This is a genomic window from Leucobacter sp. 7(1), assembly GCF_900163635.1.
GTDB lineage: Bacteria > Actinomycetota > Actinomycetes > Actinomycetales > Microbacteriaceae > Leucobacter.
Map to the genome: position 1 here is coordinate 1 of NZ_FUID01000069.1, position 56,138 is coordinate 56,138.

Annotated in this window: 61 protein-coding genes; 29 read left to right on the forward strand and 32 right to left on the reverse strand. The window is 64.5% G+C overall.

Going from position 1 to position 56,138, the window contains the following annotated elements; translation table 11 throughout:
• Positions 1-182 precede the first annotated feature (182 nt).
• From FM113_RS13250 to FM113_RS13260, 3 genes are read right to left on the reverse strand one after another with little or no spacing between them, the layout of a single operon-like run.
• The gene (locus tag FM113_RS13250) at positions 183-1,106 is read right to left on the reverse strand and encodes an SURF1 family protein (RefSeq protein ID WP_087015297.1); all 924 of its coding nucleotides are present in this window, start codon (positions 1,104-1,106) and stop codon (positions 183-185) included.
• Between the two features lie 14 nt (positions 1,107-1,120).
• A complete protein-coding gene (locus FM113_RS13255; RefSeq protein ID WP_176387232.1) occupies positions 1,121-1,366 on the reverse strand; it encodes a hypothetical protein in 246 nt (81 codons plus the stop codon).
• Positions 1,363-1,785 carry a DUF3099 domain-containing protein gene (locus tag FM113_RS13260; RefSeq protein WP_087015299.1) on the reverse strand — a complete coding sequence of 141 codons (423 nt, stop codon included), beginning with the start codon at positions 1,783-1,785 and terminating at the stop codon, positions 1,363-1,365. The genes FM113_RS13255 and FM113_RS13260 overlap by 4 nt, the downstream gene beginning before the upstream one ends.
• 153 nt (positions 1,786-1,938) lie before the next feature.
• Between FM113_RS13260 and fabG the strand changes: the two genes are divergently transcribed.
• Positions 1,939-2,649 carry a 3-oxoacyl-ACP reductase FabG gene (fabG, locus tag FM113_RS13265; protein WP_087015300.1) on the forward strand — a complete coding sequence of 237 codons (711 nt, stop codon included), beginning with the start codon at positions 1,939-1,941 and terminating at the stop codon, positions 2,647-2,649.
• 49 nt (positions 2,650-2,698) lie between these two features.
• The gene (locus FM113_RS13270; protein ID WP_087015301.1) at positions 2,699-3,511 is read left to right on the forward strand and encodes an isocitrate lyase/phosphoenolpyruvate mutase family protein; all 813 of its coding nucleotides are present in this window, start codon (positions 2,699-2,701) and stop codon (positions 3,509-3,511) included.
• A gap of 154 nt (positions 3,512-3,665) precedes the next feature.
• On the opposite strand, the gene serB is transcribed toward FM113_RS13270, so the two are convergent.
• Positions 3,666-4,310, reverse strand: a complete 645-nt coding sequence (gene serB, locus FM113_RS13275) for a phosphoserine phosphatase SerB (protein WP_087015302.1) — start codon at positions 4,308-4,310, stop codon at positions 3,666-3,668.
• Positions 4,311-4,414: 104 nt separating this feature from the next.
• On the opposite strand from serB, the gene FM113_RS13280 reads away from it, so the two are divergent.
• Together FM113_RS13280 and FM113_RS13285 are read left to right on the forward strand one after the other, a co-directional pair.
• Positions 4,415-5,200 carry an ABC transporter ATP-binding protein gene (locus FM113_RS13280; protein WP_087015303.1) on the forward strand — a complete coding sequence of 262 codons (786 nt, stop codon included), beginning with the start codon at positions 4,415-4,417 and terminating at the stop codon, positions 5,198-5,200.
• 114 nt (positions 5,201-5,314) lie between these two features.
• Positions 5,315-5,563, forward strand: coding sequence for a type B 50S ribosomal protein L31 (locus tag FM113_RS13285; RefSeq protein WP_087015304.1), 249 nt, complete (start codon positions 5,315-5,317; stop codon positions 5,561-5,563).
• A gap of 111 nt (positions 5,564-5,674) precedes the next feature.
• On the opposite strand, the gene FM113_RS13290 is transcribed toward FM113_RS13285, so the two are convergent.
• Positions 5,675-6,379, reverse strand: a complete 705-nt coding sequence (locus FM113_RS13290; protein ID WP_087015305.1) for an exonuclease domain-containing protein — start codon at positions 6,377-6,379, stop codon at positions 5,675-5,677.
• 100 nt (positions 6,380-6,479) lie between these two features.
• Here FM113_RS13290 and FM113_RS13295 point away from each other — a divergent pair, with 100 nt between their 5' ends.
• Genes FM113_RS13295 through FM113_RS13305 form a run of 3 tightly spaced genes read left to right on the forward strand, consistent with a single transcriptional unit; the run spans position 6,480 to position 9,054 of the window.
• Positions 6,480-7,406 (forward strand): alpha/beta fold hydrolase, encoded by a 927-nt coding sequence (locus FM113_RS13295; protein ID WP_087015306.1) that lies wholly within the window; start codon positions 6,480-6,482, stop codon positions 7,404-7,406.
• Complete coding sequence (locus FM113_RS13300) at positions 7,403-8,263, forward strand: RNA methyltransferase (RefSeq protein WP_087015307.1); 861 nt, start codon at positions 7,403-7,405, stop codon at positions 8,261-8,263. The genes FM113_RS13295 and FM113_RS13300 overlap by 4 nt, the downstream gene beginning before the upstream one ends.
• The gene (locus FM113_RS13305) at positions 8,260-9,054 is read left to right on the forward strand and encodes a phosphatase PAP2 family protein (protein WP_087015308.1); all 795 of its coding nucleotides are present in this window, start codon (positions 8,260-8,262) and stop codon (positions 9,052-9,054) included. The genes FM113_RS13300 and FM113_RS13305 overlap by 4 nt, the downstream gene beginning before the upstream one ends.
• Positions 9,055-9,079: 25 nt before the next feature.
• Here FM113_RS13305 and FM113_RS13310 read toward each other — a convergent pair whose 3' ends face one another.
• The gene (locus FM113_RS13310) at positions 9,080-10,600 is read right to left on the reverse strand and encodes a SulP family inorganic anion transporter (RefSeq protein ID WP_217896014.1); all 1,521 of its coding nucleotides are present in this window, start codon (positions 10,598-10,600) and stop codon (positions 9,080-9,082) included.
• Positions 10,601-10,734: 134 nt separating this feature from the next.
• Here FM113_RS13310 and FM113_RS13315 point away from each other — a divergent pair, with 134 nt between their 5' ends.
• Positions 10,735-11,127: a MerR family transcriptional regulator gene (locus FM113_RS13315; protein WP_087015352.1), complete on the forward strand. Its 393-nt coding sequence runs from the start codon at positions 10,735-10,737 to the stop codon at positions 11,125-11,127.
• Entirely contained in the window at positions 11,124-11,582 is a 459-nt protein-coding gene (locus tag FM113_RS13320) for a GNAT family N-acetyltransferase (protein ID WP_087015310.1), read from the forward strand. Before FM113_RS13315 ends, FM113_RS13320 begins: the two co-directional genes overlap by 4 nt.
• A 238-nt stretch (positions 11,583-11,820) precedes the next feature.
• Here FM113_RS13320 and FM113_RS13325 read toward each other — a convergent pair whose 3' ends face one another.
• From FM113_RS13325 to FM113_RS13340, 4 genes are all read right to left on the reverse strand, one after another.
• Positions 11,821-12,573, reverse strand: a complete 753-nt coding sequence (locus FM113_RS13325) for a helix-turn-helix transcriptional regulator (protein ID WP_087015311.1) — start codon at positions 12,571-12,573, stop codon at positions 11,821-11,823.
• A 100-nt stretch (positions 12,574-12,673) separates the two neighbouring features.
• Positions 12,674-13,408, reverse strand: a complete 735-nt coding sequence (locus FM113_RS13330; protein WP_087015312.1) for a MerR family transcriptional regulator — start codon at positions 13,406-13,408, stop codon at positions 12,674-12,676.
• Positions 13,409-13,410: 2 nt separating this feature from the next.
• On the reverse strand, positions 13,411-14,676 hold the full coding sequence (locus FM113_RS13335; protein ID WP_087015313.1) for an MFS transporter: 1,266 nt from the start codon (positions 14,674-14,676) through the stop codon (positions 13,411-13,413).
• A 123-nt stretch (positions 14,677-14,799) separates the two neighbouring features.
• Complete coding sequence (locus tag FM113_RS13340; protein ID WP_140393369.1) at positions 14,800-15,168, reverse strand: hypothetical protein; 369 nt, start codon at positions 15,166-15,168, stop codon at positions 14,800-14,802.
• Positions 15,169-15,698: 530 nt separating this feature from the next.
• Here FM113_RS13340 and FM113_RS13345 point away from each other — a divergent pair.
• Complete coding sequence (locus FM113_RS13345) at positions 15,699-16,049, forward strand: cupin domain-containing protein (RefSeq protein WP_140393370.1); 351 nt, start codon at positions 15,699-15,701, stop codon at positions 16,047-16,049.
• Between the two features lie 43 nt (positions 16,050-16,092).
• Here the strand turns inward: FM113_RS13345 and FM113_RS13350 are convergent, their stop codons facing one another.
• The gene (locus tag FM113_RS13350) at positions 16,093-16,821 is read right to left on the reverse strand and encodes a Crp/Fnr family transcriptional regulator (RefSeq protein ID WP_087015316.1); all 729 of its coding nucleotides are present in this window, start codon (positions 16,819-16,821) and stop codon (positions 16,093-16,095) included.
• 118 nt (positions 16,822-16,939) lie between these two features.
• Between FM113_RS13350 and FM113_RS13355 the strand changes: the two genes are divergently transcribed.
• The 3 genes from FM113_RS13355 to FM113_RS13365 are packed head-to-tail and all read left to right on the forward strand — an operon-like array spanning position 16,940 to position 20,811.
• Entirely contained in the window at positions 16,940-17,950 is a 1,011-nt protein-coding gene (locus FM113_RS13355) for an ABC transporter substrate-binding protein (protein ID WP_087015317.1), read from the forward strand.
• On the forward strand, positions 17,947-19,593 hold the full coding sequence (locus FM113_RS13360; RefSeq protein ID WP_087015318.1) for an ATP-binding cassette domain-containing protein: 1,647 nt from the start codon (positions 17,947-17,949) through the stop codon (positions 19,591-19,593). The genes FM113_RS13355 and FM113_RS13360 overlap by 4 nt, the downstream gene beginning before the upstream one ends.
• A 12-nt stretch (positions 19,594-19,605) precedes the next feature.
• Entirely contained in the window at positions 19,606-20,811 is a 1,206-nt protein-coding gene (locus FM113_RS13365) for a hypothetical protein (RefSeq protein ID WP_087015319.1), read from the forward strand.
• On the opposite strand, the gene FM113_RS13370 is transcribed toward FM113_RS13365, so the two are convergent.
• Both FM113_RS13370 and FM113_RS13375 read right to left on the reverse strand, forming a co-directional pair.
• Positions 20,808-21,530 carry a TetR family transcriptional regulator gene (locus FM113_RS13370; protein WP_087015320.1) on the reverse strand — a complete coding sequence of 241 codons (723 nt, stop codon included), beginning with the start codon at positions 21,528-21,530 and terminating at the stop codon, positions 20,808-20,810. The two genes, FM113_RS13365 and FM113_RS13370, sit on opposite strands and share 4 nt — an antisense overlap.
• 9 nt (positions 21,531-21,539) lie before the next feature.
• Complete coding sequence (locus FM113_RS13375) at positions 21,540-22,778, reverse strand: MFS transporter (RefSeq protein ID WP_087015321.1); 1,239 nt, start codon at positions 22,776-22,778, stop codon at positions 21,540-21,542.
• 270 nt (positions 22,779-23,048) lie between these two features.
• Between FM113_RS13375 and FM113_RS13380 the strand changes: the two genes are divergently transcribed.
• Positions 23,049-23,510 carry a PACE efflux transporter gene (locus FM113_RS13380; RefSeq protein WP_087015322.1) on the forward strand — a complete coding sequence of 154 codons (462 nt, stop codon included), beginning with the start codon at positions 23,049-23,051 and terminating at the stop codon, positions 23,508-23,510.
• A gap of 52 nt (positions 23,511-23,562) precedes the next feature.
• Here FM113_RS13380 and FM113_RS13385 read toward each other — a convergent pair whose 3' ends face one another.
• The 9 genes from FM113_RS13385 to FM113_RS18215 all read right to left on the reverse strand — a co-directional run bounded on the left by FM113_RS13385 (position 23,563) and on the right by FM113_RS18215 (position 33,651).
• Positions 23,563-24,354, reverse strand: a complete 792-nt coding sequence (locus tag FM113_RS13385) for a siderophore-interacting protein (protein ID WP_087015323.1) — start codon at positions 24,352-24,354, stop codon at positions 23,563-23,565.
• A complete protein-coding gene (locus FM113_RS13390) occupies positions 24,341-25,180 on the reverse strand; it encodes an ABC transporter ATP-binding protein (RefSeq protein WP_254909012.1) in 840 nt (279 codons plus the stop codon). The genes FM113_RS13385 and FM113_RS13390 overlap by 14 nt, the downstream gene beginning before the upstream one ends.
• A 59-nt stretch (positions 25,181-25,239) precedes the next feature.
• Positions 25,240-26,361, reverse strand: coding sequence for an iron chelate uptake ABC transporter family permease subunit (locus FM113_RS13395; RefSeq protein ID WP_254909008.1), 1,122 nt, complete (start codon positions 26,359-26,361; stop codon positions 25,240-25,242).
• A complete protein-coding gene (locus tag FM113_RS13400) occupies positions 26,358-27,461 on the reverse strand; it encodes an iron ABC transporter permease (RefSeq protein ID WP_254909009.1) in 1,104 nt (367 codons plus the stop codon). Before FM113_RS13400 ends, FM113_RS13395 begins: the two co-directional genes overlap by 4 nt.
• 64 nt (positions 27,462-27,525) lie before the next feature.
• Positions 27,526-28,572, reverse strand: coding sequence for an ABC transporter substrate-binding protein (locus FM113_RS13405; protein ID WP_176387233.1), 1,047 nt, complete (start codon positions 28,570-28,572; stop codon positions 27,526-27,528).
• A 150-nt stretch (positions 28,573-28,722) separates the two neighbouring features.
• Positions 28,723-29,553, reverse strand: coding sequence for an AraC family transcriptional regulator (locus tag FM113_RS13410; RefSeq protein ID WP_176387234.1), 831 nt, complete (start codon positions 29,551-29,553; stop codon positions 28,723-28,725).
• A gap of 309 nt (positions 29,554-29,862) precedes the next feature.
• The gene (locus FM113_RS13415; RefSeq protein WP_140393371.1) at positions 29,863-30,546 is read right to left on the reverse strand and encodes a hypothetical protein; all 684 of its coding nucleotides are present in this window, start codon (positions 30,544-30,546) and stop codon (positions 29,863-29,865) included.
• A 1,254-nt stretch (positions 30,547-31,800) separates the two neighbouring features.
• Positions 31,801-33,453 carry a hypothetical protein gene (locus tag FM113_RS13420; protein WP_087015328.1) on the reverse strand — a complete coding sequence of 551 codons (1,653 nt, stop codon included), beginning with the start codon at positions 33,451-33,453 and terminating at the stop codon, positions 31,801-31,803.
• Positions 33,454-33,486: 33 nt separating this feature from the next.
• Positions 33,487-33,651, reverse strand: coding sequence for a hypothetical protein (locus FM113_RS18215; RefSeq protein ID WP_176387235.1), 165 nt, complete (start codon positions 33,649-33,651; stop codon positions 33,487-33,489).
• 403 nt (positions 33,652-34,054) lie between these two features.
• Between FM113_RS18215 and FM113_RS18500 the strand changes: the two genes are divergently transcribed.
• A complete protein-coding gene (locus FM113_RS18500; protein WP_254909010.1) occupies positions 34,055-34,237 on the forward strand; it encodes a hypothetical protein in 183 nt (60 codons plus the stop codon).
• A complete protein-coding gene (locus FM113_RS13435; protein ID WP_254909011.1) occupies positions 34,231-34,815 on the forward strand; it encodes an ATP-binding protein in 585 nt (194 codons plus the stop codon). Before FM113_RS18500 ends, FM113_RS13435 begins: the two co-directional genes overlap by 7 nt.
• A gap of 242 nt (positions 34,816-35,057) precedes the next feature.
• On the opposite strand, the gene FM113_RS13440 is transcribed toward FM113_RS13435, so the two are convergent.
• A complete protein-coding gene (locus tag FM113_RS13440; protein ID WP_176387236.1) occupies positions 35,058-36,449 on the reverse strand; it encodes an RNA-directed DNA polymerase in 1,392 nt (463 codons plus the stop codon).
• Positions 36,446-37,021 carry an SLATT domain-containing protein gene (locus FM113_RS13445; protein ID WP_087015331.1) on the reverse strand — a complete coding sequence of 192 codons (576 nt, stop codon included), beginning with the start codon at positions 37,019-37,021 and terminating at the stop codon, positions 36,446-36,448. Before FM113_RS13445 ends, FM113_RS13440 begins: the two co-directional genes overlap by 4 nt.
• Before the next feature lie 823 nt (positions 37,022-37,844).
• Here FM113_RS13445 and FM113_RS13450 point away from each other — a divergent pair.
• Together FM113_RS13450 and FM113_RS13455 are read left to right on the forward strand one after the other, a co-directional pair.
• Positions 37,845-38,093 carry a hypothetical protein gene (locus tag FM113_RS13450; RefSeq protein ID WP_087015332.1) on the forward strand — a complete coding sequence of 83 codons (249 nt, stop codon included), beginning with the start codon at positions 37,845-37,847 and terminating at the stop codon, positions 38,091-38,093.
• Positions 38,090-38,743 (forward strand): ABC transporter permease, encoded by a 654-nt coding sequence (locus tag FM113_RS13455; RefSeq protein ID WP_087015333.1) that lies wholly within the window; start codon positions 38,090-38,092, stop codon positions 38,741-38,743. The genes FM113_RS13450 and FM113_RS13455 overlap by 4 nt, the downstream gene beginning before the upstream one ends.
• A gap of 37 nt (positions 38,744-38,780) precedes the next feature.
• Here the strand turns inward: FM113_RS13455 and FM113_RS13460 are convergent, their stop codons facing one another.
• From FM113_RS13460 to FM113_RS13470, 3 genes are read right to left on the reverse strand one after another with little or no spacing between them, the layout of a single operon-like run.
• Positions 38,781-39,575, reverse strand: coding sequence for an ABC transporter permease (locus FM113_RS13460; RefSeq protein ID WP_087015334.1), 795 nt, complete (start codon positions 39,573-39,575; stop codon positions 38,781-38,783).
• Complete coding sequence (locus FM113_RS13465; RefSeq protein WP_087015335.1) at positions 39,572-40,582, reverse strand: ABC transporter ATP-binding protein; 1,011 nt, start codon at positions 40,580-40,582, stop codon at positions 39,572-39,574. The genes FM113_RS13460 and FM113_RS13465 overlap by 4 nt, the downstream gene beginning before the upstream one ends.
• Positions 40,583-40,596: 14 nt before the next feature.
• Positions 40,597-40,971, reverse strand: a complete 375-nt coding sequence (locus FM113_RS13470) for a glyoxalase superfamily protein (protein ID WP_087015336.1) — start codon at positions 40,969-40,971, stop codon at positions 40,597-40,599.
• 83 nt (positions 40,972-41,054) lie between these two features.
• On the opposite strand from FM113_RS13470, the gene FM113_RS13475 reads away from it, so the two are divergent.
• Positions 41,055-41,372 carry a helix-turn-helix transcriptional regulator gene (locus FM113_RS13475; RefSeq protein WP_087015337.1) on the forward strand — a complete coding sequence of 106 codons (318 nt, stop codon included), beginning with the start codon at positions 41,055-41,057 and terminating at the stop codon, positions 41,370-41,372.
• A complete protein-coding gene (locus FM113_RS13480; protein WP_217896015.1) occupies positions 41,369-41,785 on the forward strand; it encodes an SRPBCC domain-containing protein in 417 nt (138 codons plus the stop codon). The genes FM113_RS13475 and FM113_RS13480 overlap by 4 nt, the downstream gene beginning before the upstream one ends.
• Positions 41,786-41,920: 135 nt before the next feature.
• On the opposite strand, the gene FM113_RS13485 is transcribed toward FM113_RS13480, so the two are convergent.
• From FM113_RS13485 to soxR, 4 genes are all read right to left on the reverse strand, one after another.
• On the reverse strand, positions 41,921-42,544 hold the full coding sequence (locus FM113_RS13485) for a M23 family metallopeptidase (RefSeq protein ID WP_087015338.1): 624 nt from the start codon (positions 42,542-42,544) through the stop codon (positions 41,921-41,923).
• A gap of 110 nt (positions 42,545-42,654) precedes the next feature.
• Positions 42,655-43,137, reverse strand: a complete 483-nt coding sequence (locus FM113_RS13490) for a GatB/YqeY domain-containing protein (protein WP_087015339.1) — start codon at positions 43,135-43,137, stop codon at positions 42,655-42,657.
• Positions 43,138-43,271: 134 nt separating this feature from the next.
• A complete protein-coding gene (locus FM113_RS13495; RefSeq protein WP_087015340.1) occupies positions 43,272-44,546 on the reverse strand; it encodes a crosslink repair DNA glycosylase YcaQ family protein in 1,275 nt (424 codons plus the stop codon).
• A 65-nt stretch (positions 44,547-44,611) separates the two neighbouring features.
• A complete protein-coding gene (gene soxR / locus FM113_RS13500; protein WP_087015341.1) occupies positions 44,612-45,088 on the reverse strand; it encodes a redox-sensitive transcriptional activator SoxR in 477 nt (158 codons plus the stop codon).
• A gap of 77 nt (positions 45,089-45,165) precedes the next feature.
• On the opposite strand from soxR, the gene fdxA reads away from it, so the two are divergent.
• The 5 genes from fdxA to FM113_RS13525 all read left to right on the forward strand — a co-directional run bounded on the left by fdxA (position 45,166) and on the right by FM113_RS13525 (position 50,156).
• Positions 45,166-45,495, forward strand: a complete 330-nt coding sequence (gene fdxA / locus FM113_RS13505) for a ferredoxin (protein WP_087015342.1) — start codon at positions 45,166-45,168, stop codon at positions 45,493-45,495.
• 122 nt (positions 45,496-45,617) lie between these two features.
• Positions 45,618-46,247 (forward strand): superoxide dismutase, encoded by a 630-nt coding sequence (locus FM113_RS13510; protein WP_087015343.1) that lies wholly within the window; start codon positions 45,618-45,620, stop codon positions 46,245-46,247.
• A gap of 71 nt (positions 46,248-46,318) precedes the next feature.
• Positions 46,319-46,945, forward strand: coding sequence for a phosphoribosylanthranilate isomerase (locus tag FM113_RS13515; RefSeq protein WP_087015344.1), 627 nt, complete (start codon positions 46,319-46,321; stop codon positions 46,943-46,945).
• A gap of 155 nt (positions 46,946-47,100) precedes the next feature.
• Positions 47,101-49,086, forward strand: coding sequence for a BCCT family transporter (locus FM113_RS13520; RefSeq protein WP_087015345.1), 1,986 nt, complete (start codon positions 47,101-47,103; stop codon positions 49,084-49,086).
• A gap of 104 nt (positions 49,087-49,190) precedes the next feature.
• Positions 49,191-50,156 (forward strand): M23 family metallopeptidase, encoded by a 966-nt coding sequence (locus tag FM113_RS13525; protein ID WP_087015346.1) that lies wholly within the window; start codon positions 49,191-49,193, stop codon positions 50,154-50,156.
• 75 nt (positions 50,157-50,231) lie between these two features.
• On the opposite strand, the gene trpD is transcribed toward FM113_RS13525, so the two are convergent.
• A complete protein-coding gene (gene trpD / locus FM113_RS13530; RefSeq protein WP_087015347.1) occupies positions 50,232-51,293 on the reverse strand; it encodes an anthranilate phosphoribosyltransferase in 1,062 nt (353 codons plus the stop codon).
• A gap of 257 nt (positions 51,294-51,550) precedes the next feature.
• Between trpD and FM113_RS13535 the strand changes: the two genes are divergently transcribed.
• From FM113_RS13535 to FM113_RS13550, 4 genes are read left to right on the forward strand one after another with little or no spacing between them, the layout of a single operon-like run.
• Complete coding sequence (locus FM113_RS13535) at positions 51,551-52,156, forward strand: heme-copper oxidase subunit III (protein ID WP_087015348.1); 606 nt, start codon at positions 51,551-51,553, stop codon at positions 52,154-52,156.
• 19 nt (positions 52,157-52,175) lie between these two features.
• Entirely contained in the window at positions 52,176-52,985 is an 810-nt protein-coding gene (locus tag FM113_RS13540; protein WP_087015349.1) for a cytochrome c, read from the forward strand.
• A gap of 46 nt (positions 52,986-53,031) precedes the next feature.
• Positions 53,032-54,147 carry a ubiquinol-cytochrome c reductase iron-sulfur subunit gene (locus FM113_RS13545; protein WP_087015350.1) on the forward strand — a complete coding sequence of 372 codons (1,116 nt, stop codon included), beginning with the start codon at positions 53,032-53,034 and terminating at the stop codon, positions 54,145-54,147.
• Positions 54,144-55,754 carry a ubiquinol-cytochrome c reductase cytochrome b subunit gene (locus tag FM113_RS13550; RefSeq protein ID WP_087015351.1) on the forward strand — a complete coding sequence of 537 codons (1,611 nt, stop codon included), beginning with the start codon at positions 54,144-54,146 and terminating at the stop codon, positions 55,752-55,754. Before FM113_RS13545 ends, FM113_RS13550 begins: the two co-directional genes overlap by 4 nt.
• Positions 55,755-56,138: the final 384 nt, after the last annotated feature.

The following is a 56,138-nucleotide window of genomic DNA, read 5'->3' on the forward strand; positions in this document are numbered from 1 at the left end:
GAGGGAAAGGGGGAAAGGGGGGAGGGAAAGTGAGAAAGGGAGGGAGAAGCCTAGACAAGCGCCATGTCTTGGACCAGCACCAGGTCCACGTCCAGCACCAGGTCCAGCACCAGGTCCAGGACCAGCACCAGCACCAGGTCCAGCACCAAGTCCAGGTCCAGCACCAGGTCCAGGCTGGCGGGCTACTTGTCGAGCAGGGCGTCCTCGATGTCCGCGTCGGACGGGCCTCGGCGTACCTTGCGGGCCGCGGCGCGACGATCTTGCTCCCGCACGATCTCGCTGCCCGCGTTGAGGCTGCGGTACTCGCGCCGCGCGGCAACGAACACGCCAATCCCGGCGATCATGATGAACACGTACCACTGCAGCGCGTAGGAGAGATGTGGCCCCTCATCTCGTTCGGGTTCGGCGGGGAGCACCCCGTGTTCACCTGCGGGATCCTCTGAAATGAGCATGCCGTAGGCCCCGGTGTATGCCTCGCCCTCCGTTCCGCTGAGGCGGGCGAGTTCTGGCAGCTCGATGCTTGCAACGGTCATGCCTGAGCTTGTCCGTCCGACGATCCGAGGTTCTGACGCGCGGAGCCGCGCCTCAACGAGGACCGTGCCTTCTGGGGCCTGCGGCAGATCGGTGACCTGAACTTCGCCGCGTGCGGCCGCACCGCCGTCCACGGGGATCCAGCCCCGGTCTACGAAGAACACGTCGCCGGCATCGGTGCGGAGCGCCTGAATCAGATCTGAGCCCACGCCCTGCGGACCGGGACGGTTCCGGGCAAGTGTCGGCTCACCGATGTACTCGCCGCGGACCGAGACTGTGCGCCACTTCTGCGCATCCACGTCGAAGGCGTCAAGCTCGGGGAGCTCCTCCTCGAGGGGAACCGCGGTGGAACCGTAGTTGGAATCGAGTCGGTCGATTTCCGCCCGCGCCTGCGCGCGACGGTCAAACTGCCAGTTCCCCAGCAGAACACAGGCAATTGAGAACACAACGAGCATCGTGAAGTACCCGAACCACCGTCCCGAGCGCAGGAAGGTCCACCCGACCTGCGGGCCGTCGGGCACAGTCACCGGCGCGCTGGAGGATGTGGCCGGTGCGGGAGCGGTGTCCTGTGTCATACGGTCGTCGTCTCTCACTTCTCGAGTTCGCTGACGGGCATGACGCTGAGCGGAAAATCACGCGACGCGAGGAACTCGCGCAGGGTCTCCAGATGTGCGTCACAGGCCAGCCAGGTCTTGCGGCGGTCTTCGGTGTGGATCTTCGGATTGCGCCACTGGATCGCCCAGCTCGCTTCGTCTCGGCACGCCGCGCGGGAGCACGAGTATTCGTGTTCGGGCGGCAGGCCGAGCGTCACCACAGGGTTGCTCATCCCGCTCATGCGAGGCCCCCTGGAGACGTAGAGGTGCCCCGCGGAGATTCTGGCGACACGGGATCTGCGGCCGATCCGGCACTCGGATCTGAGGCCGCTCGTCGCGTGGGCTCCACATCGATCACGATCAATTCGGATTCCGCGGGAGCGTCCGTGTCTGCCGGTTCGGGGGCAGTGAGCTGCTGCGGTTCGGGCGCGTCAGGGGCTTCGCCCGGGTTGTGGGCCACGGCGTTGCCGACCATCACGGCGAACCAGGGGAGCAGCACTGCGCCCGCGGCAACGAGGAGCACCCACCAACCCCGCACCCAGAACAGAGAGACGACGCACAGCACCCGCAGCGCCATCGCAATGAAGTACATCCGCATACGGTGCGCGCGATCCTCGGCGGGGCTCACGCCCGCCGAGGTCACACTGTAGCTCTTGGCCATGCGCTCCTTCTCACGTACTGCCCCAGCCTACGCCGTTTGGCTGGAGAGCACCCCCACGTTGCCGGATTCGCGGGGCGGCCGGCCGCGCGCCCTCGGCCCGGCGCATGTGCGCTCCCGTAGGCTAGAACGCACTGTCTGATTGGAAGGACCCCCATGAGCACCTCCCGTACCGTACTCGTCACCGGCGGCAACCGCGGCATCGGCTACGCGATCGCCGAGCGCATGATCGCTGACGGCCACCGCGTCGCTGTGACCTCCCGCTCCGGCGAGGGCCCCGCCGGCTCACTGACCGTCCGCGCCGAAATGACGGACGCAGCTTCGATCGACGCCGCGTTCACGGAGATCGAAGCCCAGTTCGGACCGGTCGAGGTTGTCGTCGCAAACGCGGGCATCACGAAGGACACGCTGCTACTCCGCATGAGCGAGGAGGAGTTCACGAGCGTGATCGACACGAACCTCACGGGCACGTTCCGCGTCGTGAAGCGCGCCGCCAAGGGACTCCTGAAGGGCCGCTTCGGTCGAGTGATCCTAATTTCGAGCGTCGTGGCACTCTACGGTTCGCCCGGACAGATCAACTACTCTTCGTCGAAGGCCGCCCTCATCGGCTTCGCACGTTCGCTCACCCGTGAGCTCGGCTCGCGGGGGATCACGGCAAACGTCGTCGCTCCCGGCTTCATCGAGACCGACATGACCGCGGAGCTTCCCGAGGCGCAGCAGAAGCAGTACCTCGATTCGATCCCAGCATCCCGCTTCGGCAAGGTGTCGGAAATCGCCGGGGCTGTGTCATTCCTTGCGGGAGACGATGCCGCGTATATCTCTGGCGCCGTGCTCCCCGTTGACGGGGGCCTGGGGATGGGCCACTAATCCCGGATCACCCCTACAATCAGCGGCGGATCCGGCGTAGCCTGAGGGCATGAACGCTCAGACTCACCCCCGGACCCCGACCCGTGTCGCCGTCGACGCGCAGGCTCTCGCTCAGCTCTATGCGGCCCCCGAGATCTTGCGCGTCGTCAATGTGTGGGACGCCGCGAGCGCGCGCGTGATCGCAGAGCTTCCCGGCACCCGGGCCATCGCGACCGCTGGCCACTCGATTGCCGCGAGCCACGGCTACGGCGATGGTGAGCAAATTCCCCTCGATCTGATGCTCGCGAGCATCGGCCGGATCGCGGCTGCCGCTGAGCACCTGCCCGTGACGGCGGATCTCGACGGTGGGTACGGTGATGTTTCGGAGACCGTGCGCCGCGCGATCGGCGTGGGTGCTTCGGGTGCGAACATTGAGGACCGGATGCGCCCGTTCGGTGAGTCCGTGGCAATTATGCGTGCGGCGGTGCACACCGGCGAGCAGGAGGGCATCGCCTTCGCCCTCAACGCGCGAACGGATGCGCTGATCCGGAACACGGAGCGCCCCCGCGCGGAAGCGATCGCCGAAGCTATCGAGCGCGGTCGCGCCTACCGGGACGAGGGAGCGACGTGCATCTTCGTGCCGGGAGTGCTCTCCGAGGAGGACACCCTCGCACTCGTCGCCGGGATCGGCCCACAGGCCGTCAGCGTGATCGGCCTCCCGGGCGCCCTCACCGCGGCACAATACGAGGCGCTCGGCGTCGCCCGGATTTCGTACGGGCCCATGCCGCAGAACGTGGCGTTGACCGCGCTGAAGCGTCTCGGCGAGTCGCTGCACGGCGACGGGGTGATCCCCGCGGAGACCGAGCAGCTCAACAACTTCTGAGTGGACTGCGGGTCTAAGCGTGCTGCGGGACTGAGAGCCTGCGGGACTGGGAGCCTGCGGGACTGAGAGCTTGCGAGACTGAGCGGCTCCAGGACTGAGCGGCTCCAGGACTGACAGGCTTGGGGGCCGCACGGCGCGTGCGGCCCCCAAGCAGCTACGCGGTGAGGCGATCCAGCAGCGGGATCGCGAGTGCCAGATCATGCTCGATCGCGACGTCGGCGCGCTCGCGCACAAGCGGCTTCCCGTTGAACGAGACGCCGATCGCCGCAACTGCCATCATGTCAAGGTCGTTTGCACCGTCACCGATGGCCACAGAAGCGCTCAATGGGATGCCGGTGTCGGCGGCCCACTCGCGGAGCGCGTCGGCCTTCGCGGCAGCGTCAATGATGGGCCCCAAGGTGCGCCCGGTCATCTGACCGTCCACAACCTCCAGGCGATTCGCTCGCCAGAAGTCCAGGCCCAGGTCTGCAGCAATCGGATCCAGTACCTCGTGGAACCCGCCCGAGACAACGCCGACCTTGCCACCTCGCGCGTGCACGGCGGCGATGAGTTCCCGGATGCCCGGGGTCAGGCGAACGCGCGTATATGCGTCATGGAACGCAGACTCCGGGGTGCCCGCGAGCGTCGCCACGCGCTCGGTGAGGCTCTCAGCGAAGTCGAGTTCGCCACGCATCGCGCGCTCGGTGACCTCTGCCACCTGTTCCCGGGTGCCCGCGACTTCGGCGAGGAGTTCAATCACCTCGTCCTGAATTGTCGTGGAATCGCAATCAAGGACAACGAGAGGCGCTGCAACGGTCATGCGCTCCAGTCTACGGTTTCGGTGTGGCGCGGTTTCGGTGTGGCGCGGTTTCGGTGTGGCGCGCCGTGACCCGCGCGGGGCGCACCACTCGTTAGGCTGGGGGCATGGTCAATGTCCTGCGACTCACCGATGTGTCCGTTGTCCGCGCTGGCCGGCCGATCCTCGATGGGGTCACCTGGTCGGTCGATGAAGCGGAGCGGTGGGTGATCCTCGGTCCGAACGGTGCGGGGAAGTCCACACTGCTTGCGCTCGCGACGGCGTCGTCCCACCCGAGCTCCGGCATCGTCGAGGTGCTTGATGAGCAGCTGGGGAAGATCGACGTGTTCGAGCTGCGCAACCGTATCGGCTCGGTGTCCTCTGCCACGGGGCGGCGGATCCCGCCCTCTGAGACTGTCCGTGACATTGTGCTCACCGCCGCGTACTCGGTGGAGGGGCGCTGGAACGAGGAGTATGAGGATCTCGATGTGCGCCAGGCCGAGCGCATCCTCGCCGAGTGGGACCTGGCGGGCTTCGCTGACCGCACCTTCGGCACTCTGAGCGACGGGGAACGCAAGCGGGCACTGATCGCACGCGCCGTGATGACGGATCCCGAGATGCTCCTGCTTGACGAACCGAGTGCGAGCCTCGATCTGGGGGCACGGGAGCGCCTGCTGCAGATGCTCTCGGGCTTTGCTGCGTCGCCAGCCTCGCCCGCAATGGTGATGGTGACCCACCACGTCGAGGAGGTGCCGCCCGGGTTCACTCACGTGCTCATGCTGCGCGAGGGACAGGTCCAGGCCGCCGGGCCTGTGGCCTCTACACTGACCGCGGACAACCTTGCAGCGACCTTCGGGATGCCGTTCGAACTCTCCGTGAACGCCGGTCGCTACGCCGCCGTGGCGCGCCCCTAAGCTCCAATCACGCAATTCACTGCCCGCGTCTGCTAAAGTTGACCCTTGGCGCGGTAGTTCCGCAAGGCTTCGATGCGCTAGACGCATCATCCATCACGCACAATAAGGACACTCATGAAGACCGACATTCACCCCGAGTACAACGCAATCGTGTTCCGCGACCTGGCGTCGGGGGAGACGTTCCTCACCCGCTCGACGCTCACCAGCGAGAAGACGATCGAGCTCGACGGCGCGACCTACCCGGTCCTCGACGTGGAAATCTCCAGCGCATCGCACCCGTTCTACACGGGTAAGCAGCGCATCATGGACTCGGCCGGTCGTGTCGAGAAGTTCAACCAGCGCTTCAAGGGCTTCGGCGCCTAAGCACTGCGAACGCCAGAACGGGCGGTGGATCTTCGGATCCACCGCCCGTTCTGCTGTGTGCGGGGCCGCAGGGCGGGGCCGGGGCCTCGCCACGCAGGCCCCCGGCCCGGCTTAGCTTGCGCGTAGCGGCCACGCCCCGTCAGCGACGAAGTTCGGGTCGCGGACGCGCCGCATGTACTCCTGGAAGCTTGCCGCCTGTTGCGCGGCCCAGGTGACCTGCGCGGCGTGGAGCGCATCGAGGTCGTCAGGAATCACGTCCGCGTACTTCCGCGCGATCGCCTGCAGCACACGGCCCGAGGCGATGGCGTCGTCGCCGGCGTCGTGCGCGTTCCCGATCTCCACCCCGTGATGGGCCGCGACTGCCACGAGGGTGCGCTTCCCCTTCCGGTAGCGGTCGAACTGCTTGTCAAGGATCAGCGGGTCGATGACCGGGGCAATGGCAGAGGGGAGCGACACGCCGTGCCGTGCGGCTTCAGCGGTCAGCAGCGACAGATCGTAGGGCGCGTTGTAGGCCACGACGGGGTAGCCACGCTCGATCATCTCGGCAAGCTGCGCGACGATCTGCTGCACCCCCACCTGAGCGGAGATCCCCGTGGCCCGGGCGATCTCCGTGGTAATGCCGTGCACGCGCATCGCCGCCTCGGGGATCTCGATGCCCGGATCCAGCAGCCAATCGTAGCGTTCGGTGACTTCACCGCCGGAGCCGAGCAGCGCGATTGTTGCGCTCACGATCCGGGCTTCAGAGGTGTCAATACCGGTCGTTTCGGTATCGAACACGGCGAGGTTCGCGGCCCAGAGGGGGAGTTGAGCGGTCACGGCGCTCCTTTCGTTTCCTCGATCGTACCGAGCCACGCCGGATCCCGCGCCCCGGAGCGGTGCGAGGCGCTTTGCCAGCCCGCGCCGCTAAGGTTATTTCGTGAGCACCGTCCCCTCTCCTTTCGCCGTCCCCGCACTCGGTTCCGAGACCCGTGCGTGGCGATACGGCGCGGCGGAGGGCCCGACGCTCATCCTCGTCCACGGCTTCCGCGGTGACCATCACGGGCTTCAGGGCATCGCCCAGGGGCTCGCTGCAAGCGCCCCGGAGCTCCGGGTCATCGTCCCCGATCTGCCCGGCTTCGGGGCCTCACCCTCGATCCCTGGCCGCACGCACGACATCGCGCTCTACGGCGAGTGGCTCCGCGCTTTTTCGGCGGAGACGGCACCCGACAGTTTCGCGATCCTGGGCCACTCTTTCGGCTCACTCGTGGTTTCGGCCGCACTCGCGGGCGGCCTGGCACCGGAGCGCACGATCCTGATCAACCCGATTTCTGCTCCGGCACTCGAGGGCCCGCAGGCCGTCATGACGCAGCTGGCGATCGCGTACTACCGCGCCGCTGATCTCCTGCCAGAACGGGCCGCACGCGGCCTGCTCGGCAACCCGCTGATCGTGCGTGTGATGAGCGAGGTCATGGCGAAGACGCGCGACAGGGAGCTGCGTCGCTGGATCCACGATCAGCACGATCGGTATTTCAGCGTGTTTGCTGATCCCGGGACCTTGCTCGACGCCTTCCGTGCGTCCGTGTCCCACACGGTGATCGCTGGGGCTGACGCGTTTGTGGCTCCGACACTCCTCATCGCGGGCGAGCGGGACGACATCACCCCGCTCGCAAAGCAGCTTGAGCTGCAGCGCCGGATCCCCGGGTCGGAGCTGCGGATTCTGCCCGGCACGGGCCACCTTGTGCACTACGAGGCCGTCACTGACGCGGTCGCCGCGATCCTCGCGTTCCTGCGGGCGAGCACGCCACCAGGAACCACCCCGTTTTCCTCCGTTTTGTCTTCCCCCGCCAAGGAGCCCTCCGCGTGAAGCTGATCCACATCGACGATCTCGCCGCCCCCGAGCTTGCCGACTTCACTCAGCTCACTGACGTCGCACTGCGCCGCGTCCGCGAGCCGGAGGAAGGGCTCTACCTCGCAGAATCACCAAAGGTCATTGAACGTGCGCTGCGCGCCGGGCACCGGCCCCGCGCACTGCTCATGGTTGCCGAGTGGCTGCCCCGCATCGAGCCGGCACTCGCGGACTTCCCGGATGTCCCCGTCTACATTGGCCTGCCGGATCAGCTCGAGCAGCTCACGGGCTTCAATATGCATCGCGGGGCAATCGCCTCGATGCACCGTCCCGCCCCGCTCGATCCCGAGGAGCTGCTGCGCAGCGCGCGTCGTGTGGTCGTGCTTGAGGACCTCGCTGATCACACAAACGTCGGTGCCGTGTTCCGCTCCGCCGCGGCGCTCGGGGCAGACGCCGTGCTCCTCACACCGGGGTGCGCGGACCCGTTGTACCGGCGCGCGGTGCGCGTCAGCATGGGCGCGGTACTGCAGGTGCCCTGGGCTCGGCTGCCGGATTGGCGCGAGGCCGGGCCGATGATCCGGGATGCGGGCTACGAGCTCACCGCGTTTGCGTTGCGCGACGACGCTGAGGACCTCGCGGACTACGTCGAGGATCTCCCCGAGCGGCTCGCGATCATGTTTGGCACTGAGGGGCCGGGGCTGAGCCGCCGCGCACTCGCGGCGGCCACCCGCACGGTGCTGATCCCGATGGAGCACGGCGTGGACTCGCTGAACGTCGCTACCGCCGCCGCGCTCGCAATGTGGGCCGTGCGCACGGGGGACCAGCGGGGGAGCGGGGCGACTGCTCGTGCACTCTCCGCGGGGGTTCCCGGGTGACGGGGATCGCGGTGGGCGGCCGTCGTCGCGCGCTGTGGTTCACAATTCTGTGGGCGGCGGTCGGCATCGGCTCGTTCATCATTGGGGTGCGGAGCGAACTGGGTCAGCGGGCCGAGGGCGTCGTGCTTGATGCTGCGGAATTCACCACGAGCCCGCCGGCACCGTTGAACTTGGTGTCCACGCCGGCGATCGCGGTTGCCCTGCTCGTGATTGGTGTGCTCGCGCTCTTCGCGCACGGGATCCAACGCGCCCTTGTTGTCACTCTGCTACCTGCCGCGGCAATTGCGGCATCGCAGCTGCTCAAGCTCCAGCTCCTCACGCGTCCCCAGCTCTTCGAGTTTGATGCTCCGAACACCTTCCCGAGTGGGCACATGACCGTGTTCACGGCACTTGTCGCCGGGCTGATCTGGGCGGTGCCCGCACGGATCCGCGCGTTTGTCGCGGTTGCCGGGGCGGCGCTGCTGGGCGCGGTGAGTTGGCAGCTCCTCGCCTACGGCTGGCACCGTCCGAGCGACATCCTGGGAGCCCTCGCGCTTGGGGTGCTCGCCTTTGCCCTCGCGTGCCTCGCACGCCCGGCACGCGCACGGGGACGTGTCGCGCTGGGCCGCACCCTCACCATCGGCCTCGCGCTGATCGGCTGGATCGTGGTGGTCGCGGCGCTTGTTCTTGCGGGGATTGCCGCACTGCAGAGCCACCCCGACCTGATGCTCACTGCTGGTGAGTTCGGGGGAGTCGGGGCGAGCGCGCTCGCGGCCCGGTCGATCCTCCTCCTGAGCGCCGGCCGCTCCTAGGCTGCACGGGTCAGCGCGCCACGCGCTACGCGCCGCCGAGCTGTCCCGTCAGCCGGGCGTGCAGTGTGCGGGTGTGCGGGTTCATGCCCAGCAGTTCCACGCGTGTGCCGTGCTGTCTGTACTTCCGCGTGATCGCGTCAAGCTCCGCCACAGTTGAGGCGTCCCAGATGTGAGACTGGCTCAGGTCGATGACAACCCGTTCGGGATCTTCAGCGAAGGCGAAGTTCGCGGCGAGGTCGGAGACGGACGCGAAGAAGAGTTCGCCCTGGACTGTGTAGCGGGCGTGCGCTTCGCCATCGCGCACGATCAGTTCCCGATCAATACGCGCCAGTCGCGAAACGCGACGCGCAAAGAGGACCGAAGCGACGCAGACCCCGGCGACCACGCCGATGGCAAGATTGTGAGTGGCGACCACGACGGCGACAGTCACGAGCATGACCGCGGTTTCGCTCCGGGGGAGCCTGCGGAGGGTGCTCGGCGCGATCGAGTGCCAATCGAACGTGCTCACGCACACCATGATCATGATCCCCACAAGCGCGGCCATCGGGATCACGGCGACAACGTCCCCGAGGGTGACAACAAGCAGGAGCAAGAAGACACCCGCGAGGAACGTCGAGATGCGCGTACGGGCGCCGGAGACTTTGACGTTCACCATCGTTTGGCCGATCATGGCACACCCGCCCATCCCACCGAAGCAGCCGGACACGATGTTCGCAACGCCCTGGCCCCAGCTCTCACGCGTCTTATTCGATGGGGTGTCCGTGATGTCGTCGACGAGTTTTGCGGTCATCAGTGACTCCAACAGCCCGACGAGTGCCATCGCGAACGCGTATGGGGCAATAATCGTGAGTGTTTCCCAGGTGAGGGGCACGTTTGGGACAAAAAGTTCGGGGAGGCTGCGGGGGAGTTCTCCCTGATCTCCCACTGTCGGCACCGAGATCGCGAACACCACAACAACCGCGGTCACTACGACGATGGAGACGAGCGGGGCCGGGATCACGCGCGTGATCTTCGGCATCCAGACGAGGATCGCAAGGCCCAGTGCGAGCAACGGGTAGACCGCCCACGGCACGCCAATCAGGTGGGGGAGCTGTGCAGCAAACACGAGGATGGCGAGGGCGTTCACAAAGCCGACCATCACGCTTCGAGGGATGAATCGGGTGAGTTTTGCGACACCACACACCGCGAGCACGATCTGGAAAAAGCCGGCGAGGAGCACAGTGGCGATGAAATAGTCAATCCCATACTCGCGTGCGACGGGTGCAATCACGAGCGCAACTGCGCCCGTAGCCGCGCTAATCATGGCGGGCCGGCCGCCCACAATCGCAATTGTTGCTGCCATCACGAACGACGAGAAGAGACCTACCTTGGGGTCGACGCCCGCAATGATCGAGAAGGAGATCGCTTCGGGGATCAAAGCCAGGGCGACAACGACGCCCGCGAGCACCTCGCGGATCAGAATGCGTGGGGTGCGCAGCGCGGTCCGGACCGAGTGATCCGCCACCTGAACGGCGCGCGAGGGTGCGGGCAGGGCGGGGCTGGTCATATGTCCTCCGGGGTGTGCCGGGGCAATGCCGGGCGAGGCATGCCACGATGGTGCGAGTGGTGCGGGAGTCCGAGTGCGGACCGAACACCCGACAACACTAACGTAACGTGAGAGTTTTTCGAACAGGGAGCGCGATGCCTGAAGGCAACATGATGCACATCGGTGAGCTCGCGGAGCGCACACAGCTCTCATTGCGCACAATCCGGCACTACGACGAAATCGACCTCCTCACGCCGAGCGGACGTTCGGACGGCGGCTTCCGCCTCTATACCGATGGAGACTTTGAGCGCCTCATGCTGATTCGCCGAATGAAGCCACTCGGGTATTCGCTTGAGCAGATGCGGGATCTGCTGCACGCGATCGAGAGCGCGGGGGAGCAGGGGCCCGGTATGCCGGAATCGTCCTCCGACGCCCGGAGCGCGCTCAGCGACTTTCGGAGCGATGCCCGCGAGCGCCGCGCAAAGCTCGCACAGCAGCTCGAGATGGCCGACGAGTTCCTGACGCTTCTCGAGGCGCGAATTCCGTGAGCGCCATTGAGTTGCGAGGCGCAGGGATCGCGCTTACGGGTCTGCGCGAATCCGACGTTCCACGAATTACAGAATACTGCTCTGATCCGGTATTTGAACAGTTTATGTCCACGCCATGGCCGTACACCACAGCGGACGCGGCGTGGTTTGTGCGAGAGTATGCGCCCGCCGGTTGGCGCGACGGCTCCGAGCTGACCTGGGCGGTTCGACAGGAGGGCGCTGGGCCACTGCTCGGCACCGTCAGCCTTCGGCCAGCACGCGGGGACATCGGGTTCTGGCTCGGTGCCCCACACCGCGGTCAAGGAATTATGTCAGCTGCGGTGGGGGTGGTGCCGACGCGCACCGGCGAGATCACGGAGTGTTGGCACGCAGTGATCACACGCGCCGGAGCGGCGCCAGCCGGCACGGACGATGACTCAACGGTCACGCAACGCCAACTCCCGTGGCCCGCGTGAACGCAGCCGCCTGATGACCCGCCACACAATCGTCAATCATCGTGCCCTGCGCACAGATACTGGCCCCACGAGGCACGCTCCGTATATGCGTTGATAATCTATATTATGTCAGTTTAATCGTTTCGAGTACGTTCCAACGGCCCCACCAGGGTCGACTCCGCGGCGCATTTGCCCGACTCTCCACGCGCGCTCCGTACGCCCCCCAACGGTTACACCTGGATGGGCCTCCGCAATTGCTCTAGCCCCAGCTGGCGACGAGTCGCGCGGCCTCGGAGCACTGGGGTTCGGGCAATCCCAGGTTGTCGATGATCGCCTGGGCGGGTGCCACGATCCGAACACCACCACGCGAAGCGCTCCCACGCAGCGTGAGGCCACTCGGCTCGCACAAGATCACCGAAGCTACCGCGGGGCTCGCCACGTTCGCACCGAGCCCAACGAGGTGCTGCAACGCACGCCCGGGATCAGGTGTCCACAACACCTGCACGAAATCGTCGGCCCGCTGCGCAGCGTCTGAGCCGAGCGCCGCAAGCGCCGCGGCACCCGAGAGCGCCCACTCCCCTCCCGCAACCGCGCCGCAGGCGTCGAGCATTGCGGCGGTGACGTGGCCCGTAGCCCCGAGGGCGCCCGCACGATGCAGCAAGGATGAGGCGAGTCCCGCCTCGGCCGCAATGCTCCCGAGCGTCGCCGGCTGCGCAAAACGCTCGATGCGCGCCACCCAGGCAGCGGTTGCCGGGGACAACTCCCCCACATCAGGTGCGCCCTCCATGAGCACGCGCCCGGCATCGGCGGCGGCCGAATCCGACAGCGGTCGATACGTGATGATCGGTTCCACGCCGCTCGCGAGTGCAAGTTCTTCAAGCGTGTCAAGGCGGACGTCGACCGTACCCTCGCTCGCCCGATACATCGTGGAGCGATTCACGCCAGCCCGTCGAGCGATCTCCGAACGCGTGCGCTCACTGTTCAGGAATACGTGTGCAAGCCCGCTGTCCATGCACCAAAAGTAGCAACTATGATGCAGGAAAGCAACATCTGGGCATCAAGTGGTGCGTCGGTGCGCGCTTCTGACACCACCGAAGCCAGCTGGGTCGTAACTACTCGTCGTCAAACTCCTGCATGATCAGCATCAGCGCCTGGTGCTGCGCCGGGTTCAGGTGTTCCTGCAGGAGCGCGCCCATTTCGCCAACACTCCCTCCCATGTCACTCTCGAGGCGCGTCGAGAACTGCTGCAGCGCATCGCCCTGAGCATCGAGAAACTCGGCAATCAGGGCGGCTCCGCGGCCTGCGAGTTCCCTGATCGCCCCATCCGACGCGTGCGGCGGGAGAGCGAGCAGTTCGTCATTCAGTTCGGTGAGTTCACGCGGCGCACTCTGGACGGTCCGCGCAAACCCCGGCATGTCACCCCTGGGTAGCATCCGCCCGAGAAGAATGGCGACGTTTCGCGATCCGGCATCCGTACCGAGCGCGTCCATTGCAAGCCGGGCTTCCGGGGAGAGGTCCGGCGAGATTCCACCCTCGATGAGATCGTCGAGATCCGTCCGGACTCGCGTGAGCGTGGCGATTCGTTCGTCGAGTTCCTCTCGCAGCTCACGCAGCAGCGGCGCGCTCTGCTCAGGCGACGCCAGCATGGGAGCAACCTGTTCCAGGCTGAACCCCAAGCTGGTGAGCCTGGCGATGCGGAGCGCGAGCACAAGATGCTGGGCGGTGTACTGCTTGTACCCGTTGCTGAGTCGCTCCGGCGCGGGCAGCAGACCCACGTCGTGCCAGTGGCGAATCGACCGCAGAGTGACTCCCGTGAGGTCGGCAAGCTGCCGTGTACTCCATGCCATCGTTAGTCCTCCACCGTGAGCTGGGCTTCTCGCTCTATTGTGTCCAATGTTTGGAATGCTGGGGCCGTGAGCGCGATGACCGCGGTCACCGTCATGACTGCCGCCACCCCGAGTCCCGCCGCTGGGAGTCCCCAGGTCATGGCGATTGCCGCGAGCGGCGCGGAGGTAAGCGCTGGCGCCGCCAGCATCAACGCGTGCTGTGCACCGAGCACGCGCCCGCGCATCCGATCCGGTGTCGCCTCGATCGTAGCCACCCCCAGCGCCGCGGACATCGGAGCATGTGTCACGCCGATCACCACGGAGCCAACGACAACAAGCCAGGGCGCGCCCAGTGCGCCCAGAACACTGAAGCCCAGCACACTTCCCAGCATGCCGAACACGAACCAGCGGCGTCGGCTCGTCGTGCCAATTGACCCTGCATACAGCCCGGCCCCGATCACACTGCCGAGTGCTACCGCGGCAATCGCGATACCACTGAGCTCCGGGAGCCGGTGTTCAGCGAAGTAGGCAGGCAGGATCGTGGCCTGCAGTCCGGCCATCAGTGCCGCGAACACCGCCGATACGAGACTCACGCCGAGCACGAGCCGGTTGCCGAGCAGGAACCGCCACCCGAGCATCAGGTCCTGGAGCACCCCGCGCACACCGCGGGTGGCCTGAGTCGTTTCGGCCCCAGAATCTGCCTCAATTTCACCTGCACGGGGGCTGAGGGCGAGCGTCAGCAGGGCTGCCGCGAGACTCGTGGCCGCGGTGATCAGCAATACTGCCGAGCTCACGCCCCAGAGCAGCACCAGGAGGCCTCCGAGCCCTGGCCCGATCAAGATCAGGGTGGCAGCGAGGGCTTCGCGTATGCCCACGAGTCGATCCAGCGCCGCGGGTTTCCCGCCCGCCAGGCGCACGAGACGCGGCAGCATCGTCTCCCGGGCCGTCATGCCGGGAGTGTCGCCAAAGGTGCCAATCACGCTCAGCACGATGAACCAGCTCAGGTCCAAGTCCCAAATCGCGTCAACGACGGGCAGCGCGGCAATTGACGCCGAAGAGAGCAGGTCGCTGACGATCGATACCGTGCGCCGATTGAACCGATCCACGACGACCCCGGCGAGCACACCGACGACCGCCGCCACCCCGGCGTTGATCGAGGCCAGAATGCCCGCCGCGAGCAGGTCGCCGGTCCGCGCGAGGACCAGCAGCGGAAAAAGCACTGCGGCGATCCCGTTCCCCAGGAGCGAGAGGCTGAATGAGCCAAGATAGACGGCCGTGTTTCTGTTCATGCCCCCATCAGAAACGATGCCGTCGCGGCACAGTCAAGTCGCGGCACAGTCAAGTCGCGGCACAGTCAAGCCGCTGCACAGTCAAGCCGCTGCACAGTCAAGCCGCGGCTTGTGCCCCGCCGGCTATGCGAACACGGGGATGGTGAGAAACACCACGCCAGCGAGCGCAACGAACAGTCCGACACACACGAGAACCGCACCGTTTCCGCGCAATTGCGCGGGCTGTGAGCGGCCCGGGTTCGCCGAGTCATAGGCGACACGACATGATCCACCATATTGCGGACGCCAGAAGACTTTCACGCGCGTCTCCCCCGTGTGTTCAGCTCCGTCGGGCGTCCAGTATCGATACCGGTGTGGAGCGTGCCGCAGGGCCGGGCCAAGCCACTCCCCGAGCACGATGTTCCAGCGCCGGGGTACCAGAGCGCGGACCCGGAACCCCGTGAAGATCACGAATCCTCCGACGACGATGAGCATGATGCACGCGATAAACACAGCGCTCACCCTATACGGCGAACGATCCACTCACCTCGGGCACCAGGCATCGGGATGACCGAGCGATACCGGTGTGGTCGCGATCGGCCGCTTGCCCGGAGCGGAAGCCGGCGAACATTTCGAGCCTGTCGGTATTTCTGACGGGTGTGGGATTCGTCACGTTCCCCTTCCAAAAATGGTGGCGAAGATGCTCGACGATGTTTGTGCGGGAACCCCGAAAAGCTCCGCGATCTGCTGTTGGATCAGCGATACGGATTCGTGCTCCAGTCATACCTCACGGACTGGAGCACAATCGTCCTCTGGGTACAGAATCACTTCGCCTGCTGATCGATGTTTCATGCTGGTGATGCGCGTGTACGTCCTTTCCGGTGAGGCGGTCGGCAACGGTGTCGCTGGTGCGGTCAGGCACGGGGCGACCACGGACATTCGCCGTGGGCGCGGCACCGCCCCGTGTGATCGGGGCAACACCCGTCGCGCCGCCGGCGGGGCACACTGGGAAGCCAGACCAGATCAGCCCCACGAAAGGCACCATGACACTCATCTCGCTCCCCACCCTGCACGAGGAACTGCGCGCAGAAGCCGAGGCCGCAGGCACCCCGCTCGCGCGGCGTCACATCACCGCGGGTGCCCGGCTCCAGCAACTCGCTATCTGGCTCCCCGCGGGCGGGGTGCTGCCGGAGCACGGCAATCCCGGCGAGGCGCGGCTACACATCCTCAGTGGACAGGTGCGTTTCATTGAAATCGGCGCGGAGCGGACGCACACCTTGGTCGCCGGAGATCTCTTCGCGGTGCCGGATGCGCTGCACCGGGTCGAGGCCGACACCGAGAGCCTGTTGCTGCTGAGCTTCGTACCCGGCGCAGAGCTTCACACCCCGGCCTGAACCCAGCCCCAAACGCAAACCCGAACCCGAACCCCAGCAGCCGCTAGCCGAGTGTCAGCGCGGCCGTCCGCTGGTCCGGGAGCACAAACGAGTTGCGGTGGTAGTCGATGAGGCCGTCGGCCTTCATGCGTGCCAGCTCCCGGGACAGCGCGGCCCGGTCGGCATGCAGATATTGTGCGAGCTCGATTCGGGTCAGCGGAATGCTGAACTGGGCAGTTCCCCGACGCTGCGCTTCGACGACGAGATAGTTCGTGATCCGCTTCCGGAGCGAACGGTGGCGCAGGATCTCGAGCTTGGCGCGGAGCCGCTCCTGTTTCTCGAGCACCGAGCGCAGCAGGTTGTTCTGCACAAGCGATTTCGCTGGGCACGCCACCGAGGGGTCGGACAGCCGCGCGGGATCAAGGAGCAGGACGGTTCCGGGCGCGGCCCCGAGCGCCGCACGTTCCCTCGGGCACGCGGCGCTCCCCCAGCTTTGGGTCTGCCACCCCTCACCAAAGAGATCGCCAGGCTCGATGACGTCCACGAGCGTCCGATCGCCGTGCGGGTGGCGACGGACGTCAAGCGCGGCCCCGCTCAGCAAGACCCCGTAGGTGACGGGGCCCCCGGTGCAGGCAAGAATTTCCTCGTCTTTATCGAAGGCGAAGGCCTGGACGCCGAGACACGCGCGCATGCATTGGAAGTGTTCTTCGCTGATGCCAGCAAAGAACGGGCTCGGGTGAGTGCCGGGTGAGGCCGCCTCCGTCGGCGGTGCGGTGAGAGTCGTAGCGCGCATGGGTGCTTTCTGTTGCTGGGGCAACCGTGGACGGTTGGTCGCGCTGCCAGACTACTGCACAGAACTTAGCTCACCCTCACTTACATCCGATGTACGGTGAACACCCCGAAAGGCCCCCATGACCCGCCCCACCCTGAACACGACTCTCCTCAGCTTCGCGGCCCTGGGCGCCGTGCTGTTGAGCGGATGCGGCGCGAGCGCATCGCCGGCATCCCCAGACGCATCGTCCGCCACACAGACCGAGGTCGCGGTAGAGGCCCCGGCCGAGGTGCGGGTCAGCGGCCCGGCATCTCCCCCGAGCCTCCCGATCCTGCGCATGATCGAGGCCGATGCACTCGGCGACACGGACATCGTGTTTGACCGTTGGGAGAGCGCCGACCAGCTCACGGCAGCGGCGACCGGCGGGCACGAGTTTGTCGCCGCACCACTGACCACGGGAGCGGCGCTCGCGAGGGGCGGGGCGGATCTCACCCTCCTCAACGTGAGTGCCTGGGCGGTCATGGGCCTCGTCACCAGCGATCCGGCAATCCAGTCGGTGGCGGATCTCGCGGGGACCCAGCTGCACGTCGCGATGCGCGCCTCCGCGGTCGATTACACGATGCAGCTCGTGCTCGAACAGCACGGCCTCTCGGACAGCGTGGAGATTGTCTACGTCGACCCGATGAACGGCCCCGAGCAGTTCCTCTCCGGCCAGATCTCCTCGCTCGTCACCGTCGAGCCCCAGGTCACCATGCTCCAGGCCCGAAACCCCGAAGCCCGGAGCCTGATCGACTTCTCCGCAGAGTGGGCGGACATCACGGTCTCGAAGCTGCCGCTGCCCACCGCCGGCACGTTTGTCAACGGCAGCTTTGCCGCTGAGCACGCCGATACTACCGCCGCGTTCCAGGAGGCCTACGTCGAGGCGGCAACATGGGTGTCCGAGCACCCGGAGGAGGCGGGGGCGCTCGCCGAGCGTGAGCTGGGCCTCCCGGCACCCATCGTGGCCGCCGCAATTCCCAAGATCGCGTGGGACGCGCAGGCCGCAACGGAGGCGCGCCCGGCGGTGGAGCAGTACTTCACCCAGCTCGTCACGCGCTGGCCGGAGAGCGTCGGCGGTACGCTGCCCGAGGCGAGCTTCTACACGCGGTGATCCCGCGTCGCTCGCCCCGAGCGGGGAATCCGAGGCCCGGATTCCCCGGTCCGTTCGCCTGGTCACTCGCCAGTCTGATCGTGCTCGGTCTGGCCTGGTGGATCGCCGCCCGCGAACTGCCAGACATCATCCTGCCCGGCCTCGGGATGACGGCCGCGGCGGTGGGACGCCTGCTCGACGAGCCTGAAACGTATGCGGCCCTCGGGGAATCGCTCACGACGTTCGCGTGCGGTCTCCTGATCGCCGCCGTGCTGGGGAGCGTGCTGGGGCTTCTCGCGGGCCTCAGTGAGGCCGCGCGCGCCGCGCTCGCGCCGCTTCTCGCGATTCTCAATGCCGTCCCCAGCGTTGCATGGATGGGCCTCGCAATGATCTGGTTCGGGCTCGGCGCGGGCCCCACAGTCTTCCTCGTTGTTGTCACGAGTGCCCCAATCCTCGCCGCGGCGCTACAGCACGCGGTGCGGGATCGCGACCCCGGATTCGACGAACTCGCCGACGCCTTCGATCTGCCACGCGCCGCCAGGCTCCGCCACGTCACCCTGCCACCGCTCCTGAGTTCCGCGCGCGCCGCGCTGCTCGCCATGGCGGGGCTCGGCTGGAAGCTCACTGTGATGGGCGAGTTCCTCACGGCCTCGCGCGGGCTCGGTGAGCAGCTTGTCGTTGCGAAGGCGCACATGCAGACCGACAGGGTGATCGCGATCACTGTGGTGCTCGTCTGCACGTGGGTGCTGATCGAGGGTGGGATCCGGCTGCTCGCGGGGCGTCAGGGTCTCGGCATCCGGAGCACACGCATCACATCACAGCTTCGCCCACGCGCCACTCGGCCTGCGGGCACGGATCGACCCGAGCAACTGCCGGCACCTTCCCAGCCCGCCGCGATTGCCTGCCAATCGGTCTCCCTTGCACACGGCGAGTGCATCATCGCCGAGCACCTGAGCTTCTCCGCTGCGCCGGGCAGCATCACCGCAATCCTGGGCGCCTCGGGCATCGGAAAGTCGACATTGCTGCGCGTACTCGGCGGTGCCGCGCAGCCCGCACGCGGCACCATCGATCGCGCACCGGACACACGCACCGCGTGGGTATTCCAGGAGGATCGGCTCCTACCGTGGCGCAGCCTGGAACAGAACGTCGCGTTGTTCGCCGGGGTCTCCTCCGACGTGGCGCAGGCGCAGCTCGCGGCGCTCGGACTCGGGGACGCCGTGCACCGCCTGCCCACCGAATTGTCGGGTGGGATGCGGCAGCGCGGAGCGCTCGCCCGAGGCTTCCTGCGCGACAGCGGCCTGCTGCTCCTCGACGAACCATTTGCCGGGCTCGACGTGCGGCGGCGGCGCGCGCTGATCCACGATCTACAGCGTATGCAGCGCGAGCGGTCCCGCACGATCATCTTCGTGACGCACGATGTTGACGATGCGCTTGCCCTCGCAGATCGCGCACTCGTGCTCGGTGGCGCGCCGGTGGCCCGGATCACGGCGCAGCTGGATCTGCGTCACCTCGGCACGGACCGCGCGCTCGATGATCCGGCGCTGGCCGCTCCGCGCCGCGCTCTCCTCACCGCCCTCCTCGAAACCCCCGATGCGCTTCCCGGGACTCAGGCACACGCACGGGCGCAGTCCCCCTCCCACCCAGACACTGATCCACACCACTGAAGGAAACACGCGATGACCCACCAGACACAGGCCACCGAGACCGGCATCACACGTGCGAACGAGATCCTGCGCCGGCTCGCCCCGGCGGAAGGCCTGCTCCGCGCTGACGCGGCAGCGTCAGACGCCTCCGGCGCGATCGCCCCCGCGGTCACAGCGGCGATCCGGGAGGCAGGCGGGTACCGGCTCTCGGCGCACGGAGAGGTGGGAGGTGCCGGCCTGGTGCGCGTTGCGGCCGGGCTCGCCAGCGTGCACGCGTCAGCCGCCTGGAATCTCGTTGTCTCGCACACAAACAGCCTGCTCGCGCAGTCATTTGCGCGCCTCAGCGGGACCGCGTTCCCCGCAGATCCCGATGCCCAGTGGTGCGGGGTGTTCGCCAGCACCGAGGCCCACGCCGTCCCCCAGGACGCCGGTTCCCCAGGCTGGGTGGTTGACGGCGTGTGGCGCTACGCGTCGAACAGTGACCTGGCCGAGTGGGCGCTCCTCAACGTCGCCACCGCGGAGCACGGTGCGGGGTTTGTGTGGCTGCCGCGCGCGGCGCTCGCCGTACAGTCACGCTGGGCGGCACTCGGCTTGCGCGCCACTGGCAGCCACACCCTTGCGGCAACGCAGCTGGAGGTGCCGAGCGCGGCCTTCCTCCCGACCTCGGTGCTGTTCGGGCCCGAACCTGATGGGCCGCTCGCACTTCGGGTGCCGAGTCGACTCCGTACCGCGCTCGGCCTCGCCGCCGTAGGAGTGGGGGCCGCGGAGGCGCTCGTCGCGGGCCTTGCGGCCTCAATCCAGGCTGATGCGGATCGTGCGCGCGTTGCCGCACTGCCCGGACGCGGGATCGACAGGCCCGGGGTGGCGCAGACACTCGGGGCCGCTCACGCCCGCGCCCGGAGTGCGCGAGCGGCGCTCTTCGCGACGGCGGACGAACTTGACATCGCGGTCGCGCACGGTGATCCGCTTCCAGCGGCACAGCTCACCGAGGCCCGGCTGATGCTGGGCCACGTCACCGCCGACGTCGCGGCGGCGACGCACGAACTGAGCCTCATCGCCGGATCCCGCGCCTGCCTCGAGGGTGATGCTGTGGGCCGACTGTGGCGTGATGCGCACGTCATCACGCGCCATGCAGCGCTCTCCCCCACTGTTGGGTTCGAGCTGGGGGCACGGGCGCTTATAGACCCGGGTGAGACTGACGTGCACGCGGCCGTCGGGCCGCTTGCTCCGGCGAACTAGGTGTCAGCTGACTGTGGGGCGAGCGTGGCTGTGATGCCCGCGAGCACCACATCAAGCTTTGCCACGAACCACGCGAGGGGTTCCGAAACGATCGCGGCTTGCACACTTTCGCGCAGCGCGGCTCGTTCGGGGGCGAGCCGCGGGGATACCGACGCGGTGTCGGACTGGCCCGAGGTTCCGGATGCGGACTCGGCTTCATCGACAAACCAGTCCGCGCTGATGCGGGCTCGTCCAGGGCCTGCGGAAGACACCAGCTCGTCGAGATGCTCGGTTGCGCGCCGGTTGTCGGCCACCAGATCGAACACGAGGTCGCTGCTGAGCACCGCGTGCTCCGCGGTGAAGCCCGCACGCATCAGGGCGGCGCTCACATCAACGAACAGTGCGGCCATTGCGGCGGGAACGACGCCGCGGGCGACCTCCGTTGCCGACCCCGGGTGCGCGGCCAGGGCCTGCCATGCGGCATGCGCATACGACTCGAGCATGGGCCGCCACGGCCCGGCAAGAGCTGGCCACGCGACGTCCGCGAGCGCCTGTTCAAGACCAATACGCACGAGCGCGTCGCGATCCGGCGCATGCCGATACAGCGTGCTCTCCCCGACCCCGAGCCGGTCACGCACCGCCGCGAACGTCAGTTCGTTGAATCCCACGTCGAGCACCGTCCGCGCGATATCGTCTCGACTGATCCGCGGGGGTCGCCCCCGACGCGCGCTCTCGACCATCCTGCTCCCCTACTGTGGACTGTCGCCCGCCACACGATCTTGCGTGCGCGGTGTGAACCGTGGATGCAGGCACACAAATGCGCACACACCGGCCATAATGACTGCCCCCACAATAACGGGCAGTGGCTGCCACGCACCGTAGAGTGCGGTGCTCACTGTCGGGGCGACCACGAACGTGAGGCCGTTCGTGGCACCGATGAGGCCAGCGAGGCCGCCCTGTTCCTCACGATCCATCAGGAGCGAGGGGCCAGCGGCGTACCCCGGCATCGCGATTCCGAGGCCGAGGCCAATAAGAAGCATCGCGGCGGTCAACGCCACCGGGCCGATGCTCGGGATCAGGACAACAAATCCCAGCACGGCGAGCGCCGAACCGACACGCAGGAGACGCGGCGGGGCCCAGCCGCTGCGCGGCACGATGACTGTTTGTGCCACGACCATCCCTACGCCGGCGGCAAGCAACACTCCACCGGTCGCGAGCCCTGTGCGCGCAGCGTCGAGCCCGAAGCGGTCTTGCACGATGAAACCCGCGATCACCTGGATGCAGCCGAGCGAAGTGAGCATCCCGAATCCGGCGAGGAGAAACGGCCACACGCGTGGGTCGGTGGCGCGCACGCGGGGCGGATCGGCGATGAGTTCGTGCCGCGGCTCACGCCGCAGGCCGAACGCAACAATTGCGAGTCCGATCGCGAGCAGCACCGGGACCACAATGAGCGGGGTGAGCAGCCCGAAGCCCGCGAGGGCGCCACCGAGTACCGCGCCCGCCATCATCGCGATGCCCTGAACTGCACCGACACCCGCCATCCCCTTGACTCGGGCAGCTTCGTCGGGTGTCACGTCTGCGATGTAGGCCTGTGCGGTGGGTGGGACCGCCGCGAGTGCCGTACCGAAACCGATGCCGCGGAGCAAGACAAAGAGCGCGAACAATGCGGTGCCCGTCAAGACTCCGCGCATGCCCGCCGCGGCAACCATCGCGAAACCCGCCATTGTTAGGGCGGCCAGGGCGAGTGCGGCGACGAGCACGGGCTTGCGCCCCCACGACTGCGAACGCCTCCCCCAGAACTGGCTGGTGGCCACCACCATCACTGCGGCAGCGCTGATCGTCGCACCCACCTGCCATTCCGCGAGCCCTACCTCGCGCGCGAGCGGCGCAATGATCGGGTTGAGTGTCATCTGCGCCAGGTACGCGAGGAACACCGCGGACAGCAAGAGTGGGATCTGTGGGCGGGGCGCTGGATGGCTGCGGTTCATGGGACTCCGAAGGCTAAGAATTGTGTCCGAACGGTGGGGCGAATTCACCGTAACACATTAATGGGAGTGAACCCCCATTAATGTGTGACGTCGGTGTCTACACCACCCCACGAGTACGGAAAATGTTCCGAACTTGATCAGGGCTTGATCAGGGAAGCTGAGTACCTTTGCTCTCAGCGGGCACCCCCGAGTGGCTCGCTGACAGTGATATTCACTTCATGGACGCGAACCTCCGAGGACTTCCCATGGACTCATCGGTAGGAGGACATTGTGTCTGCAATTTTGCGTCGAGTGATCTACGTGATCACTTATGAAGCGTTGGCGATTGTGTTCATCACCCTCACACTGCTCGCGCTGGGACACGGGGGCGCGGGTTCAGGCATCGTGGCCGTCGCCTCATCGACAGTTGCGCTGATCTGGAACTTCGCCTGGACCTCGCTGTTCGAGTCGTGGGAGAAGCGTCAGGCATCACAGACCCGCACGGTGCCGCGCCGGATCGCGCACGCGGTGGGCTTCGAGGGCGGCCTCGTAGTGTTCCTGATCCCCGTGCTCTCCGGGATTCTCGGCATCTCTCTGCTGGACGCCCTTGTCCTCGAGCTCGGTATCCTGGCGTTCTTCTTCGTCTACACCTTTGTGTTCGCCTGGGTATTTGACCTGGTGCTGCCGCCGGCGACGCGGGATCACCCCGAGGACTCAGCCAGCGCGAGTCAGGCGCACGCGCCGCAGCAGTAAGGCTCTGTATGACGCGAAGCGTGAGCGGGTTGGGCCTCCCCACCGAACCCGCTCACGTCAGCGCCTCTCGAGGTTGTTCCACGTGCCCGGCCACGCCTGCGGTCCAGTACCCAATGGCCCGGTGCCGGCTGCGCGGCTGGGCGTGCACACCGCGCAAGATGTCCCGCACCCGCCGCGCCACTGCCGCTTCGCACGCGACCCAGGAATACCCCGGCCCGTCAGGCAAACTCAAGCGTTCGACGGTGTCTGGCAGCGCGCTCGCAGCGCCGCCCGCATCAGTCACCCAGGTCCAGGTGACCTTGCCCCGGCTTGCAATCTCTTGACAGTCCGCCTCGGCTGGCACTTCCACGACCGCGTGTACGACCATACCCTCCGGCAGTTCCTCGACGATTCGGGCGAGGCCTGGCAGCCCGGTCGCATCGGCAACGAGCAACTGCCACTGCGTGTCGACGGGGGCTGCATGATACGCGCGGGAGGCCGCCGCGCCCCGGAAGACACCGAGCACATTGCCGGGCTCGGCCGAGCGGGCCCAGCGTGCAGCGACACCACCATCGTGCATCACAAAGTCGACGTCGAACTCTGCCCCGTCGCCGTGCACCTTTCGGGTCGTATAGTGTCGCCACGGCGGCGAGGAATCTTGTCGCGTGATTCCCGCGTGCTGGTCATTGAAGTACGACACGTCAGCGGCGACCTCTCCCGGGCGCGGAAACGCGAGGTCAATCCGCTCGTCGCCACGCCCGTCGGTGAACCAGCGCCACGGCCCGACAGCGCGCAGCCGGACCCGAATCACCGACGGGGAGATGCGGGTGACCCACACAACCTCTGCTGGTTCACAAAATGCCACGTGCCGCTCCTTCGTTGTTCTGGGGTTCGATATCCCGGCCGCGGGGTCGCGGCGCGCGCAACAGCTCGGCCCGGGGAATCACAAGCGGAGTGCCGGTCTCCGGGTCGGTCACGATCCGGCACGGGAGTTCGTAGACCTCGGTGATCAACTCCGCGGTGAACACCTCAGACGGTGGTCCGGCAGCGACAACGCCCCCGTCTTTCATGACGATCAGGTGCGAGGCGTAGCGCGCGGCCTGGTTCAGATCGTGCAGCACCGCAACAATCGTGCGGTCGAGTTCTCGCCGCAACGTCTCACACAGCTCCAACACTCCGTACTGGTGTGTGATGTCGAGAAACGTTGTGGGCTCGTCAAGCAGGAGCACGGGCGTCTGCTGTGCCAGCACCATTGCGACCCATACTCGCTGCCGTTGGCCACCGGAAAGCTCGTCGACAAGCCGCCCCGAGAGTTCGCTCGTTCCTGTCGCCGCCAGCGCTTCTCGCACCACGCGCTCGTCCTCTTCGGACCAGCGGCCAAACATCGACTGATGCGGATAGCGTCCGCGGGCCACCAGGTCTGCGACACGGATACCATCCGGCGAAAGCGATGACTGCGGCAACAGCCCGAGCCTCGTTGCGAGTTGCTTTGTGGGGATACTCGCGATCTCCTGACCCTCCAGCAGGATGTTGCCCGCCTCGTAGGGCAGGATCCGCGCGATCGCCCGCAAAAGCGTGGATTTTCCGCACGCATTCGGCCCGATAATGGCCGTAAACTCGCCCCTGGGTATTGAGCAGGTCACGTCCGCGCACACGATCCGATGTTCATACCCGACACGTGCGCCGCGCATGTCGATTGCAGCGGACGTGGAGGAGCCGCTGGGCTGCGCGGTGCGCAGCGGTGATGTCTTCATTTCTTTCTCCGGTATTCGCTGGCGAGTAGCCAGACGAGGTAGGCGCCACCGATGATCACAGTGACCACACCGACAGGGAACCCCAGTCGCTGCGCGGTGACGTCGGAACCCAGCAATATGAATGCCCCAATGAGCGCTGATGGAATGAGCACGAGCCCGGTGCCTCCGACAAGACGTCTGGCGATTTGTGGCGCGGCCAGCGCGACAAATGCGATCGGGCCGGCTGCTGCAGTCACGAGCGCGGTGAGCGCGACTCCTACGATCACCGCAGCAGCACGCACCCGGTTCGCACGGATCCCCAGGGCGCGAGCCGCGTCATCCCCCAGCTCAAGCTGTCGAAGCGGGGGGACGATGAGGTGCACGAGTACCAACAGCACCGCGAGCATCGCAACCATTGGCCAGAGCTGTTCGTGGCCCAGTCCGTTGAGGGAGCCCGCCGCCCAGACTGCGGCGAGCATCGCAGAGTCCACATCGCTCGACAGCAGGAGCATGGAATTGATCGAGCCCAGCAGGGCTGCGACCCCGATCCCCATGATGATGAGCCGAAACGAACCGACGGTGCCGCGGCGCACCGCGAGCAGATACACGATCGCCGCTGTGACGGCCCCGCCAATCAGCGCCCCCGCCGCGATGTCGAGGTATCGGGCAGAACCGAGCAGCAGCATCACGACAATGGCCCCGGTGTAGGAGCCGGTTGAGAATCCGATGATGTCGGGCGAACCGAGCGGATTTCGCGTGAGCGACTGGAAGATTGCTCCGGACACCGCCAGCGCGATCCCGCAGCACACCGCAAACACGAGCCGTGGCAGCCGCCATTCGAAGACAATGAGCCGGGCCCGCGAGTCAGCATCGAGGGTGAACAGCGCTTCGAACACCTGGCCCGGAGAAAGCTCGTATGCGCCCATGCTGAGAGACGTCACGCCGAGCGCGATCGTCGCGAACGCCAGAATCACGCACACCACCAGGCTCCGCACGGGGACGATACCGGACAGCCCCCTCATTCTGAAGTTCAGGGCACGGTACCCGTGATCGAGGTTCGCCTCCGTGACGCCGAAACTCGCACCTCGGGCTCTCATCCGATCGCGCAACCGCTCGCGCACGGGTGCTGGGCCGCTCACAGCTCACTCACCGACTTCCGACGCGCGAGCAGAATAAGGACGGGCGCGCCAACGAGCGCGGTGACGAGGCCAACTCGGAGTTCCCCGCTTGGCAGCAGGATTCGCCCGACGATGTCGGCACCCAGCAACAGGATCGGCGAGACAATCACCGTGAAGGTGAAAATCCAGCGTTGATCCGGCCCCACACACCAGCGCACGATGTGGGGCACCATCAAGCCAACAAACGCAATCGGCCCCGTCACCGCGGTCGGAGTCCCCGCGAGGAGCGTCACTGAGAGGATCACGGTCATGCGGATCTTGCTGATCTTCACTCCGAGCGAGGTCGCGAGCTCGTTCCCCAGAGCGAGGGCGTTGAGCGGGCGGGCCACACAGGCCGCGAGCACGATCCCGACCGCAATCAGCGGCGCGAACGACAGCGCAGTGTCGAGGCCGCGACCACTCAGCGATCCGACGCCCCAGAAGCGCATCGTGTCAAAGGTGTCGCGGCTCGCAAGCACAATCGCCGTCGTGACCCCGCTCAGCACGGCCCCGATCGCCACACCGGCAAGGGTGACCTTGGCGGGAGTGGCCTGCCCGCCCCCGAGCGTCCCCAGAAGGTACACGACGACAGTCACCGCCCCGGCACCCACCAGGGCACACCACACGTAGCCGAGCGGCGCGGTGACGCCAAGCAGACCGACCGCCAACGTGACCGCGAACGCGGCACCCGCGTTCACCCCGAGGATGCCGGGATCCGCCAGTGGGTTGCGTGTGAACGCCTGGATCAGCGCACCGGACAGGCCAAGCGCGGGGGCGACGACAAGCCCGGTCACCGTTCGCGGAATTCGTAGTTCGTGGATCGTGACGTGCGCCTCGATGCTGGGGTTGTACGCCCGGAGCGCCTCAACAATCGTTCCGAGTCCGATGTCGCGCGCCCCCACACTGATACTGAGCATCACCACGCTCACGAGCAGGCCAAGCACGAGCACCAAGCTGAACGTGCGCGCCAGGTTCGACGCGAAGAGACCGACGGCGGCGTCTCGCCGGGGCCCTGTTTCAGGTCGGCGGGCGACACCGTCTTTTTTCTTCGCAGCGGTTCGTGCCGTGCTGGGCTCGCTCACGGGACGCTCCTTCTCGATCTGGGTGCTCAGGGCACCCGCCCATCGGCGCGAGGACACCGTGGCGCTAGCGCGCGACGAGCTCGGCGAGCTGCGGAACCAGGGTGTCGAGCGCCCACGGAATGTTCAGGGCTGTGGGCGACGAGGTGGCCCACACGAGGGAAGGATCGGTGAGGACGAGGTCTTTTCCGTCGGCGACAGGCTTCCAGAGGCTCACGAGCGGGTTGCCCAGCGTGCGCTCCTTGTCGTCGTCATTGCCGGCCCAGGCGAGGAACACGTCAACGTCGTCGTAGTCACTGAGAAGCTCAACGCTGACGCTGTCACTCGAACCAAGCTTGCTGCGCTCAGCAAAATCGAGAATTGAGGGCGGGGTCCGGAAGCCCAGTGCCTCAACAAACTCCACGCGCGGGTCCGCAGGGAAGTAGAACGTCAGATCGGTGGATCCTTCGGTCAGGCCCATGCCGTACGCGAGGCTCACGCCGTCGAACTCGGGGTGCGCGTCAGCGTGCTCGGCGAACAACTTCTCCGTTGAGCTCAGCAGTTCAGCGGCTTGGTCAGTGCGACCCAAGGCCGTGCCGACGGTCGTTGTCAGATCTTGCCAGTTCGACGCCCAGGGCTGCTCCGCGTACGCCACTGTCGGTGCGATCTCGGCGAGGCGCTTGTAGTCCTCCTCGGAAATGCCCGAGAAGGGCGCGAGAATGACGTCGGGTGCGAGCCCGAGAATCTGTTCAAAGTTCACCTCGCCGCTGCGCTCCTCCGCATCGAGAGTTTCCGGGAGCGGCGCGCCCATGTCTTCGACGGCGTCGCGGAACCAGGGCAGATACCCCTCATCGTCGGCGCCCCAGCCATACGCGGGAACCGCGACCGGCACCACGCCGAGGGCGACGACTGCGTCTTCCGCCGCCCACCCGAGTGTGATGACCCGCTCCGGCGCTTCGGGAATTGTGGTCTCGCCAAACGCGTGTTCGATGGCCACAGGGAAGGTATCGGTGGCCTCGGTAGTTGCGGTGGTGCCGGAGTTCGCTTCGCCCGATCCACTCGCCCCACCGGCGCAACCGGACAATAGCGCGGCCGTGGCGAGCAGTACAGCGATCAGAGGGGCGGGTTTCGTCAAGCGCATGGACAGTCTTTCTTGGTCAGAGAACCCGTACCGCAGCACGGAGTAAGGCTTACCTCACCAACATAGGATGTTGCCGCGCGGCATGGCAGACAACTATTTACGCGACTCGGACATTGCCCACTGGCTGCCCCGCCCGCTACAGGGTCACTGCGCGTGGGGCGGATGGAAGTCTTTCGGGTTTCGGCCGAGCACACGGGAGAAGGCACCGCTGAACGCGCCGATGGTTCCGTAGCCAACGCGGCGGGCCACCTCCCCCACCGGAAACCCTTGATCGAGCAGTCGCACCGCAAGTTCCATTCTGGCGAGCGTGCGCCACTGCCCAAATGTCTTGCCCGTACTCACCCGAAACGCGCGCGCAAGCGTCCTGCTGCTCACCGATAGCCGCACCGCCCACTGCTCGATGGACTGCTCGTCTGCAGGATCCACGAGGAGCTCGCGACAGATCCGCGCAACTCGCGGGTCGTGCGGGATCGGCAAGTGAATCGCGGGTGCCGGCTCGGTTGAGATGAGGCCGAGACAGACGCGCTGCGCCTGGACGCGGTCCTCGCGCGGCATCCCGGCGTCCGCGAGATGGAGTAGCAACTCCCGCACCGCAACAATCATCTGCACCACCGCCACCTCCGCACCCCTCCCAGGCACGGCTCCGGGGGCAATGTGCAGAGCCAAGAGGTCCCCAACCCGATCCGGCACCGAGTGCGGCGTGCCAGCCGGCACCCAGAGCCCCTGACCCAGCGAGACGCTCCTCACGTCACCCTCGACTTCAACAACACTTGACCCGCGCTCCGGCCAGAAGACCACGTGCTCGGGATGCGCGTGGGTGTGCTCAGTGCAGGAGTTCTGCTCGTCTTCGTAGACAAACTTCAGATACCGGGTGCGCAGCAGATAGCCCTCCGCGACCGTTGCCCCCGTGACCGGCGGCCAGTCCGCATAGCGCGCCGCGGTCATTCCGCTGGGCGCGACCACCAACTGCTTCATGCTCCGCATCCCCACCTGGACAATATGTCTGATGTGACCAAGGATAGCCTTACCCAGACACCTGGGCTGACCGCGGGACGAGGCAGCCCGTTCGACTCAGGATGCGGCGCATCGAGAGGGGGCAGCCTGAACAATTTCGCGGAGCATTTCATTGGCACCACCGCAGGCGAGAGCGCGATATCCCGCCTCCAAACTGACCCGCCGAAACGTTCACCCCTCGATTCAAGGCGAGCAGTTGCCAGTGAAATCTGCTCGATGCCAATATTCAGGAATCGAAACGTACCGCTAGTCCCTCCACGAATGTGGTTCCTAGCGACCAGAAAGGCTTTGCTTACGCTGGACCGCAACAAGTATGCACAACCCGAAGACGCCAGTCGCAATAGCCCCAAGAAGTGCCACCGGCAATTCGCCGCTGCCAGTCTCTGCGAGACGTGCAACAGTGAAGACGTCTTCGCTGCCCGGTGCCGACGTGTCAGAGTTCTCGCCGCCCTCGTCATCGTCGTTGCCTCCCGCATTCTCGGCTGGCAACACGATGAACGAGCCCAAGGGTTCTGTCGCAAACCACGATTGGTCCTCTAACCCACACTGCGGATAGCCCGCCTCGTACACCCCGGCAACCGCGTCTTTTGCAATCGTGAACGTGTGATCAAAGCTTCCGTCAGATCTGATCTCGGAAACCGCGAGTGAGAAGGAGTTTTCGAGGCCTACGACGTCATCATTGTCAGCCCAGTTGATACCTACCCCGACATAGTCTCCTGGATCACCACTCAGAGTGCATGTCCCACTGAGGCGAACTTGGTCACCGGGCCTTGCTGTCATGGGTGAGAGCGTGACCTCGACAACCAGATCTGGGAAGGGCCAGTCGTCGTCAGTGGCCTCTTGGACGGGTAGTTCAAGTCCGCCCGGGTTGGGTGCGCCTGACGCTTCACCACCGTCGCCATCTCCCACGCGAACCCCCGCTACGCTCACGTTCGCGGACGGCGTGATTTCCAAGAATGAAGTTTCCGCTGGTTGTGCAGGTTCAACGACCGCGGCTGCGGGGGCATCAAATGCAACAAAGCCCTCTTGCAGGACGTCAGACGACAACGCGCCGAGGTCGCCAGACTGAACCAAGGCATCGAGGGAGGCGTCTCCGCCGATCGCACGAGCCTGATGCGGCGGAGCAAATGCGATCCCGGAAGCGCCGAGAATCAGGATGGCAAGTGTGGCAAAAAGGGGTCCATGTCGCCGGTGCCTTGACCTCGAGGGTCGCTCACGCCTCGAAGCTTGTTTCTGCACAACGAATGGGGAAAGCGTCATCGGCCGAGCCTTTCGTAGACCCCATCCGTCAGCATCACCCAAGCTCGCTGAGAACACGACCGCCGGCCTAGTTTCGTGATCCTTCCGTTAGGGCGGCAGCTTCGCCTCTCTGAGCCTCAGCGCTAGCGCGAAACAGACGCAATTCGGGAGGCGACAGTAGCCCGAAGTCAGCTTGGCAAAGACTCTGGCCTGTCCCAGTGCTGCTGGCCCAAGTCTGGCTCAGGAGCAGGTGACATCTGAAACGAGCCTCCAGTCCGGTTATCAATCTTGGTCGCAAACCTCTGGAGGAATGCGAACTATTGCGAGAGAGTGAGATCGAATCCTGCGCTACCAAATGCCCCGAACCATCCTGACCCCAGCGATTGCCACCAACACATTGCGACCATTGCCTATTCAAGGAGCGATTTGACGACCCAAGTACTGTCGGGTTGGCAGTGCCAGGCCGTCGAGATTTGAACCTGCGACCCCTTGGCTGATCAGGGATTTCCCCCAATATCACCAATTGTCTCGGAGACTCGCGGGTTCCCTGGAGGTGACAGGAAACCGGGTGGTTTGCTGGTTCCGAGTGTAGCCCGGCATGAGCGGACTGTCACGGGTGAATTTGGTGGGTAAACTGCTTGCCTTCAACCTGCCTGAGCGAGGCCCACCTCCCACTACCCAAAAACGTTTTGAGCGAGTGCCGTGTTTGTTTAGCAGTCGCTTTCGGTAGAGCGTGTGGGTCGAACCGGAGCGCGGGCGGGTGTGCCTGGTAGCGCTGCGTAGCTTAATATTGCGCCTGACCATCGACCCACAAGTGCTCTTAAATGACTCTGCTAAACACGTATGGGGACCGATCAGCCTCCTTACCTCGCCAAAGCGAGATTCCGCGAAGCAATGCGAGCCAGTGCCTCTCGAACTCGACAGCCCTCCCAGGATCAACGAACTGGGTAACCTCGTTTTGCGCGCAGTTCATTGCTCCTGCTGGTCTGGCTCGACCAACGCAGCATCCGTTTCCAGAGGCTCGGCCTCCTGCATCCCCGGCAGGCTCCAGGGAACAGGCGAAGCGAGATCAGCGTCACTTGAAACCTGCACCTGCTCTGGTGCCCAAACCCGGAAGAATGCTTGCCCAGGGGGCCGGAGCTCATACAGTTTCACTCCTGCTTTGAGCGGCGACTCAGGCTGCAGTTCGGTAATGTCCATGCCTGGGTGACGCAAGCGTATTTCAGGGGTGGGGATCTCCACGCCACCGATTGAGAGAGTCTGAGCGGGTATTTGAATTTGAGAGGGTGGCAGCCCGTTTTCGGTAGTGACCTGTATCGGCCCTTGATTCCAAAGGGTGATCTTGCCCTCCCAGGTCAACCGCGCGACTCTCAACGCCATGCGATCGTCATTCGTGAAGGGCTCGCTACTTGTTGTGAACCTTCTGTTCGCGATCTGCTCGATCAGAACAATGTCTCTTGTCGTTTCAAAGAGAACTTGCTGCTGGAGTAGCTCTTCCTCAGAGGCCTCTGGAATTCGCAGAGTCACCCAGTTTTGGTCTCCAACCTGGAGCGTTAGCGTCTTCGCTTGGAACATCTTCAGCTTGAATTCATAGGCGGAGAGTTTGAGTGAATGAGTGTGATCTAGGAACTGAAGTTCCATCGACCGAATCGACCGAATCTCGCCTGACTCGGCTTCAAAGACCAAACGGCAGAGGGCGCTCTCAGCAATGAGGGCTTCCCAGGTCATCGACTCCTCGTCTTCTTCTCGTCTTATGACCGCCGCGTCGCTGGTCTCAATGGTGCGATCGTCGTCACGCAGGAGGACTGTTACTCGGTTTGCTGTCTCAAGCCTGAGCATCTCAGTCACCGAGATTGATTTCCAGTCTTCTCCCATTTCGACCGAGGACATGAGATTTGGCATCGGTGCGCCTACAGGAGCCATGAACACCTCCGCTTCCTCGACGATCTCGGTAGCGTCGACCGTAACCTTTTGAGACCAGAGTTCATCAGCAAGGTCGAGTAAGTTTGCTGCTCTCAGATGCTCGATCAGGCGAAGTGTCCTTACCACCCGCACGGCCGCACCGCAGAACACGAGCACTGCGGCTGCGTACCGTTCGACAAGATCGAAAGCAAGCGCCTCGGCTTTGGGGCCTTGAGCATCGGCATGGACAAGGTCTGCGTATACCCACGCGGCAGCGAATTGCGTATCGGAGACATGCTTGGTTGCTTCCGAACCATCAAGACGTGAGCGCTGCACTGAGTATCCCTGTACTTGGGTTCCCTGAAGATCGGTGGCCTCCCAAGAAACTTTCAACGCTTGGTACTCAGTTAAAACCTCTGCACTTGGGGCGCACTGCTCCAACACTCGTTCCAGAGCTCCAAGCACCTTGGCGTAATAAATTGGTTCAGATTTCAGCGTCAGCGGTCTGATCCTCGCTACCAAGGATTCGAACTCTTCCTCGTTCTCTGGGAGTGGTCGCCTGATAATCGCCGCTCCATCAAAACCAAGCGTGACTTTGAACGTGCCCTTTGCATAGCCCAACAAGGTCTTTTCGTCTTGCACGAGAGAATGAGCTTCTACCCGACGTGCGCGGATCACGAAACGTGCGAGCACGGTCAGGTCGTCGAGTTGAGCAGCCACCTACACATCCTCGCATCTTCCGCTGACGGTGGCTCATCGCCCGGAATCTAGTTCGAAGCGCAGCACAGAGGCGATGTCGTCGGCGTCCGTGAAGCCACGCGCCCGCACAAGCCTCGGCATGAGCGTATCGACCGGGTGCCCGCTGGCCTCTGCACGTCGGAGCTCCGCGACGAGCGCCCCAAACGTCTCCGCGCTCACCGCAGGCAAGCCACGAAAGTGGGGCCAGGAACCGTTGCTGCGCTCACGAGGCTGCTCGATGGGAAGAAGATCGAAGCGCAAGGCTTCCGGTCATGCATGAACATCCTTGATCTGGGGAAGCGGAGCAGTCGGCAACTATTAGAGCAAGCGTGTCGGCAGCTCACCGACAGTAATGCGCATCGGCAGATCAGATACACCGCTGTGAAGCACGTGCTGGCTGTGGTTCGTGCTGAACAAGACAAACGGCCGCAGGCCATAAGTACAGCAGCAAGAACAACCAGACTTGAACCCACTCACCCGCGTCGGCCCGCTGTGCGCGACACGAGTGGCGCGCATTTGGCAGGCCCCCAGGTATTCAGCCTCGAAGCCCTCACAGACACCCCGACAGGATCGGAGGGGGCCGATGCTTGCTCAGCACCTCACCGAGGACGGCATGCCCTTATTAACGAAGCTCCGGCTGACCGCGTTCGGGGCAACGGTCATCGGTATCGCGAACGATCCCTCGTTTGATGAGTGGTCGTTCTCGCAGAAGATCAGGCACGCCCTCGATCAGGAGACCGAGGCTCGGGGCGAGCCCGCATGTTGAAACTGTTGAAAGCGTCGCGCACCCCGAACCCTGCCGCCTGTGTCGAGGATATTCACTACCTCGATGGCCGCTCGTTGAATCGTGAAGTGGTTGCGAGGCTCGCGGCATGTAAATGGGTAGAACAGACCACGAACCTCCTCATTCTCGGATCGTCGAGCGTGGGAAAGTCATATCTCGCGCAAGCACTCGTGAACGCAGCCTGTCGACGTGATTACACGGCCGCGTACTATCGGCTTGACGATCTCGCGAACCAGCTCGCCGTTTACCAGCACGCCGACCCGTCAAAGCTCAAGTTCCTTGAGTATCTGCACTCGTGTGACGTGTTGATACTGGACGATTTCTTGACGACGCCGATCACTGGTGAGGCCACGGCAGAGCTTCTCAATATCCTCGCTGCGCGTGAGGGCCGGGGGTCGACGGTCGTGACGTCACAGTTCGACCCGCAGGACTGGTACAAGTCGTTGCATGATGCGGTGATCGCTGAATCGATTCTGAACCGGATCGTGTCGAACGCGGAGCTCGTGCAGCTCGACGGGCCGAACATGCACCGCCACCTCGCAGCTACAGAAGCGGGATGAGCGAGGAGTGCGAGCGCGCGACCACTTCCAGGTACGCGCGCTCGCACTTCCCGATCATTACATCAGCGCTTCCCGAAGCCTCGGCTCAACACCCCACGGTGAAAACTCGATGATGATTGACTCACGATTCTTTCAGCCAAGGGAGCGTGAGCCAAGAGCGGTCGCACATTGGAGCAGCGTGGTGTTATTTTCCCGCGCACACCGGTGCACGATCACGACTCCACGCTGCGCAATGACACCACTTACGAAGTACCTCCAACGTCCGTCTCGAGTTCCTTGACAGCAAAGCTGATGAACTGCCGGAAGAGACGTTCAATGCCAGCCGAGTCCGATGGAATAGAACGATAATCACTTGCCGCTTCTAGAAGGATCTTCATGTCCACGGGATCAGTAATCAAGTCGAAGTTTGGTATATATTGGACGCGATCGCGAGTCGGATCGCGCGTAAATGTAAAGGCAGTCAGGAAAGATTTTGGGTTAATCTTCGTTTCTGATGGCAATCGAGAGATTAGTTTGGCCACAACGTCATCTAGATGATGCAAAAGGCTGGTGTTGTCGATCTGCGAATAGTAGGGAAGCCATCCACGTCGTGTCTCCTCCGATATGCAGCCCGTGATTCGAAAATTTAGCCACCACTCGGCGCGAATCCGAATGCGTTCGATGTCGGAACGGCTCTCCTGCGCTGCTCGCCTAAGCATCGTGATTGGCCGTGCGAGGTTGTCAATGAGTCTGGAGTGTCGTGATTTATGAACGGTGACCTTTCCCCGCTCGAAGGTGTAGCCCAAGTACTCAAAGGGCTGTTTCCGAAGGATGCCGGTTGATGACTTATCTTTACTTTCCTTCGGGTGGACTTTGAGCCCAACCATTCGAAGTTCAGAACGGACAAGTTCGGTAATGGAGCCGCGCTTACCGTAAGGGCTCAGGATTAGAATGTCGTCCACATATCTGAAGTACGCGATACCGGGCAGTGCATTTACCACCTCGTCAAAGGAGTGAAGCACGATCTCACCAAGCACATTGGCGATGGCTGTTCCTGCCGGCACACCCTTCGTGGGGCGAGCCGGCACAGCAGTCACATGGCCGTCGGGAAGCGTTGGAGTTTGGGCAGCATCTAGCACTAGCTGAACTACGTCAGCCGAAATGCCGTATCGTTCTAGAGCCTTCGAGATCGCTTGGTGAGAAATACTGGGGTAAAACGACATGATGTCAAGCCGAATGAAGTCGCGGTACAGGCCTGACTTCACGGCCCCTCGAATGTTAGAAACAAGCTGCTGCGGGCGCGGAAACTCGATACTAGGAATCGACTTACGAAGGTGTTCGGCGAGCGTTGCCAGAACCAGACGATCGCGGAGCGTGGGGATGGATATCACCCTGGGGAACTTGGCTGCACCTTTTAGCCTTAGGACTTCCTTATAAGGAGAGAACGCGTATGTGCCGTCGAGGATTCTCGATTTAGCTGTTGCCACCAACCGGTCAAGCTGCTCGGGTTTGAGGTGCAATGCCGAGATTCCATCTCGACCACGGGTACGAGTGCCTTCGAGGCGCTGTTCATAGTTCCGTTGGAGGGCACCAGCGCGCAGCGCGAGCTCAAAGCTTGAAGCTTCTGGAGGCACTTCGGGGTTGTTGTCGCTCAAGCGATGCTCCAAATAGCCACTGCAACCGTAGCAAGGGAGACGCCAATTAGAAGTATCGGCAAGAGGACCGGCTTAGCTGTTGCCACAACGAGGTTGATGGGCAATGAGTTAACACTCCTGAGAGCCTGTGCGACTTTGTGATCCATGGGCGAATGGTTCTCTGACGTGTCCATGATCGAGTTGTACTCCGTTTGTAGGGCTCGGAGCTGACGTCCGGTGATCCGTGCTCGTGATTGGACAAGCGTTTCGGTCCTCACAGAGAACGTTTGGAGCGCTCTGTAGTTTCCGAACATGGCTTTCGCCCTCGCGGAGTAGTCAAGAAATGTCACGACGAGCGAAACAACAAGTGCTAGCACGGCAAGTATGACCAACAGCACTGCGATGATTGGTGCTTGCTTCTCCGGGAATGCCAAGAAAACTATCGATACAGATACGAGCGCAGTGGACAAACAGAATTGAGCGGCGTTCCACCATTGACCGACTTTCCTGAGTCGTTTCTCTGCGTTGAGTCGCGCCAGATAACTGGCGAAAGAGCGATTTGCTAGCGCCTCGATCGATTCTTTGTATCGCACACATCTCCTCGGCGTCATAGGTGGACCCGAGCGTCAGACCGAGGTTCACTCGATCGAGGGCAATGATGACCGCCCGAGGGCATACGCCGAAGGATTGGTTACTTCCGCCACGAAGGCTTCGCCCGGGTCCATTCGTATGCTACCAGTTGAGTTCAACCAGCTTAGGGCTTGCGATCGACCGGCCATACTTCCCACTTGGTTGGCGCGCCCGCGGCGAACCTCGCCGCCCGCCGATTGAATCTGAATGTCAGTGAGCAGTTCGACAACCGCCAGGGAATTAGGTTGCGCCGTCGGCGAATCGTTTTGGCGGCGATCTCATGTCAAAACCTTAGAGCAATTGTCAGTGCTGGACTCAGTCTGCAGACCAGAAAACAATATGTCCCACCCCTCGGGGTCCGACTCTCGCACGATATCGAAGTACGCTCCGGAAGACTACGTGCACGGGTGTGCGGTATCCAATCAGCGCAGAAGCTACTCGAAAACGGTGACCGACCGCGCACAGCGGCGGACGCGTTCTTCGAACGACTCGACGCCGCGTCCGGGACATGTACCGATCCGAACGTCACGTTCAGCGCCTATGTGGATGCCGTCAGTGATCGTTGGCTCAGCGGCGTCGACCTGGCCTCAACTGCGGCCAGCTATCGCGCCGGTCTGCGCATTCGGCTGATTCCCGCACTTGGCAATCTACCCAAATGCCGGATCTCGACCGGAATGGTTGACGGCACGATAGACCGATGGGAAGAGAGCTGCTCCTTATCTACGATCAAACAATCCGTTGCCGCACTCACCCGAATCTTGGACGAAGCGGTGCGAGGCGAGGTGATTGATCGAAATCCTGCCCGACGTCGATCCGGTATTTGATTCGAGCAACGGACACCTGACCTTCCGGGTCGCTGAGGCTACCCGGCGACTCGCGCCCTGCGTGGTCGCACTCACCGATGCTGGGGTTCTGATCGAAGGAATCTCGGTACAGCACGCAAGTCTCGACGACGTGTTCTTTGCCCTCACAGGCCAGCAGAACGTCACAGACACGATCAACGCAGCCGACCTCGGAATTGGACAGACCTCATGATCACTTCGCACAAGACACGCGCGCTGACCCACCGCAACATCTTCAAGAGCATCCGCAACCCAGACATTATGGTGTTCGCAACCGCTGCCCCGGTAGCGTTCGCTCTCCTCTTCGCGTTCGTCTTCGGCAGTGCCATGGAAATCAGCGGTAGCACCTACCGCGAATACATCATCGTGGGAATCTTCGTGCAAACCATGCTGCTGACGTCGACGAACACCGGCATCGGGCTCGCGATGGGGTGGCGGATCAGGACCGGGCCACTCGAAGCCGTCGCGGGCTTCGGTTTGCTGCTGCTCTTCGCGTACGCACTGTCCTTGGCGTCTGCCTGGATCGGTCTGAAAGTCCGATCACCCGAGGTTCTCTCGAACGTCTCAATGCTGACTACGCTCCCGCTCGCATTCATCTCGACAGCGTTCGTTCCAACTGAGGGGATGCCCATCCCGATGCGCATCGTAGCTGAATGGAATCCCGTCTCCGCAGTTGTCACCGGGGTGCGAAACCTCTTTGGTAATGTGCCAGAAGCTACCCCCTTGAGTGAAGCACTCCCCCTGCAATTCCCAGTCACCGCTGGGCTCGTCACGATCTCGGCCGCACTTCTCGTCTTTGTTTCGTTAGCGACCCGCTCGTTCGTCTCCTCGCGCGCTCGCTGACAATCGGGAATGATTGCAGGCAGTGCTTCTGCGCTGCTCACTCGACCAAACGGTTTGTGGCCAAGACCACTGCTCCAAGGGTGAGACTGAGCGCCCACGCAACTGCCGCAGGTATCGGGGTAGCCCCGAGGGCGAGCTGGTCTGCTTGGGTGAGGTGGCGAAGCGCATCAATCATGGGGGTCAACGGCTGATGATCCGCTACGAAAGCAAGCCAACTTGGCATCGTTGCGGATGGGACGATTGCGCTCGATATCAGCGTCAACGGAATCGCTATGAACGCAAGACTCTGTGCCGCCTGCGGATTCGAAACAGAGGATCCCAACGCAACAAAGACAGCTGCAAACGCGATCGAATACAGAGCCAAGAGACACCCCGCCATGATCAGGTTCAGTACTGGGGCGTGCGGTCGAAACCCCATGAGAAATGCCGCGATTACCGTTGTCGCGGCACCAACGAGTCCAATCAGGCCGTGGGCAACAACGCGACCAGCAGTGATGCCGATCCGCCTCACCGGTAACGAAAGCATGCGGTCGGTAAACCCTTGCGTTTTCTCCTGCGCAACTGCGAGTGCTGCCTGGGTCGAAACGAACAAGATTGCCGTGACCGCAATGCCAGGGGTCAGATAGTCGACGTATTCGAGTTCCCTGTCGCCGATTGCTCCGCCAAACACATATCGAAAGAGCAAAAGGAACAAGACTCCTTGCAAAAGTGTCGGCAGAAAGACTTGGGGATCGCGGAAGAATGATCGAAGGATCTTTGCCGCGATCACCAGGGTGACGGCGACAAAACCCGCGGTGCGTTCTTGGTCGCGATGGCTAACAGCGATCCTCATTGCACGGCCTTTGGCCGGGTCAGCGTGAGAAACACTTCTTCGAGTTCCGGCGGTGCAAGCGAGAACTCAACGATTGCACGCTCATCAATGCCTTGAGCTTTCAGCGCACCGAGTACGGCATCAAGCAGAATTTCGCCGCTGAGCGAGAATCGGGATCCCTCATGGTGCATCACTTCAGCCTGCAGATCGGCCGCGACCAAATGAACGGTCTCGGAGGACATCTGTTCAAGCGTTGCCACTGTGAGCTTTCGAGTACTCATTTCGCGTCGGAGCTGGTCAGGCGTATCCATGCGAACGATGCGGCCCTCATCAATGATGACCACCTCGTCTGCGAGTGCTTGGGCCTCTTCCAGGTGTTGGGTGGTTAGCAAGACCGACGTGCCGCTGCCTGGCAACGCACGAATGGACTGCCAGAGGTCGAGTCTGCTTTGCGAATCGAGCCCGGTCGTCGGTTCGTCAAGAAGGAGGAGCGCAGGGCGCACAACGAATGTGGCGGCAAGATCGAGCCGCCGTCGTTGACCGCCTGAATACGTCGAAACTCGCTTGTCAATGAAACTACCCAGCGCGAAGTCATCGATGACTCGCCCCACAGCCTTGCGGACCTCGCGCCGTCGAACACCTGAAAGCTGTGCGAGAAGACGAAGGTTTTCAAGCCCGGAGAGCTCCTGAACTACTGCCGCGTGTTGACCGGCCAGACCCACTTTGGCCCGCACCGCGTGCGCTTGCTTTCTTACATCGTGGCCAGCCACCGTGAGCTTCCCGGCTGCGTAGCACTGTAGTGTCGCGATCGTTCGCACCAGTGTTGTTTTACCTGCTCCATTGCGCCCGAGTAGCGCCGTAATCTTGCCCGCGGGGATGGAAATATCCACTCCCTTAAGCACTGTCGAACGACCGAGCTCCACGCTCAAATTGGTCGCTTCGACGATAGTGTTTTCGTTCAACGCTCTGACCTGCTCTCCGCGCACCATCGCACCTGCTTGGTCGGCGTTCACCGCTGCGGGCACCATCACCGAGATTTCGCTTACCTTCCGGGTGCTGTCGGTGTTTGGATGGCAATCTGATTTCCGTCTGGATCTTCAAAACGCAGTGCCGCTGCCCAGGGCATACGCTCGATCGCATTCGGGAGGTCGACACCCTTCGTGCGCAGGATTTGCGCGTCAGCCTCGATGTCCGTTGACTCGAAGACCACAGTTGCCGTGCCAGTTTGCGCAGGACTATCACCGGGGACAAGCGCTAGTGAAGTCGAAGCTCCCTCCGGTGCAACCTGAAGCCATCGGCCATGCGGACCAATGTCCATGTCGGACACGACGACAAGTCCGAGCATGTCGACATAGAACGCCTTTGCGCGGTCTTGGTCGAGCACTGGAACGTGAACAATTTGCACATGAGTCAGCATGAGTACTCTCTCTCGCTTAGAAATTGCGTAGGGAATTTCCGACGCATTACCCGTAGGCTAACACCTACGGGTAGGATTGCGCCATGCCCAATCCCAACGATGTGTTCAGCGCAGTTGGCAACCCGCACAGGCGCCGCATACTGGATCTGCTGCTGACTCAGCCACTGTCGGTTGGCTCGCTTGCGTCAAGCTTTGAGATGAGTAGGCCCAGCGTCTCCGAGCACCTCAAGGTACTTAAAGACGCCGGACTGGTCTCGGAGGAACGGCAAGGTCGCGAACGCATATACCGTGTCGACCCAAGGACACTGCGCCCTGTCGCAGACTGGTTGAGCCCCTACGAAAGCTTCTGGAGAGAGTCTTTGAAAGACCTCAGGGAGCACCTCGACACGGACCCCTCGTGACCTCGACGGAGTTCCACTCCATCGAGGTGGACGAGTTTCTTCCCCACCCAGCGAATCGAATCTGGGAGGCACTCACGAACCCGTCCGAACTCGGCAAATGGTTCATGAGCAATGACTTCCTGCCGGAGGTCGGTCACGCATTCACGCTCGATACTGGGATGTGGGGGCGCACACACTGCACAGTGCTTGAGATCGAGACTCACCGGTTGTTGCGGTATTCCTGGTTGAACGGCCCGCTCAACACGATAGTGACCTGGAAGCTTGTTCCGGAGGGGATCGGGACGAGAATTCTCGTTGAGCACGAAGGGTTCGACCTCAGCGATCCAGCACAACGCCAAGCTTTCGAGGGGATGGCTGGCGGATGGCGAAGCACGGTAATACGTTCGCTCTCCCAACACCTCGGCCCGAGCTGACTACTCACCAAGATTCTAGGAGCGGTTCCTCGCGACCGACACAGATGACGTCCCCGAAGGACGTGGGTGAGGTCAATCACAGCGAAGCGCTTTGAGCTATACCGATACTTAGAGCCGTACTCTCTTGCAGAAGTGTCAGGACGCCGGCGCCGACAGCACAATCTCGCCGTTCCGGGGCGCCGTTCCCCGAAAGCTGAGCGACACCGCCCTGGCCTTGCTCACATCGGGCCGGTCGATCGCCTGCACGTGCACGTGCGGCTCCGTGCTGTTGCCGGAGTTGCCGCACTGGCCCAGCACGTCGCCGATCCGCACTTCCTGCCCGATCCGGACCCGCACGCTCCCCTGTTTCAGGTGGCACAGCGCGACGATCACTCCCCTGGCCTCGATGAATACGTGATTCCCTGCGAGAGTGGCCCATCCCGCAGCCGCTCGGCGGCGCTGGGTGAGGGCGTACCGGATCGACGGGAATCCGCGATAAGCGGGATGGTCGGATTCGCTGCCGTGGGCCGCGACAACGGTTCCCTGGATCGGTGCCAGGATGTCCCGACCGAAGCCGGGAAATCGGTCTAGGGGCTCTGGCTTCACGAGGGAGGCACACGTCAGCGGTGCGGTGCGCCCGCTCTCAGCTACGGGCACGAAGTCGATGGCGAATGCCGTTGCGAAGAGAGCCGTTCCGTGGCTCGGGACTCGATTCGCCGGACTGTTCTGCACGCGCCAACGTCCCTTGAACGGATACGCGAGATCCACGGAAGCCGGCACGCCGTTGTCCCTTCTTCCCCCGTGCATCACTCGGTGTCCAAGGAACCCACCAGCAGGTGTACCAGGCGACCCGAGCAAACCGGGCCGGGCCACCCGGCAGACACCGCGGTCTAGGCGACGAGCTCCTTCACGAGCGCGGAGGCCGCGCGAGAGTCGAAGTTCTCGAAGCGGGTCTTCAGTTCAGCCATGACAACGCCAATGGCGCGGCCGCCCTGGCCGGCGAGGCCCTGCTCGGCGATGATCTGCTCGACGGCGGCGCGGATGTCTGCCTCGGAGGTCTCGGCCGGGAGGAACGCGCGCAGCGCATCGGCTTCGAGGCGCTCGTCGCGGGCACGCTCGGGCTCATTCGCTTCGTCGTAAATCGCGGCGCTCTGCTCGCGCTTCGCGACCTCCTTCTTCACGATGGCGAGCTGTTCGGCATCGTCAAGCTCGCGGCGTTCCTTGCCCGCGGTTTCGGCCTCACCCAGGGCACCGAGTGCGCCGCGGATCGCGAGCAGGCGGCGGTCGGCGACCTCACGTGCCTCGCCCGTGGCGGCCGCACGCTCCTTCATGGCGGTCGGCTGTGCGGTCTCGAGCTCGGTCTTGATACCCATCGGGTGCCCTTCGTCGTTGGTCGTGCGCGCCCAGGCGAACCAGGACCACGCGTCAGGTGCGATGCACCGTACAGGAAATGCTACGGCACAGTGCTCTGGAACCGAGGAAACCTGCGGTCAGAGCTGGTGCCGGATCACTCTGCCGCAAGCTCGATGCCGGCGCGCGCCGCGCCCCGGAGCAGCGCCATACGATCGGCGGCGTCCGCGAGCTGATCCCGCGCCGGATCGCTCAGCACGCCCCACGGGGTGAAAATCACGTCGAGCCGGCTCCCCCGCAGCCTGGCGCGCCAGCTCGCCACCGCGACACCGTCGCGCAGCGCGACCCCGGGCGCGCCCACGGCCCGCCACACCTCGGCCTGGCGCTCCCGCGGCACGATCAGTTCGCGATCCGGCTGGCGCAGATACGGGTCGCTCGGCGGCAGCAGGCGGACCCCTTTGGCAAGAACAGACACGGCATCCGCAAGCGCCGGCGCATCAGTCGCCAGCAGCCACCGTTCCCCCGACTCGGTAACCACGGGCACAAGCTCATCCGCGCAGAGGCCCCACCAAGCCTCGGCGTCGCGAGACCCGACGCCCACCCAGTCCGCGAAATCTGCTCGGGTCGCGGGGCCGAAGCAGTGCAGGTAGCGGCGCAGCAGATCGGCTCGCGCGAGCGCCGGATCGGCTTCCGGGGGTTCGGCCCCGAGGAACTCACTCAGCAGCACAAACTGTGCCCGGGCTTCGGTGCGCGGCGCGATACACACGAGTCCCCGCAGCGCCAGCAGCCGTACCGCGAAGTGGACCACGGCCTCGCCCTGTGATTGCCCCGGCGCGTGCGGGCCCTCCTCGCGCCAGTAGGCACGCTGCGCGGCGCTGAGGCGCGGTTCAACCCGCGGCGCGAGTTCCGTGCCCAATTCGTGGATGTCGAGCTGTCGCCCGGCGAGCACCGCGGGCAGCTCGGCGGCCAGGTCGTCGGTCATCGCGGTGAGCGTGATGCCGAGCGCATCGAGCGCCGGCACCACGCCGGGCAGGAATCGCCGCGCGGCCTCCTCCGTGGGCGGCAGCACCCCGCTGGTGAACAGCGCAGCGTCGGCAGTCGGAAAAACATAGGGCGCGCCGCGCAGGCTCCACGTCTGCAGCAGCGAACGATCCTCCGCGATAGCTCCCTCGAAGTGCGCGGCGCTCAGGGCACCCACGCGAGCGTCGAGGGCGAGAATCGCCGAGCCCGGCGGGCTGTTCTGCACGCCGCAGCGGCCCGCGGCGTCGAGCATCGCGGCCGTAGGATCCGCCGCAGCTTCGCTGGGCTCATTCAGCGCGTGCCGATCCGGCCGGTGCCGCTCAAGCCGGTGCCGATCCAGCCGGTGCTGATCCAGCCCGTGCCCGCGCAGCCGGAAGCCCCGGATCTGCTCGGCACTCGCTTCAACGCGCATGTGGGCAGCCTATCCGGCCGGGCAACGGCCCGCGCCCGCGACCGGGACCGGGACCGGGACCAGGCTCACACGCGAATGCGACGCGCGCCGGATCCGCTATCGCCGAGCTCGTCGTCGGGGTTCAGCAGCCGGCACGCCTTCATGGACAGGCAGCCGCAGCCGATGCAGCCGGTGAGTTCGCGTTCAAGCTCCTCGATGCCCTGACGCCGCAGCTCAAGCGTGCGCTTCCACCTGCGGGATGCCCGCTGCCAGTCCTCATGACTGGGCGGGGTTTCGAGCGGCACGCCCGCGAAGCTCTCTTGCACATCGGAGAGCGGGATCCCGAGCCTTTTCGCGACCGAGACGAGGGCGACCCGGCGAAGCATGTATCGGGGGTATCGGCGCTGATTGCCGGCGGTGCGCTGGGAGGCGATGAGCCCCAACTCTTCGTAGTAATGGAGTGCGGAGACCGCGACGCCGGTGCGGCGGCTCATCTCCCCCACCGTGAGCAGTTCCTCGGGGGCGTGCGTGTTCGACTGAGCCTGCTCGCTGGCGTCTGACATGTGATTCCCTCCACTTGACCTCAAGCGTACTTGAGGTTCTACCGTGGAGTCATGCACGTTTTCCCCACAGAGTCCCGATGACGTACGTTATTGCGCTCCCCTGCGTCGACTTGAAAGACCGCGCCTGTATCGACGAGTGCCCCGTTGACTGCATCTACGAGGGCGACCGGATGCTCTATATCCACCCCGACGAGTGCGTCGACTGCGGTGCCTGCGAGCCTGTCTGCCCCGTCGAGGCCATCTATTACGAGGATGATCTGCCGAGCGAGTGGGCCGACTACTACACGGCCAACGTCGCGTTCTTCGACGAGATCGGTTCCCCAGGCGGCGCCGCAAAGGTCGGTGCGTACGACTTCGATCACCCGATCGTCGCCGCACTCCCGCCGCAACTCAGCGAGGCCCACTAGTACCGGTTCCCGGCTCCGGCCCCCGGCCCCACCTCACCTCACCTCACCTCACCCCACACCACCGCAACGCCACACCATGCGCCCCGCGATCCCGCGCCGCGCTCACCGAAAGGAAACCCGTCATGGCTGAATACACGCTCCCCGACCTCCCCTACGACTACTCCGCGCTCGCACCGCACATTTCCGGCCGCATCATGGAGCTGCACCACTCGAAGCACCATCAGGCCTACGTGACGGGCGCGAACACCGCCCTGGCACAGCTTGCCGAGGCCCACGAGTCCGGGGACCTCCGCAACGTGAACAAGCTCGAGAAGGATCTCGCCTTCAACCTGGGCGGCCACATCAACCACAGCGTGTTCTGGGAAAACATGTCGCCGAACGGTGGCGGCGAGCCCGAGGGCGATCTCGCGGAGGCCCTCGGCGCGAACTTCGGGTCGATTGAGGCGTTCCGCGCCCACTTCGAGGCCACCGCGATGGGCGTGCAGGGCTCCGGCTGGTCGGTGCTCGCCTGGGACTCCGTGGGTGCCCGTCCGGTCGTGTTCCAGCTCTTCGACCAGCAGGGCAACGCGCCGCTTGGCGTCACGCCCCTGCTGCAGCTCGACGTGTGGGAGCACGCCTACTACCTCGACTACCAGAATGTGCGCGCCGACTACGTGAAGGCGTTCTGGAACGTCGTGAACTGGAGTGACGTGCAGCGCCGCTTCGCCGCAGCCCAGGCGCAGACCTCTGGGCTGATCGCCCCCGCGAAGTAACATTTGGCTGGGGGCCGCGGTCGCCGCGGCCCCCAGCGCAGTACGCTGGGGGCGTCACCGAGGAGGCTCCCATGTACGTCAAGATTTGCGGACTCAGCACCGCCGAGTCCGCACGGCACGCGGTGCGCGCGGGCGCGGACGCGATCGGCGTCGTGATGAGCCCGCGCAGCCCCCGCCACGCGACGCCCGAGCAGGCCCGCGCGGTACTCGCGGCGGCCCGCGCGGAACGCGCCGAGATCGACACCGTGCTCGTGGTGAATCGCATGGCTGCCGCGGAGGCCGCAGCACTGGCACACGAACTCGGATTCGATGTGCTCCAACTCCACGGCAACTACACCGCCGCAGATATTCAGGCCGCCCGCGCACTCATCCCACGAGTCTGGCGCGCCACCTCGCTCGCCGACGACGCCGCGCTCACTGCCGGCGAGTACGACGAAGAGCGCCTCCTAGTCGACGGCTCCGAGCCAGGCTCGGGCAGCACCTGGGACCTCACCCAACTGGATCCGGCGCGACTCGGAACGAATTGGCTGCTCGCTGGCGGCCTCTCCCCCGAGAACGTTGCCGACGCAATCACCGCAGTGCGGCCGGGCGGGGTCGACGTATCGAGCGGGGTCGAGTCGGCCCCAGGGGTGAAGGACCTGGAGCGGATCACCCGCTTCATTGCCGCGGCACGCCAGGCGCAAATCACGATCAAGTAACGGGGGAAACACCCGCTCCCGCACGCTTTCCAGACCGCGACTTTCGCAAACCGCGTGAAATTACCGCGCGTTCGCGCACCACCGTCACTAGCGTGGCCTGTGTGGGCGACGCCGATCCCGGTGCCCCAAACGCGTGAGGAACGGAGGCGGAGGCCATGCCCGAACCGCAACAGCCAGGCAAACGCACGCGCAAAATTACGCTGCCAACCCCGCCCCCGCTGCCACACCCCGGCTTGATCCCTGGCATCGGGGTCGAGCAGACGGGAATGCGCTTTCCGACAAACTGGGTTGTCCTCATTGTTGCGCTCACGCTCACGGTCGGCGTGATCGCCTGGGCGTTCATCGCCCCCGATATGCTCGCCGAGGTCGGCGCGGTCTCGCTCGCTTGGGTCACCGAAAACTTTAGTTGGCTCTTCGGAGCGCTCGCCATTGCGGTCGCACTGTTCATGCTTGTCGTGGGCTACGGCCGTACCGGCGGCATCCGGCTCGGTGCCGACGACGAGGCGCCCGAGTTTTCGACACCCTCCTGGATCTCGATGCTCTTCGCCGCCGGGCTCGGCATTGGCCTCCTCTTTTATGGCCCGCTTGAGCCGCTCACCTACTTCCTGAATCCGCCTCCCGGTCTTTCCGAAGCCGGCGGCACGGCGGACGCCGCGCTGCCGGCCCTCGCCCAGACGATCCTGCACTGGGGTCCGATCGCGTGGGCGTTCTACGCGCTCGTCGGCGGGGCCATCGCGTACAGCGCCTACCGCCGCGGTCGCGCTCCGCTGATCTCCGCACTGTTTGAGCCCGTCTTCCCGGGCGCAAGCCATCGCGCGCTCGGCCGCACAATCGACATCTTCGCGATCATCGTGACCCTCTTCGGCACGGCCGTCTCCCTCGGAATCGGCGCGCTCCAGATCGAGAGCGGCTTCCGCATGGTGACCGGACTCGGACCGCTGGGAAATACATTCCTTGTGGGCGCGATCTCAGTGCTCACGGCGCTGTTTATCGCCTCCGCGGTGTCGGGTGTCAAGCGCGGGATCCGCCGCCTCTCAAACCTCAACATGGTGCTTACGGGCAGCCTGGGCCTCTTTGTTCTGGTGCTTGGCCCCACAGTGTTCCTCCTGAACTTCGTCCCCTCGTCACTCGTCGAGTTCTTCCAACAGCTCCCGATGATGCTCGCACGCAACCCCAACCAGGGCGCTCCCACCGCCGAATTCCTCGCGTCGTGGACCACCTATTACTGGGCGTGGTGGGTGTCCTGGACGCCGTTCGTGGGCATGTTCATCGCGAAGATTTCGCGTGGCCGGACGCTGCGCGAGTTTGTCACCACCGTTGTCCTCGTGCCCTCCGCCATCGTGATCGCGTGGTTCGTGGTCTACGGCGGCACCGCCATCTACATGAGCCTGAACGGCGTGAACCTGCAGACCGGCGACTCCGGCGAGGAAGTCTTGTTCCATATGCTGCAGCGACTCCCTCTGGGCATGCTGACCTCAGTGATCGCGATGATCGCGGTCGTCGTATTCTTCGTGACCGCCGCGGACTCTGCCTCCATTGTGATGGCGTCGATGTCCCAGGCAGGCAGGCCGGAACCCTCCAAATGGGTCACGATCATGTGGGGCCTGTTGCTCAGCCTGATCGCGATCTCGCTACTTCTCGCGGGTGGCCGCGGCACGCTTGGCGGGCTGCAATCCCTCATGGTCGTCTCGGCGCTCCCCTTCGCCTTCGTGGTGATCGGGATCATGATCGCCTGGGCCAAGGACCTCAAGACCGACCCGTACATCATTCGGCGCAAGTACGCGCAGGCCGCAATTGCGCAGGGCGTGCGGCGCGGGATCGACGAGTACGGTGACGACTTCGTATTTGGCACAAGCGAGGTGCCGGCGGACGAGGGCGCGGGTGCTGGCTTCGACAGTGCGGACCCGGTGCTCACCGAGTGGTACGTCGACGCCACGACAGGCCCGATCGAGCAGGTCACCCCGGAAGATGTGCAGCGGACGCTGGAGCCCGGACGCATTCAGCCGAAGGGGCCGGATCGCCCGGATCACACTGCCTCCGGTGACGCCTCGCTCACCGTGGGCGAGCGCGTGGAACCGGTGACAGATCCGACGGAAACGGATACCGAGGAGCCCGATACTCCGCCACAGAGTGACCGCTGATCAGGCATTGAGGGAAAAGTTCGCTATTTTCAGGAGCGAACTGTAACCTGTTCGTTATCTTTAGCTCGGCCGTACGACCGATGCTCCGCCAACCGAAAGCTTGCATGACCGACACTCCCACGGGCACACAGCGCCCGTTCCCGTCCCGCAAATCGCTTCGCGCGGTGCACTCTGGCACCCCGGACTCGATCTCTGAGTCCCCCGCAGCATCCGAGACGTCTCCGGCGGAAGCTCCGGCGACGCAAGCGCCGAGCCACCTGGTGTCCGGGTCGGCTGAGTACGTGCGCGTTCCCGTGCGCGAGCACATTCCGGCCACCCAGCCCGACCCTGCGCCCGCATCGGCGCAGCCCCGTCCACGGTGGTCGTTTCGGCGCCGAGTTGCCGGAGTTGTCGCCGCGGCCAGCGTTGGCGGGCTCTTCCTCTCAGCGGCAGTGCCGCTGATGCAGGACACCGACGACACCCAAGTTGCCGCCGCTCAACAGCAGCTGTTCTCCGAGGTCTCCGCCGAGGACGTACCCGGCAGCCTCACCGAGATCAGCGCCGTCGACGTCGACAAGCCGATCCCCGGGAGCTATGCATTCCGCGCTCGCTCACTCGTGAACTACCCGTTCACCGAGACCGTGCTGCTCACCGATCCGTTCGGCTACCGCACGGCACCCGTCGAACAGTTCCACGACGCGCAGGACTTCGGTGCGGCGGCGGGCACGCCGATTCAGGCAATCGCCGACGGCAAGGTCCTTGAGGCCGGATCCACCACCGACGGTTGCGGGTTTGGACTCAAGCTCGAACACGATATTGACGGAAAGACTGTCACGAGTCGCTACTGCCACATGCAGGACGCGTCGCACTCCTACCAGGTCGGCGACACGATCAAGATGGGTGATCCCGCCGGACGCGTCGGCGCGACAGGCATGGCCTTTGGTGCGCACTTGCACCTCGCGATGCGCGTCGACGACGAGCCCGTCGACCCGATGCCGTTCCTCGCGAAGTACAGCCAGATGGATCGCGACGAAAAGGCGGTCGCCCCCACGACGACGCCGGCTGCCGTCCCGAAGCCCGCAGCAAACTAACCCCGCGGACGCGCCGCAACACAGATCGAGCTCGGGCATTTCCTGCCCGAGCTCGATCTGTGTATTGCCGAGATGTTACGCGCGGACCGCTCGCGTCGCCGCGGACCACTCCGCGAGCTTTGCCGCTCCGCGACCCGAATCGATCGCATCCTCAGCGATCTTCAACTTCTCGCTCAGCCGCTCCAGCAAGGCCCGCTCCACACTCTCCGGGTGCCGAGCGAGATCAAAGGCGACGAGGCCGGCGGCGGCGTTCAGGAGCACGATGTCGCGCACCGGCCCGCGCTCCCCCTGGAACACGCGGTGCACAACCTGCGCGTTTTCGTCGGGGGTGCCGCCCACAAGGTCCTGGATCTCGGCGCGCGGGATCCCCAGCTCCCGTGGATCGATATCGTGCTCGGTGAGACCCCCGCGGCTGACCTCCCAAAGCCGGGAGTGTCCGGTGGTCGTGAGCTCGTCAAGCCCGTCGTCCCCGCGGAACACAAGTGCGGACGCGCCCCGCAGCCGGAAGACGCCCACGAAGATCGGGACGCGGTCAATATCGGCAACGCCCACGGCGGAGGCCTCAGGCCGCACCGGGTTGCACAGCGGCCCCAGGAAGTTGAATACCGTCGGAATCCCGAGCTCAGCGCGCGCAGGTGCCACGTTCCGGAAGCCGGGGAGGAAGTGGGCGGCGTGCACAAAGGCGATGCCCACACGCTCGAACGCTTCCTGCAGCTGCGCGGCATCAAGCTCGAGCTCAACGCCCAGCGCACTGAGCACATCTGAGGACCCCGACTGGCTACTCGCGGCCCGGTTTCCGTGCTTCACGACCGGTACCCCCGCCGCCGCAGCTGTGATCGAGGCCATCGTCGATACGTTGACGGTGCCGAAGCGGTCACCGCCCGTACCCACGATGTCGAGCGACATCGCCGGGAGCGCGAGCGGCATCGCCTCGGCCAGAATCGCATCGCGGAAGCCAATCACCTCGTCGACCGTGATTCCCTTTGCGTTGAGGGCAACAAGGAACGCGCCGATCTGCGCACCACTCGCCGCACCCGTCATAAACCGGGACATCGCCCACTCGGCCTGAGACACGCTCAGATTCTCCCGCTCCAGCAGGGTCGTCAGAACGGTCGGCCACGTGCGCTCTTCAATCATTTCTCAAGTGTAGCGAGGACACCGCCACGCGCGGGCACGCCGGGACGGCATCAGAATCGCCGGATCCGGCACGCACACACGCACTCAAGAATGCCGAAAAAAGTACATGCTGACCCCGAATAGTCGGCGTGCTGTCCTCGACCCGCCTCCCGAAGCGGTAGGCTTGTCAGGAATCTCGCAGAAAGTTCGGCGCGCCGGTTACGAGTGAAAACGCACACCAAACTTTCAGCCATAATGGAGGGGTGACAACGACCACTATGAATACCAAGTCAGCCGTGCCGTCGGTCAAGCGACCGAACATCGTCGCCGTCGGCACGATCGTGTGGCTCGGCAGCGAGGTGATGTTCTTCGCCGGCCTGTTCGCGATTTACTTCACGCTGCGCGCGATGAACCCGGAGCTGTGGGCCGAACAGACCGCGAAGCATAACTTCACCTTCGCCCTGATCAATACCCTGATCCTGGTCGCCTCATCCTTCACGGCCCAGGCTGGCGTCTTCGCCGCCGAGAACGGCCGTCCCCGTCGAAGCGGTGGCAAGTGGGGAACGGTGGAGTGGTTCTTCCTCACCTTCTTCATGGGCGCCATCTTCGTGTCGGGTCAGGTGTACGAGTACGCGACCTTCGTTTCCGAGGGAATCACGCTCGGCTCTGATCCCTACGGATCCGCCTTCTACATGACCACAGGCTTCCACGGCATCCACGTGGCACTCGGCCTGGTTGCCTTCCTGCTCGTGATCGGCCGCCTCTACGCGGTCAAGAACTTCACGCACAAGGAAGAGACCACCGCGATCGTTGTGTCTTACTACTGGCACTTCGTCGACATCGTGTGGATCATCCTCTTTATCATCATCTACGTCCTCAAGTAGCGTCAGGAGTATCGACATCATGGCTCGCGCCAAGAAGAACGTCCGCAAGAGTGGCCGTCGCCACCCCCTTGCAACTGCCGCGCTGATCGCGGTCGGCCTGCTCGTCACGGGCGCCGCATACGCAGGCTTCAGCCAGACCTCCGCTACCGCAGAGATCGACCTCGAAGCTCCCGCGACAATTGAGGCCGGCGAGAAGCTGTTCGGCGCGAACTGCGCCACCTGCCACGGTGCCGCAGCTCAGGGTACGCCTGATGGCCCCACCCTGATCGGCGTGGGCGCAGCTTCGGTGGACTTCCAGGTCAGCACCGGCCGTATGCCGCTCGCTTTCCAGGGCCCCCAGGGCATGGTGAAGCCGACGCAGTTCACGGACGAGCAGACGCTGCAGATGGCTGCATACGTCGCATCGCTCGCACCGGGACCCGGGCTCCCCGAGTCGCAGTACCTGCAGGCTGACAGCGATGACGAGGGCGTGGCACGCGGTGGGGATCTTTTCCGCATCAACTGCGCCATGTGCCACAACGTCTCCGCAGCAGGTGGCGCGCTGACGCAGGGCAAGTTCGCCCCGAAGCTCGCCGGTGTTGCACCGAACCACATTTACGAAGCAATGGTGACCGGGCCGCAGAACATGCCCGTCTTCAGCGACGCGAACATCTCGCCGCAGGAGAAGGCCGACATCATCTCGTACCTCAAGTACATCGAAGAGAAGCCCGCAGTCGGCGGTCTTGCCCTCGGGTCCATCGGCCCTGTGGCTGAAGGCCTCTTCATCTGGGTGATCGGACTGGGTGCCATTATCGGCCTCACCGTCTGGGTCACGGCGAAGTCGAACTAGCGCTCGACAGCGCACAACGTTCATGAGTCAGGAGTCAAGGAGCAACATGGCAGAGGAAGCGAAAAACAGCGGCGGCACGGGTGCCGTTGTTGCCGCCCAGAGCCACAGCTCGGCCGATGCTGCGGGTGGTACCGCGGTCGTCGCGGCCGACGCTGTGCAGAATCCGGGCCTTCCGCCGCACCGCAAGCGCGTCACGGATCTGGACCCGAAGAAGGCGAAGAGCGCTGAGCGCACCGTCTACACCCTCTTCTACATCTCGATCGCCGGCAGCCTCGGGGCGGTACTCGCGTACATGTTCTTCCCGATCGAGTCGGGCGATCCGATGGCGATCCGGTTGCACACGCTGTTCGTGGGCCTCGGCATGGCGCTGGGTCTGCTCGCGGTCGGTATCGGCGCGGTCCACTGGGGCAAGGCCCTCATGGCGGATCACGAGTCGATCGACATGCGTCACCCCGTCCCCAGCGACGAGGAGACCCGTGAGGCATCGGCTGAGGTCTTTAAGCTTGCCAACGAAGAGTCCGGGTTCTCCCGCCGCTCGCTCGTGCGCAACAGCCTCATCGGCGCACTGATCGCCTTCCCTCTCCCCGGCATCACCCTCCTGCGCGGCCTCGCTCCGCAGGATCGCGATCCGGTGCAGATGCTGAAGCACACAATGTGGACCAAGGGCGTGCGCCTGGCGCGGGACCCCTCCGGTGTGCCGATCAAGGCGAGCGACGTGACCATCGGTTCCGCGTTCCACGTCATCCCCGAGACGCTCACCCACGAGCAGTTCTCCGAGATGAACCTCGACGAGCGCGCGGGAAGCGACAACTTCCTCGATGCAAAGGCGAAGGCGATTGTCCTCCTAATGCGCCTGGATCAGGCCGAGCTCAAGGAGCTTCCCGAGCGTGAGAGCTGGTCGTACGACGGCATCGTCGCGTACTCCAAGGTCTGCACGCACGTCGGTTGCCCCGTCGCCCTGTACGAGCAGCACACGCACCACCTGCTGTGCCCGTGCCACCAGTCGCAGTTCGACGTGTCGGAGCACGCGAAGGTCGTCTTCGGCCCCGCCAAGCGCCCCCTTCCGCAGCTGCCCATCACCGTGGATGACGAGGGCTACCTCGTCGCCCAGAGTGATTTCCATGAACCTGTCGGCCCGAGCTACTGGGAGCGCCTCAAGTGAGCACCGTAACCGAAGCGCCCGCGCAGAACGGCTCCAGCCGTTTTACTGCCGCTGCGGCGAACTACATCGATGAGCGCACCAAGATCGGTGTTGCGGTCAAGGAGTTTGGCCGCAAGGTCTTCCCTGACCACTGGTCGTTCCTCCTTGGTGAGGTCGCGCTCTACAGCTTCGTTGTCATCCTGCTGTCGGGTACCTTCCTGACGCTGTTCTTCCAGGCAACGATGATCGAGACCGTCTACACCGGCCCGTACGTGCCGATGAAGGGCGTCGAGATGTCTGGCGCAATGGCGTCGACCCTCGATATCTCGTTCTCGATCCGCGGTGGCCTGCTGATGCGCCACGTGCACCACTGGGCAGCACTGCTCTTCGTGGCCTCGATCGGCCTGCACATGCTCCGGATCTTCTTCACGGGTGCATTCCGCAAGCCGCGCGAGCTCAACTGGATGATCGGCTTCGTGCTCTTTGTCCTCGCGATGGCAGAAGGCTTCACCGGCTACTCGCTCCCCGATGACGTGCTCTCCGGCAACGGCCTCCGCATCATCGACGGCATCATCAAGGCGATTCCCGTGATCGGCACCTACCTGTCGTACTTCTTCTTCGGAGGCGAGTTCCCGGGTACCGACATCGTTGGCCGCCTCTACATGCTGCACATCATGCTGCTGCCCGCACTGGTCATCCTCTTCGTGGCGCTGCACCTCGCGTTTGTGGTCATCCACAAGCACGCGCAGTACCCCGGCCCGGGCAAGACCCAGCAGAACGTTGTTGGCTTCCCGATTCTCCCCGTGTACGCGGCGAAGGCTGGCGGCTTCTTCTTCATCGTCTTCGGCGTGATCGTCCTGATCGCCTCGATCGTGGGGATTAACCCGATCTGGGCTTACGGCCCGTACGATCCCTCCCCCGTGTCCGCCGGTACCCAGCCTGACTGGTACATCGGCTTCGCGGACGGCATGCTCCGACTGGTGCCGCCGGGGCTCGAGACTGAGTGGTTCGGCTACACCTGGTCCTGGAACATGCTCCTGCCGCTGATTATCATCGGCATTTTCCTCGTCGCAGTTGCGGCCTACCCCTTCATTGAAGCGTGGGTCACGGGCGACAAGCGCGAGCACCACCTGCTGGATCGCCCCCGCAACGCGCCGACCCGTACCGCTATCGGTGCAGCCGGTGTCACGTTCTACGCGGTGATGTGGGCCGGAGCAAGCTCCGACCTCATGGCAACCCACTTCCAGCTCTCCATGGAAGGCGTGATCCACGCGCTCCAGCTGCTGCTCTTCGTGGGCCCGATCGTTGCGTACATCGTGACGAAGCGCATCTGCCTCGCGCTCCAGAAGAAGGACCGCAGCATCGCGCTCCACGGCTACGAGTCGGGCCGCATCGTGCGGATGCCCGGTGGCGAGTTCGTCGAGGTGCACAAGCCGCTGGATGAGTACGAGAAGTGGGAGCTCGTCAGCTACCACGACTACGCTCCGCTCATGCTCCGCCCCAACGATGACGGTCGCATCCCGTTCTCCGAGCGCCTGCGTGCTGGCTTCAGCCGCTGGTTCTACGAGGACCGGATCGTCCCCCCGTCACAGGGTGAGATCGAACAGAGCAAGCACGAGGGCCACTAACCCTCAGCGCTACGCATCTGGCCCCCACAGGATTCGTCCTGTGGGGGCCAGCTGCGTGAAGGGCGAGTGTTCCTCGCCGCCAATCCCATGAGTTCCAACACGCGCCCCGGTCCATGCCAAGACCCTCGCTCCCCCAACACGAGTCGTTTTATCTACACCTACGCGTTTATCCGGGAAATTCGCTCGGGCAGCATAAATTGCCTCGGTCTGGGTGACGCCCGGCAGTCTACCGCGACATTTCCTGACCCAGGACCCACGCACGTCGCGCACGCCCCGGCATCCTCCACTCCTGAAAGCTGCGTTGTGCGCACCTTCGGAAGCTGTCTAGCTGTACCCGGCCATCAGGTTGGTAGCAGCCGGCTGATCGGTGGCCGGCCTCCAAGT

Coding starts and splice junctions, on each gene's coding strand:
- FM113_RS13250 (WP_087015297.1), bottom strand. CDS start 1,106: ATGACACAGGACACCGCTCCCGCACCGGCCACATCCTCCAGCGCGCCG.
- FM113_RS13255 (WP_176387232.1), bottom strand. CDS start 1,366: ATGAGCGGGATGAGCAACCCTGTGGTGACGCTCGGCCTGCCGCCCGAA.
- FM113_RS13260 (WP_087015299.1), bottom strand. CDS start 1,785: ATGGCCAAGAGCTACAGTGTGACCTCGGCGGGCGTGAGCCCCGCCGAG.
- fabG (WP_087015300.1), top strand. CDS start 1,939: ATGAGCACCTCCCGTACCGTACTCGTCACCGGCGGCAACCGCGGCATC.
- FM113_RS13270 (WP_087015301.1), top strand. CDS start 2,699: ATGAACGCTCAGACTCACCCCCGGACCCCGACCCGTGTCGCCGTCGAC.
- serB (WP_087015302.1), bottom strand. CDS start 4,310: ATGACCGTTGCAGCGCCTCTCGTTGTCCTTGATTGCGATTCCACGACA.
- FM113_RS13280 (WP_087015303.1), top strand. CDS start 4,415: ATGGTCAATGTCCTGCGACTCACCGATGTGTCCGTTGTCCGCGCTGGC.
- FM113_RS13285 (WP_087015304.1), top strand. CDS start 5,315: ATGAAGACCGACATTCACCCCGAGTACAACGCAATCGTGTTCCGCGAC.
- FM113_RS13310 (WP_217896014.1), bottom strand. CDS start 10,600: ATGACCAGCCCCGCCCTGCCCGCACCCTCGCGCGCCGTTCAGGTGGCG.
- FM113_RS13315 (WP_087015352.1), top strand. CDS start 10,735: ATGCCTGAAGGCAACATGATGCACATCGGTGAGCTCGCGGAGCGCACA.
- FM113_RS13325 (WP_087015311.1), bottom strand. CDS start 12,573: ATGGACAGCGGGCTTGCACACGTATTCCTGAACAGTGAGCGCACGCGT.
- FM113_RS13330 (WP_087015312.1), bottom strand. CDS start 13,408: ATGGCATGGAGTACACGGCAGCTTGCCGACCTCACGGGAGTCACTCTG.
- FM113_RS13335 (WP_087015313.1), bottom strand. CDS start 14,676: ATGAACAGAAACACGGCCGTCTATCTTGGCTCATTCAGCCTCTCGCTC.
- FM113_RS13345 (WP_140393370.1), top strand. CDS start 15,699: ATGACACTCATCTCGCTCCCCACCCTGCACGAGGAACTGCGCGCAGAA.
- FM113_RS13350 (WP_087015316.1), bottom strand. CDS start 16,821: ATGCGCGCTACGACTCTCACCGCACCGCCGACGGAGGCGGCCTCACCC.
- FM113_RS13355 (WP_087015317.1), top strand. CDS start 16,940: ATGACCCGCCCCACCCTGAACACGACTCTCCTCAGCTTCGCGGCCCTG.
- FM113_RS13365 (WP_087015319.1), top strand. CDS start 19,606: ATGACCCACCAGACACAGGCCACCGAGACCGGCATCACACGTGCGAAC.
- FM113_RS13370 (WP_087015320.1), bottom strand. CDS start 21,530: ATGGTCGAGAGCGCGCGTCGGGGGCGACCCCCGCGGATCAGTCGAGAC.
- FM113_RS13375 (WP_087015321.1), bottom strand. CDS start 22,778: ATGAACCGCAGCCATCCAGCGCCCCGCCCACAGATCCCACTCTTGCTG.
- FM113_RS13390 (WP_254909012.1), bottom strand. CDS start 25,180: ATGCGCGGCGCACGTGTCGGGTATGAACATCGGATCGTGTGCGCGGAC.
- FM113_RS13410 (WP_176387234.1), bottom strand. CDS start 29,553: ATGAAGCAGTTGGTGGTCGCGCCCAGCGGAATGACCGCGGCGCGCTAT.
- FM113_RS18500 (WP_254909010.1), top strand. CDS start 34,055: ATGCTTGCTCAGCACCTCACCGAGGACGGCATGCCCTTATTAACGAAG.
- FM113_RS13435 (WP_254909011.1), top strand. CDS start 34,231: ATGTTGAAACTGTTGAAAGCGTCGCGCACCCCGAACCCTGCCGCCTGT.
- FM113_RS13455 (WP_087015333.1), top strand. CDS start 38,090: ATGATCACTTCGCACAAGACACGCGCGCTGACCCACCGCAACATCTTC.
- FM113_RS13460 (WP_087015334.1), bottom strand. CDS start 39,575: ATGAGGATCGCTGTTAGCCATCGCGACCAAGAACGCACCGCGGGTTTT.
- FM113_RS13465 (WP_087015335.1), bottom strand. CDS start 40,582: ATGGTGCCCGCAGCGGTGAACGCCGACCAAGCAGGTGCGATGGTGCGC.
- FM113_RS13470 (WP_087015336.1), bottom strand. CDS start 40,971: ATGCTGACTCATGTGCAAATTGTTCACGTTCCAGTGCTCGACCAAGAC.
- FM113_RS13475 (WP_087015337.1), top strand. CDS start 41,055: ATGCCCAATCCCAACGATGTGTTCAGCGCAGTTGGCAACCCGCACAGG.
- FM113_RS13490 (WP_087015339.1), bottom strand. CDS start 43,137: ATGGGTATCAAGACCGAGCTCGAGACCGCACAGCCGACCGCCATGAAG.
- FM113_RS13495 (WP_087015340.1), bottom strand. CDS start 44,546: ATGCGCGTTGAAGCGAGTGCCGAGCAGATCCGGGGCTTCCGGCTGCGC.
- soxR (WP_087015341.1), bottom strand. CDS start 45,088: ATGTCAGACGCCAGCGAGCAGGCTCAGTCGAACACGCACGCCCCCGAG.
- fdxA (WP_087015342.1), top strand. CDS start 45,166: ATGACGTACGTTATTGCGCTCCCCTGCGTCGACTTGAAAGACCGCGCC.
- FM113_RS13510 (WP_087015343.1), top strand. CDS start 45,618: ATGGCTGAATACACGCTCCCCGACCTCCCCTACGACTACTCCGCGCTC.
- FM113_RS13515 (WP_087015344.1), top strand. CDS start 46,319: ATGTACGTCAAGATTTGCGGACTCAGCACCGCCGAGTCCGCACGGCAC.
- FM113_RS13520 (WP_087015345.1), top strand. CDS start 47,101: ATGCCCGAACCGCAACAGCCAGGCAAACGCACGCGCAAAATTACGCTG.
- FM113_RS13525 (WP_087015346.1), top strand. CDS start 49,191: ATGACCGACACTCCCACGGGCACACAGCGCCCGTTCCCGTCCCGCAAA.
- trpD (WP_087015347.1), bottom strand. CDS start 51,293: ATGATTGAAGAGCGCACGTGGCCGACCGTTCTGACGACCCTGCTGGAG.
- FM113_RS13535 (WP_087015348.1), top strand. CDS start 51,551: ATGAATACCAAGTCAGCCGTGCCGTCGGTCAAGCGACCGAACATCGTC.
- FM113_RS13540 (WP_087015349.1), top strand. CDS start 52,176: ATGGCTCGCGCCAAGAAGAACGTCCGCAAGAGTGGCCGTCGCCACCCC.
- FM113_RS13545 (WP_087015350.1), top strand. CDS start 53,032: ATGGCAGAGGAAGCGAAAAACAGCGGCGGCACGGGTGCCGTTGTTGCC.